The sequence below is a fragment of the Deinococcus arcticus genome, from assembly GCF_003028415.1.
GTDB lineage: Bacteria > Deinococcota > Deinococci > Deinococcales > Deinococcaceae > Deinococcus > Deinococcus arcticus.
Genome location: NZ_PYSV01000003.1, coordinates 55,361 through 108,232, shown reverse-complemented (window position 1 = coordinate 108,232; position 52,872 = coordinate 55,361). Strand labels below are relative to the sequence as shown.

The 52,872-nt window shown below is 67.0% G+C and carries 67 protein-coding genes, 1 tRNA gene and 1 pseudogene (2 of these 69 only partly in view); 44 read left to right on the top strand and 25 right to left on the bottom strand.

Annotated features, from left to right (window positions below):
• The 4 genes in view from C8263_RS04230 to C8263_RS04215 are tightly spaced (at most 31 nt apart) and all read left to right on the top strand, a layout consistent with a single transcriptional unit that may run on beyond the window.
• On the top strand, positions 1–179 hold the 3' end of the coding sequence (locus tag C8263_RS04230) for an undecaprenyl-diphosphate phosphatase (RefSeq protein WP_107136869.1). Its footprint begins 649 nt before the window's first position; only the last 179 of its 828 coding nucleotides appear in the window; its start codon lies beyond the left edge, outside the window; the stop codon is at positions 177–179.
• A gap of 31 nt (positions 180–210) precedes the next feature.
• A complete protein-coding gene (locus C8263_RS04225; RefSeq protein ID WP_408608032.1) occupies positions 211–1,218 on the top strand; it encodes a heme-dependent oxidative N-demethylase subunit alpha family protein in 1,008 nt (335 codons plus the stop codon).
• A complete protein-coding gene (locus C8263_RS04220; protein WP_233218638.1) occupies positions 1,215–1,667 on the top strand; it encodes a guanyl-specific ribonuclease in 453 nt (150 codons plus the stop codon). Before C8263_RS04225 ends, C8263_RS04220 begins: the two co-directional genes overlap by 4 nt.
• Positions 1,664–2,062, top strand: coding sequence for a barstar family protein (locus C8263_RS04215; RefSeq protein WP_107136866.1), 399 nt, complete (start codon positions 1,664–1,666; stop codon positions 2,060–2,062). Before C8263_RS04220 ends, C8263_RS04215 begins: the two co-directional genes overlap by 4 nt.
• 34 nt (positions 2,063–2,096) lie before the next feature.
• On the opposite strand, the gene C8263_RS04210 is transcribed toward C8263_RS04215, so the two are convergent.
• Positions 2,097–3,008, bottom strand: coding sequence for an FRG domain-containing protein (locus C8263_RS04210; RefSeq protein WP_107136865.1), 912 nt, complete (start codon positions 3,006–3,008; stop codon positions 2,097–2,099).
• A 2-nt stretch (positions 3,009–3,010) separates the two neighbouring features.
• A complete protein-coding gene (locus C8263_RS04205; RefSeq protein WP_107136864.1) occupies positions 3,011–3,646 on the bottom strand; it encodes a DUF6766 family protein in 636 nt (211 codons plus the stop codon).
• Positions 3,647–3,886: 240 nt separating this feature from the next.
• On the opposite strand from C8263_RS04205, the gene C8263_RS04200 reads away from it, so the two are divergent.
• The 3 genes and pseudogenes from C8263_RS04200 to C8263_RS04190 all read left to right on the top strand — a co-directional run.
• Positions 3,887–4,141, top strand: a complete 255-nt coding sequence (locus C8263_RS04200) for a WGxxGxxG family protein (protein WP_107136863.1) — start codon at positions 3,887–3,889, stop codon at positions 4,139–4,141.
• A 104-nt stretch (positions 4,142–4,245) separates the two neighbouring features.
• Positions 4,246–4,575 carry a membrane protein insertion efficiency factor YidD gene (gene yidD, locus C8263_RS04195; RefSeq protein ID WP_107136862.1) on the top strand — a complete coding sequence of 110 codons (330 nt, stop codon included), beginning with the start codon at positions 4,246–4,248 and terminating at the stop codon, positions 4,573–4,575.
• 240 nt (positions 4,576–4,815) lie between these two features.
• Positions 4,816–4,998: pseudogene (locus C8263_RS04190) on the top strand (IS4 family transposase); the annotation flags it as partial.
• A 97-nt stretch (positions 4,999–5,095) separates the two neighbouring features.
• On the opposite strand, the gene C8263_RS19445 reads toward C8263_RS04190, so the two are convergent.
• The 6 genes from C8263_RS19445 to hsdR form a co-directional block, all read right to left on the bottom strand.
• Positions 5,096–5,500: a hypothetical protein gene (locus C8263_RS19445; RefSeq protein ID WP_199188314.1), complete on the bottom strand. Its 405-nt coding sequence runs from the start codon at positions 5,498–5,500 to the stop codon at positions 5,096–5,098.
• 3 nt (positions 5,501–5,503) lie between these two features.
• Positions 5,504–7,231: a restriction endonuclease subunit S gene (locus C8263_RS04185; RefSeq protein WP_107136861.1), complete on the bottom strand. Its 1,728-nt coding sequence runs from the start codon at positions 7,229–7,231 to the stop codon at positions 5,504–5,506.
• On the bottom strand, positions 7,228–8,703 hold the full coding sequence (locus C8263_RS04180; RefSeq protein ID WP_107136860.1) for a class I SAM-dependent DNA methyltransferase: 1,476 nt from the start codon (positions 8,701–8,703) through the stop codon (positions 7,228–7,230). The genes C8263_RS04185 and C8263_RS04180 overlap by 4 nt, the downstream gene beginning before the upstream one ends.
• A 54-nt stretch (positions 8,704–8,757) precedes the next feature.
• Positions 8,758–9,354, bottom strand: coding sequence for a hypothetical protein (locus tag C8263_RS04175; protein WP_107136859.1), 597 nt, complete (start codon positions 9,352–9,354; stop codon positions 8,758–8,760).
• Between the two features lie 29 nt (positions 9,355–9,383).
• Positions 9,384–9,635: a hypothetical protein gene (locus tag C8263_RS18835; protein WP_146160587.1), complete on the bottom strand. Its 252-nt coding sequence runs from the start codon at positions 9,633–9,635 to the stop codon at positions 9,384–9,386.
• Between the two features lie 175 nt (positions 9,636–9,810).
• A complete protein-coding gene (hsdR, locus tag C8263_RS04170; protein WP_107136858.1) occupies positions 9,811–13,044 on the bottom strand; it encodes a type I restriction-modification system endonuclease in 3,234 nt (1,077 codons plus the stop codon).
• 739 nt (positions 13,045–13,783) lie between these two features.
• On the opposite strand from hsdR, the gene C8263_RS18830 reads away from it, so the two are divergent.
• The 17 genes from C8263_RS18830 (at position 13,784) to C8263_RS18800 (ending at position 25,562) form a co-directional block, all read left to right on the top strand.
• On the top strand, positions 13,784–14,566 hold the full coding sequence (locus C8263_RS18830; RefSeq protein ID WP_146160586.1) for a hypothetical protein: 783 nt from the start codon (positions 13,784–13,786) through the stop codon (positions 14,564–14,566).
• Between the two features lie 145 nt (positions 14,567–14,711).
• Entirely contained in the window at positions 14,712–14,969 is a 258-nt protein-coding gene (locus C8263_RS04165) for a hypothetical protein (protein ID WP_107136857.1), read from the top strand.
• A 100-nt stretch (positions 14,970–15,069) separates the two neighbouring features.
• Positions 15,070–18,498: a hypothetical protein gene (locus tag C8263_RS19225; protein WP_107136856.1), complete on the top strand. Its 3,429-nt coding sequence runs from the start codon at positions 15,070–15,072 to the stop codon at positions 18,496–18,498.
• Positions 18,495–18,791 (top strand): hypothetical protein, encoded by a 297-nt coding sequence (locus C8263_RS04155; protein ID WP_146160585.1) that lies wholly within the window; start codon positions 18,495–18,497, stop codon positions 18,789–18,791. The genes C8263_RS19225 and C8263_RS04155 overlap by 4 nt, the downstream gene beginning before the upstream one ends.
• 254 nt (positions 18,792–19,045) lie before the next feature.
• Entirely contained in the window at positions 19,046–19,297 is a 252-nt protein-coding gene (locus tag C8263_RS04145) for a hypothetical protein (protein WP_146160584.1), read from the top strand.
• A complete protein-coding gene (locus C8263_RS04140; RefSeq protein ID WP_107136852.1) occupies positions 19,294–19,599 on the top strand; it encodes a hypothetical protein in 306 nt (101 codons plus the stop codon). The genes C8263_RS04145 and C8263_RS04140 overlap by 4 nt, the downstream gene beginning before the upstream one ends.
• Positions 19,586–19,894 (top strand): hypothetical protein, encoded by a 309-nt coding sequence (locus C8263_RS18820; protein WP_146160583.1) that lies wholly within the window; start codon positions 19,586–19,588, stop codon positions 19,892–19,894. Before C8263_RS04140 ends, C8263_RS18820 begins: the two co-directional genes overlap by 14 nt.
• Entirely contained in the window at positions 19,891–20,091 is a 201-nt protein-coding gene (locus tag C8263_RS18815) for a hypothetical protein (RefSeq protein ID WP_146160582.1), read from the top strand. Before C8263_RS18820 ends, C8263_RS18815 begins: the two co-directional genes overlap by 4 nt.
• A complete protein-coding gene (locus C8263_RS04130; RefSeq protein ID WP_146160581.1) occupies positions 20,088–20,297 on the top strand; it encodes a hypothetical protein in 210 nt (69 codons plus the stop codon). Before C8263_RS18815 ends, C8263_RS04130 begins: the two co-directional genes overlap by 4 nt.
• Positions 20,294–20,554 carry a hypothetical protein gene (locus C8263_RS18810; protein ID WP_146160580.1) on the top strand — a complete coding sequence of 87 codons (261 nt, stop codon included), beginning with the start codon at positions 20,294–20,296 and terminating at the stop codon, positions 20,552–20,554. The genes C8263_RS04130 and C8263_RS18810 overlap by 4 nt, the downstream gene beginning before the upstream one ends.
• Complete coding sequence (locus C8263_RS04125; RefSeq protein ID WP_107136849.1) at positions 20,551–21,054, top strand: hypothetical protein; 504 nt, start codon at positions 20,551–20,553, stop codon at positions 21,052–21,054. Before C8263_RS18810 ends, C8263_RS04125 begins: the two co-directional genes overlap by 4 nt.
• Positions 21,051–21,398 (top strand): helix-turn-helix domain-containing protein, encoded by a 348-nt coding sequence (locus C8263_RS04120; RefSeq protein WP_199188303.1) that lies wholly within the window; start codon positions 21,051–21,053, stop codon positions 21,396–21,398. The genes C8263_RS04125 and C8263_RS04120 overlap by 4 nt, the downstream gene beginning before the upstream one ends.
• Positions 21,399–22,062: 664 nt before the next feature.
• On the top strand, positions 22,063–22,479 hold the full coding sequence (locus C8263_RS04115) for a GNAT family N-acetyltransferase (RefSeq protein WP_158263739.1): 417 nt from the start codon (positions 22,063–22,065) through the stop codon (positions 22,477–22,479).
• A 99-nt stretch (positions 22,480–22,578) separates the two neighbouring features.
• Positions 22,579–22,902 carry a hypothetical protein gene (locus tag C8263_RS04110; RefSeq protein ID WP_107136847.1) on the top strand — a complete coding sequence of 108 codons (324 nt, stop codon included), beginning with the start codon at positions 22,579–22,581 and terminating at the stop codon, positions 22,900–22,902.
• Positions 22,903–23,018: 116 nt separating this feature from the next.
• Positions 23,019–23,477: a hypothetical protein gene (locus tag C8263_RS18805; RefSeq protein ID WP_146160579.1), complete on the top strand. Its 459-nt coding sequence runs from the start codon at positions 23,019–23,021 to the stop codon at positions 23,475–23,477.
• Positions 23,452–23,910, top strand: a complete 459-nt coding sequence (locus tag C8263_RS04105; protein ID WP_146160578.1) for a hypothetical protein — start codon at positions 23,452–23,454, stop codon at positions 23,908–23,910. Before C8263_RS18805 ends, C8263_RS04105 begins: the two co-directional genes overlap by 26 nt.
• Before the next feature lie 650 nt (positions 23,911–24,560).
• Positions 24,561–25,562: an Ig-like domain-containing protein gene (locus tag C8263_RS18800; RefSeq protein ID WP_146160577.1), complete on the top strand. Its 1,002-nt coding sequence runs from the start codon at positions 24,561–24,563 to the stop codon at positions 25,560–25,562.
• Between the two features lie 321 nt (positions 25,563–25,883).
• Here C8263_RS18800 and C8263_RS04100 read toward each other — a convergent pair whose 3' ends face one another.
• The 6 genes from C8263_RS04100 to C8263_RS04080 form a co-directional block, all read right to left on the bottom strand.
• The gene (locus C8263_RS04100) at positions 25,884–26,285 is read right to left on the bottom strand and encodes a hypothetical protein (protein WP_107136845.1); all 402 of its coding nucleotides are present in this window, start codon (positions 26,283–26,285) and stop codon (positions 25,884–25,886) included.
• A complete protein-coding gene (locus tag C8263_RS04095) occupies positions 26,282–26,599 on the bottom strand; it encodes a hypothetical protein (protein WP_107136844.1) in 318 nt (105 codons plus the stop codon). The genes C8263_RS04100 and C8263_RS04095 overlap by 4 nt, the downstream gene beginning before the upstream one ends.
• Positions 26,600–26,935, bottom strand: coding sequence for a hypothetical protein (locus tag C8263_RS04090; protein WP_107136843.1), 336 nt, complete (start codon positions 26,933–26,935; stop codon positions 26,600–26,602). It abuts the gene before it with no gap.
• The gene (locus tag C8263_RS04085) at positions 26,932–27,135 is read right to left on the bottom strand and encodes a hypothetical protein (protein ID WP_107136842.1); all 204 of its coding nucleotides are present in this window, start codon (positions 27,133–27,135) and stop codon (positions 26,932–26,934) included. Before C8263_RS04085 ends, C8263_RS04090 begins: the two co-directional genes overlap by 4 nt.
• Positions 27,132–27,293, bottom strand: coding sequence for a hypothetical protein (locus tag C8263_RS19220; protein ID WP_158263738.1), 162 nt, complete (start codon positions 27,291–27,293; stop codon positions 27,132–27,134). Before C8263_RS19220 ends, C8263_RS04085 begins: the two co-directional genes overlap by 4 nt.
• 157 nt (positions 27,294–27,450) lie before the next feature.
• On the bottom strand, positions 27,451–27,879 hold the full coding sequence (locus tag C8263_RS04080) for a hypothetical protein (protein ID WP_107136841.1): 429 nt from the start codon (positions 27,877–27,879) through the stop codon (positions 27,451–27,453).
• 142 nt (positions 27,880–28,021) lie between these two features.
• Between C8263_RS04080 and C8263_RS18795 the strand changes: the two genes are divergently transcribed.
• From C8263_RS18795 to C8263_RS04055, 4 genes are all read left to right on the top strand, one after another.
• A complete protein-coding gene (locus tag C8263_RS18795; RefSeq protein ID WP_146160576.1) occupies positions 28,022–28,252 on the top strand; it encodes a hypothetical protein in 231 nt (76 codons plus the stop codon).
• Entirely contained in the window at positions 28,249–28,440 is a 192-nt protein-coding gene (locus C8263_RS04075; protein WP_107136840.1) for a hypothetical protein, read from the top strand. The genes C8263_RS18795 and C8263_RS04075 overlap by 4 nt, the downstream gene beginning before the upstream one ends.
• Before the next feature lie 926 nt (positions 28,441–29,366).
• Positions 29,367–29,585 carry a hypothetical protein gene (locus tag C8263_RS04060; protein WP_107136837.1) on the top strand — a complete coding sequence of 73 codons (219 nt, stop codon included), beginning with the start codon at positions 29,367–29,369 and terminating at the stop codon, positions 29,583–29,585.
• Positions 29,567–29,815, top strand: a complete 249-nt coding sequence (locus tag C8263_RS04055; RefSeq protein ID WP_146160575.1) for a hypothetical protein — start codon at positions 29,567–29,569, stop codon at positions 29,813–29,815. Before C8263_RS04060 ends, C8263_RS04055 begins: the two co-directional genes overlap by 19 nt.
• A gap of 194 nt (positions 29,816–30,009) precedes the next feature.
• On the opposite strand, the gene C8263_RS18790 is transcribed toward C8263_RS04055, so the two are convergent.
• The gene (locus tag C8263_RS18790; protein WP_146160574.1) at positions 30,010–30,414 is read right to left on the bottom strand and encodes a hypothetical protein; all 405 of its coding nucleotides are present in this window, start codon (positions 30,412–30,414) and stop codon (positions 30,010–30,012) included.
• The gene (locus tag C8263_RS04050; RefSeq protein ID WP_107136835.1) at positions 30,404–30,721 is read right to left on the bottom strand and encodes a hypothetical protein; all 318 of its coding nucleotides are present in this window, start codon (positions 30,719–30,721) and stop codon (positions 30,404–30,406) included. Before C8263_RS04050 ends, C8263_RS18790 begins: the two co-directional genes overlap by 11 nt.
• Positions 30,722–30,872: 151 nt before the next feature.
• Here C8263_RS04050 and C8263_RS04045 point away from each other — a divergent pair, with 151 nt between their 5' ends.
• Complete coding sequence (locus C8263_RS04045) at positions 30,873–31,748, top strand: site-specific integrase (RefSeq protein WP_233218637.1); 876 nt, start codon at positions 30,873–30,875, stop codon at positions 31,746–31,748.
• A complete protein-coding gene (locus tag C8263_RS19580) occupies positions 31,685–32,185 on the top strand; it encodes a tyrosine-type recombinase/integrase (RefSeq protein WP_233218636.1) in 501 nt (166 codons plus the stop codon). The genes C8263_RS04045 and C8263_RS19580 overlap by 64 nt, the downstream gene beginning before the upstream one ends.
• A gap of 390 nt (positions 32,186–32,575) precedes the next feature.
• Here C8263_RS19580 and C8263_RS04040 read toward each other — a convergent pair.
• Both C8263_RS04040 and ffh read right to left on the bottom strand, forming a co-directional pair.
• Positions 32,576–32,651 (bottom strand) — tRNA-Lys (locus C8263_RS04040).
• 82 nt (positions 32,652–32,733) lie between these two features.
• Positions 32,734–34,074 carry a signal recognition particle protein gene (ffh, locus tag C8263_RS04035; RefSeq protein ID WP_107136834.1) on the bottom strand — a complete coding sequence of 447 codons (1,341 nt, stop codon included), beginning with the start codon at positions 34,072–34,074 and terminating at the stop codon, positions 32,734–32,736.
• Between the two features lie 66 nt (positions 34,075–34,140).
• Between ffh and C8263_RS04030 the strand changes: the two genes are divergently transcribed.
• The 8 genes from C8263_RS04030 (at position 34,141) to C8263_RS03995 (ending at position 39,717) form a co-directional block, all read left to right on the top strand.
• The gene (locus C8263_RS04030) at positions 34,141–34,881 is read left to right on the top strand and encodes a hypothetical protein (protein WP_107136833.1); all 741 of its coding nucleotides are present in this window, start codon (positions 34,141–34,143) and stop codon (positions 34,879–34,881) included.
• Positions 34,882–34,890: 9 nt separating this feature from the next.
• Positions 34,891–35,172, top strand: a complete 282-nt coding sequence (locus tag C8263_RS04025; protein ID WP_107136832.1) for a nucleoside triphosphate pyrophosphohydrolase — start codon at positions 34,891–34,893, stop codon at positions 35,170–35,172.
• Positions 35,173–35,205: 33 nt separating this feature from the next.
• The gene (locus C8263_RS04020; RefSeq protein WP_107136831.1) at positions 35,206–36,387 is read left to right on the top strand and encodes a thiolase family protein; all 1,182 of its coding nucleotides are present in this window, start codon (positions 35,206–35,208) and stop codon (positions 36,385–36,387) included.
• Positions 36,388–36,391: 4 nt separating this feature from the next.
• Entirely contained in the window at positions 36,392–36,712 is a 321-nt protein-coding gene (locus C8263_RS04015; RefSeq protein ID WP_107136830.1) for a YciI family protein, read from the top strand.
• 6 nt (positions 36,713–36,718) lie between these two features.
• Positions 36,719–37,021 carry a hypothetical protein gene (locus C8263_RS04010; RefSeq protein WP_107136829.1) on the top strand — a complete coding sequence of 101 codons (303 nt, stop codon included), beginning with the start codon at positions 36,719–36,721 and terminating at the stop codon, positions 37,019–37,021.
• Positions 37,022–37,029: 8 nt separating this feature from the next.
• The gene (locus C8263_RS04005; RefSeq protein ID WP_107136828.1) at positions 37,030–37,866 is read left to right on the top strand and encodes a 3-hydroxyacyl-CoA dehydrogenase family protein; all 837 of its coding nucleotides are present in this window, start codon (positions 37,030–37,032) and stop codon (positions 37,864–37,866) included.
• A gap of 321 nt (positions 37,867–38,187) precedes the next feature.
• Positions 38,188–39,018, top strand: coding sequence for a hypothetical protein (locus C8263_RS04000; RefSeq protein ID WP_107136827.1), 831 nt, complete (start codon positions 38,188–38,190; stop codon positions 39,016–39,018).
• Positions 39,019–39,087: 69 nt separating this feature from the next.
• Entirely contained in the window at positions 39,088–39,717 is a 630-nt protein-coding gene (locus C8263_RS03995) for an MBL fold metallo-hydrolase (protein WP_233218635.1), read from the top strand.
• Between the two features lie 116 nt (positions 39,718–39,833).
• Here the strand turns inward: C8263_RS03995 and C8263_RS03990 are convergent, their stop codons facing one another.
• Entirely contained in the window at positions 39,834–41,000 is a 1,167-nt protein-coding gene (locus C8263_RS03990; RefSeq protein WP_107136826.1) for a BMP family ABC transporter substrate-binding protein, read from the bottom strand.
• Positions 41,001–41,339: 339 nt separating this feature from the next.
• Here C8263_RS03990 and msrP point away from each other — a divergent pair, with 339 nt between their 5' ends.
• The 3 genes from msrP to C8263_RS03975 all read left to right on the top strand — a co-directional run bounded on the left by msrP (position 41,340) and on the right by C8263_RS03975 (position 43,392).
• The gene (gene msrP, locus C8263_RS03985; protein WP_107136825.1) at positions 41,340–42,329 is read left to right on the top strand and encodes a protein-methionine-sulfoxide reductase catalytic subunit MsrP; all 990 of its coding nucleotides are present in this window, start codon (positions 41,340–41,342) and stop codon (positions 42,327–42,329) included.
• A 29-nt stretch (positions 42,330–42,358) separates the two neighbouring features.
• The gene (msrQ, locus tag C8263_RS03980) at positions 42,359–42,946 is read left to right on the top strand and encodes a protein-methionine-sulfoxide reductase heme-binding subunit MsrQ (RefSeq protein ID WP_503487461.1); all 588 of its coding nucleotides are present in this window, start codon (positions 42,359–42,361) and stop codon (positions 42,944–42,946) included.
• Between the two features lie 65 nt (positions 42,947–43,011).
• Positions 43,012–43,392 carry a hypothetical protein gene (locus C8263_RS03975; RefSeq protein ID WP_107136824.1) on the top strand — a complete coding sequence of 127 codons (381 nt, stop codon included), beginning with the start codon at positions 43,012–43,014 and terminating at the stop codon, positions 43,390–43,392.
• Positions 43,393–43,810: 418 nt separating this feature from the next.
• Here C8263_RS03975 and C8263_RS03970 read toward each other — a convergent pair whose 3' ends face one another.
• The 5 genes from C8263_RS03970 to hspR all read right to left on the bottom strand — a co-directional run bounded on the left by C8263_RS03970 (position 43,811) and on the right by hspR (position 49,497).
• On the bottom strand, positions 43,811–44,704 hold the full coding sequence (locus C8263_RS03970) for an ABC transporter permease (RefSeq protein WP_107136823.1): 894 nt from the start codon (positions 44,702–44,704) through the stop codon (positions 43,811–43,813).
• Between the two features lie 336 nt (positions 44,705–45,040).
• Positions 45,041–46,096, bottom strand: a complete 1,056-nt coding sequence (locus C8263_RS03965) for an ABC transporter permease (RefSeq protein WP_107136822.1) — start codon at positions 46,094–46,096, stop codon at positions 45,041–45,043.
• Entirely contained in the window at positions 46,093–47,667 is a 1,575-nt protein-coding gene (locus C8263_RS03960) for an ABC transporter ATP-binding protein (protein WP_233218634.1), read from the bottom strand. The genes C8263_RS03965 and C8263_RS03960 overlap by 4 nt, the downstream gene beginning before the upstream one ends.
• 76 nt (positions 47,668–47,743) lie before the next feature.
• Positions 47,744–48,583 (bottom strand): metallophosphoesterase, encoded by an 840-nt coding sequence (locus C8263_RS03955; RefSeq protein WP_107136820.1) that lies wholly within the window; start codon positions 48,581–48,583, stop codon positions 47,744–47,746.
• A 143-nt stretch (positions 48,584–48,726) separates the two neighbouring features.
• Positions 48,727–49,497, bottom strand: coding sequence for a heat shock protein transcriptional repressor HspR, fused homodimer type (gene hspR / locus C8263_RS03950; RefSeq protein ID WP_233218633.1), 771 nt, complete (start codon positions 49,495–49,497; stop codon positions 48,727–48,729).
• A gap of 103 nt (positions 49,498–49,600) precedes the next feature.
• On the opposite strand from hspR, the gene C8263_RS03945 reads away from it, so the two are divergent.
• The 3 genes from C8263_RS03945 to C8263_RS03935 all read left to right on the top strand — a co-directional run bounded on the left by C8263_RS03945 (position 49,601) and on the right by C8263_RS03935 (position 52,192).
• Positions 49,601–50,959 (top strand): dipeptidase, encoded by a 1,359-nt coding sequence (locus tag C8263_RS03945; RefSeq protein WP_107136819.1) that lies wholly within the window; start codon positions 49,601–49,603, stop codon positions 50,957–50,959.
• Positions 50,960–51,038: 79 nt separating this feature from the next.
• Positions 51,039–51,632, top strand: a complete 594-nt coding sequence (purN, locus tag C8263_RS03940) for a phosphoribosylglycinamide formyltransferase (protein ID WP_107136818.1) — start codon at positions 51,039–51,041, stop codon at positions 51,630–51,632.
• A complete protein-coding gene (locus tag C8263_RS03935) occupies positions 51,629–52,192 on the top strand; it encodes a DUF402 domain-containing protein (protein WP_107136817.1) in 564 nt (187 codons plus the stop codon). Before purN ends, C8263_RS03935 begins: the two co-directional genes overlap by 4 nt.
• Before the next feature lie 190 nt (positions 52,193–52,382).
• On the opposite strand, the gene C8263_RS19795 is transcribed toward C8263_RS03935, so the two are convergent.
• Positions 52,383–52,872, bottom strand: partial view of a DMT family transporter gene (locus tag C8263_RS19795; protein WP_269845089.1) — the 3' portion only. 128 nt of this gene lie beyond the right edge of the window; 490 of the gene's 618 nt are visible here — the last part of the coding sequence; its start codon lies off the right edge, out of view; the stop codon is at positions 52,383–52,385.

The window sequence follows — 52,872 nt, the reverse complement described above, 5'->3', positions numbered from 1 at the left end:
CCAACGTGCTGCTGGGCGCGGGCGTGAGCTTCGTGACCGCCTACCTCGCCATTGGCTGGCTGCTGCGTTTCGTCTCCACCAACACCTTCAAGGGCTTTGCGGTCTACCGCGTGGTGGTGGGCGCGCTGATTCTGGTGCTGATCGCCACAGGCGTGATGACCAACGGCAATCTGGCGTAACCCTGGGGCCCGGTCTGCCACAATGGGCCCCGTGGCGCCTCCCACCGTCTACCGCCCCTTTCTGAATGGCGTTTATGCCGTCTCGGCGGGCCTGTACCGGCTGGGGGCGCAGGCTCTTCCCTGGCTGGACACCCCTGCACCCGAGCACCACACCTTCGCCTTCGATGACACGTATGCGGCGTTCATCGCCAGCAAGGCCGCCGCCCATCGCCGCGCCGCCTGGGAATACCTGGGCGAGGCGGCCCTGAGCCCGGCGCTGCGCGAAGCGGCACTGACCCACGTGGCCCGCACCCTGGCGGCCGACAGCGGCGGCCGGGTGACCTGGGACGGCCAGACGCTGCGCAATGCGGCCCTGGGCTGGCAGGCCACGCTGAACCTGCGCTGGAACGCGGTGGAGGACCTGCAGCGCTTCGAGGCTCCGCTGGCAGCGCTGGTGCAGGACCTGACCCCCCTGCACGCCCTGGATTTCCTGGGCCTGAATGCCCCCGAGGACCTGGCCATCGTGGCCCGGGACCCGGCCAGCGGGCGCGACTGGCTGGCCGCCGCGCATGTCCTGAGCCCCCAGCACTGGGACCCGCGCGACAAGCTGGGGCGCGACTTCGTGGCGGTGCATACTCCGGTGGCGGGCAGCGGCCCCATGAACGCCACGGCTCCGAAGCTGGTGGACGCGGTCGTCAGCCGGGGGCCGTTTGTGCGCTTTGCCTGGGGCATCAGCATGACGGGTCGCCTGGACCATCATCCCGCTGCCCCGGCCGACGCCGACCGCGCCCCAGGCACAGCCTTTGACCCGGACGCCGCCTTTCTGCGCGTGGAGCGCCAGACTCTTACCGGCTTTCCGGGGGCCCACGGCGCGCTGTTTACCATCCGGCCCTTCACGTACCCGCTGCGGGGGGCGGTGCAGACCCCGGCGCACGCCCGCGCCCTGGCCGCCGCACTGCGCACCATGACGCCTGAACAGGTGGTCTACAAAGGATTAACCCCGCTGCTGCCGGACCTGCTGACCTGGCTGGACACGCGCCTTCTACACTCGGGGCTATGAGGCCCCCTTTCCGAATGACGCTGCTGGCCGCGTGGCTGGCTGTCTGCGGCCTGGTGGCCTGCGAGCCGGCGCCGGTGCAGCCTACGGCAGCGCAGCCCACGCCCGGGGCCCAGGCCGGGCCCGCGCCCACCGCCCCGGCACGCGATTCCCTGAGCGGGCGACCGTGGATCAGCCGCGCGGACCTGCCCCCGCAGGGGCGGCAGGTTCTGGCCCGCATCGCCCAGGGCGGCCCCTTTCCATACCGCAAAGACGGCGCGCCTTTCGGTAACCGCGAGCGCCTGCTGCCCCGGCAACCGGGCAGCTATTACCGCGAATACACCGTGCCCACCCCCGGCGAGGCCGACCGGGGCGCGCGGCGCATCGTGTGCGGGGGGCAGCCGGTCACCCGCACCGCCGAGTGCTATTACACCGCCGACCACTACGCCAGCTTCCGGAGGATCGCGCCATGATTCAGGTGTTTAACGAGCCCCCCAGCGGTCTGCAGGCCGCGCCCCACGAACCCCGGATTCTGGCAGCCGGGCACCAGATCGGGCTGCGGGAAGTCGAGTTCACCCACGTCTCGGACAAGGCCGAGCTGATGCTGGCCCTGCTGCGCGGGCTGGCCCTGCCCGGCGCCTTCGGGCACAACTGGGACGCCCTGTACGACGTGCTGACTGACCCCGGGCGCACGCCGCCCCGCCTGGCCCTGCTGCTGCGCGACTACGCCGGGTTTCGCCGCCGCCATCCTCACCTGGGCCGGGACCTGGAAGCGGTGCTGCTGGACGCCCAGCGCCACGCGGCCCAGCAGGGCCGGGCCCTGTGGCTGCTGGTGGAGGAGCCCGACAGCGATCCTGAAGCCTGGTAGCGGTCGGCAAAGACCGGGAAGGGGGAAGCGGGCCTCAGCGGGCCTGGTCGCGCTCGTCTTCCGGGGTGCGCGTTTCTGGCGGGTCTGAACTGGGGCTGCCGGCATTGGAGTCGGCGGGGGCCGCTGGCCGCTGGCGGTAATAGCGGCGCAGCCACTGGCTCAGGCCACTCAGGTCGGGAAACAGGGTCCGCTCGTTGATGTTGAACTGATCCAGCCGGTCACGGATTTCCCATTTCAGTTCGTGGGCCACCACCACGCGCCGCGCCAGCTCCGGCTGGCGGCGCAGCCAGTCTTCAGGGCGCAGATCGGGGTTGGAGAGCAGCGCAAACAGCGCCGACTGCTGCACGATGCGCTGGTCAATGGACGGCGGTTCCAGCAGCAGTAAGAAAGGCTGGCCGTGCTGCGCTTCCAGCCCGTCGAGCCACCCGATCTCGGCGTCGTAGGGCAGCGGCGTTTCAGAGGCCGCGTGGCTGAAGGTGCTCAGCATCTCGGTGGTAAAGACGTTGCCACCCTCGCGTGAGAGCAGCTCGCGCAGGTCGGTGGGCAGCCCGGCGGCGCTGGCCGGGGCGTCCAGCAGCCACACCATGCCGTCCTCATCGTCGTGGCGCTCGTCGCTGGTGGCAAAGTGCAGGGCCACGAGGGGCGAATAGCTCCAGTCCAGCAGCCGGGTGGGCAGCCCGTGATGCTGCCCGATGGTCAGCCAGGTCCACAGGTCGTCCTGGGGGGGCACGGTGGCCAGCGCGTACTTGCGAAAGGCGCGCACCAGATGCCGCTCAATGTCGCGCGGTGCGCCCGCCAGCCGCTGCAGCGAGGTGCTCAGGGGCGCCGTGGTGCCCTGGCCCCGGAACACGTAGGGCGAGCGGAAGCGCCGCAACTGCGCGTTCCAGGTGTTGTGCTGCAGGGCGTCCAGCAGCGCTGACCACGATTCTGGTCGCAGGTCCGGCATGCTCAGGCGTCTCCGGTTTTGTGGTTGGGATCCGTCAGCGCCTTGGACTGTGAGGAGCCCACCTGCCGCAGGAAGATCGTCAGCACCACGATGGCCACCACCGCCAGAAATTCGCTTTGCCAGTTCTGGAACGACTCGAACCAGAATTCCGGCTGGCCCATGAAGGCGCCCAGGTTCAGGGCCTCTTGCCCCCGGGCCTGCTTCTCGTGGTTGTTATCGGTCCAGGAACTCAGCAGGTGCAGCGCCAGGGAGCCCAGAAACAGCCCTGTCAGCACCACCGACAGACTGTTGCGGCGCCAGAAGCCGCGCTGGGCTTTGTCCTGGGCGTCTTTCTGACGCTGTTCAGGTGTCTGCTCGTCTGGGTAGGGGTTGGACTCGGCCGAGCCGCGCTGGCGCAGATAGACCGTCAGGGTAACAAACGCCGCCATCTGCAGAAACTCGCTCTCCCAGTTCTCGGCAGTGGCCGACCAGAAATGTGCCGAGGCCAGATACGGCCCCCAGCCCAGCGGGCGCTGCCCCAGCGTCTGCAGTTCCTCGTTGTGAACTGCCCAGCCTGTCAGGGCCTGGGCCAGCCAGAACACCAGAAACAGGACCACCAGGACGATGGACAGGGCGTTGTTTGTCCAGAAGCGCCTCATACCTGACGTTATAAACAAGCGCTGGGCACACCATGGCTGCCCCGGCTTGTGACGCTGTTTAGAGAAGTGCCTTCGGTGTGGCGTGGGCGCCGGTGCGGGCCCCGGGCAGCTGCTGCCTCAAGAAATGCCCAAGGGCCGGCCAAGACTTTCTGTTCGGTGCTGACCGGCTGCGCGTGCCATCGTTCTCTTCGTACCGACGCACACAGTGCACAAGCACATACAGTGCCCAAGGAGGTTGTTATGAAGCGAGACGCCAAAACGGCCCTGCTGGTTCTGACCCTGGCCCTGGCGCCCGTCCCCGCCCTGGCGCAGGACACCACCGATACCGCCAGCACCGATACCACCACCACGACGACCACCACCGAAACCCGCGACCAGGACGGCATGGACTGGGGCTGGCTGGGCCTGCTGGGTCTGGCGGGGCTGGCCGGGCTGTCGCGCCCCAAGCACACGGCCGTGCACACCACGACCACCACCAACCAGACGCCGCGCTAAGCCGGGCGTGAAGCACGAATCGGGCGGCCCCTGGGGGTCGCCCGCTCTGTTGTGCTGGCCTGCGCCGCCCCGTGTGCTGGCCGCCCGCCTGAAAGGACCCACCTATGCGATCTCTGCCCCTGTCGTCCCTGAACACGCCGGCCCTGAATACCGCCGTGCTCTCGTCTATTGACCTGTATCAGCGCTGGCTGTCGCCTCTGAAGGGGTTCCGCTGTGCCCACGCGGCCCTGTATGGCGGCGAGTCCTGCTCGGCCGCCGTGCGCCAGCTGGTGGCCGAAGGTGGGGTGCTGGCGGCCCGGCCCGGCATTGCTGCCCGCTTTCAGGCCTGTGCCCAGGCGTACCGCCACCTCTCGGGTGCGGCGCAGGCCACAGGCGGCTCGGTGCGGGGCGTGTGCTGCTGCGGCCCGGTGCCCATCCCCTTCCGCTGCGGCTGATGGACTGCCGTCTGGTCTGCCAACAGGCCAGCACAGAACCGGCCTGTTGACTCCGTGCCCGGCGGGACGTTTCGCTTCTGCCCGCTTCGCTCATGTCTGTACCACTGTGCCCATGATTCAACCAGAGGCCAATTGACGTGAAAGAGGCCCAGCGGAGGCTCAGGCCACCTTCGGCCCCTGACCACCAGGCAAAACTCCTGACAGCCATGGAAAAGTCGGCGCCTGTAGGGTGTTTCTGCGATGAAAACCCGGAGCCGACACCCACACGCTACCTTGCAGACCGCCCTGAAAGGGCTGCGTTTCCCACCCTCGCCCGCCGTCTTGAGGTGCTGGCCGCCATGATCTTGGGCCAGGATGCAAGCCCGCAGCGTCGTGCTGTACACGCTGAAGACCCATGTGCCGTTGCCCGGCTCACTCGACACGCCCAGATTCTCTCCGCTGGGAGCGCTCTGCCGTCGTTATGCAGGTGCAACCCCTGAGACGAACCCTTCAACAAGGCCGGGTTGCCTTGAGCCCCTGACTACGCAAGGCGCTGAGCCAACAACCCCTCAACGCGGGACCAGGGAACGATTTTTCGAAACGCACCGCACTGGGCCGCGCCCTTTGGACCTGCAGCGCGAATGGCCTGCACGGCCTGCTCAAGCACTTCCGGCGTTTCCCCCAAAGCTTCCGCGAGCCACAGCAGGCCCGGCGCACACTGAAAGTGGGTGTAGAACGAGCGGGCGCCGCGGTTGAGCTGGGCGCGGTTGTATGCCCCAGGAGTGTTAAATTCTCCCAGCCAGCCGATCAAATGCGATTTCTGCGAGGAATACCAGGCTGAGCTTGGCCGCGGTATGCTCCCCTCAAAGGCATCAGTGATCGGTTGCCGCGTGGGGAGCCGGGCAATGAGCTCCTGAAGTGCACTCACGCTGATCGCTTCGGTCACCTTTCAGTCCTCCTGAAGCTCAGGCTCGAACAGACTCACCTGACGTGTACCCGTTGAACGCGCTTGGCGGCGTTGCTCAAGAAGCCGGATGGCTTCCTCTTCATTCATGACACTGGGGATGGCCTGCGCCTTGGGTGGGCGACCTCGACGCTTGGGCTCAGACGGACCATTGGTGTCCTCAATGTGAGCCTTCGGCGGATGTGCTGAGGAGAGTGACTCCTGACCCGTTGGCTTGGGAGCCGCTTTCCGCCCGCGGCCGGATTTTGTGCCTTCTGAGGCTCTTAGAGCTCGAATGCGTTCAAGTAGCACACTGGCAGGCTCATCGTTAGGGTCCTGCGGCACCAGTTCACCCCGAAACGCCTTGGCCAGCAGCGCCGGCGTCAGGCGTTCGAAGGAGGTGAGGGCCCCTTGGTACCGAGCTTCAAGGCGATCCGCGATGGCGAAGAGGGCTTCAACTCTGCGGACGATTTCGAGTTGTTCGGGGAGGGGAGGGAGGGGAATATCCAGCCCCTCCAGTAGGCTGGTGTTAAAACCTGCCCGTGTAGCGCCAATGGCGCTCTCTGCAACTTGCCGCAGCACGGTTGATCCGCCCTGCAGGGCGTAGAAAGCGTACTTCGTAAGACAAACGTTTTGGCTAACCCTAGCTCTCAAAAGATGGAATGTCATTAGAAACCCATCTTCTTTTTCCGTTGCCACCGCACATCTTCCTATAGTACCGGACCGAGTAAATAGAATGTCTCCAGTTCGAATGACATATCTTTTGAAAGAGCCGGTTAGCTCATGAGGCAAGAAGTTAAGTTTACTGTGGTCAAAATAACCGGTTTGAACAGTGCCAACATTGAGGACAGGTTGTCCCGTCGAGCTAAACTCATTGGACTTCATGGACATTGGACCGATCTGCACGGCTGGCACTCCATCCGGTCCTAGTGCTCCCAACTTGACCCAATCCCACTCGCTGGGGATAGATTCCCTTTCTTCTGGTGTCAGTTCCGGTACTATCCCGGATCCCCACAGCCGACCGCGAGCAACCGCGTCAGAAGAAGCTATCTCTGCCCGCTGCTGAGGATTCTGCTCTCTCCACTCCCGCGTCAACTCCCCACTCACGGCCGCGCTCAGCACCGCTTGCCTGAACTGCTTAACCAGCTTCGGCACGCGCTCCAGCCGCTCACGGCCTGACTTTACGCGGGCGAGGACGGCGTCAAGCTTTTCGGCAATGCGGATTTGCTCAGGGAGGGGAGGAAGTGGAAGTTCGATCGTTGCTAGGTTGCCTCGCGAAATCCGTTTTCTGGTAGTACCTGATGAAAGAGCCTGAATTTCATTGCGGATGGGTGCAGCATTCAGTGTATGCATCAACCATCTGGAATATGCAGCCTGCCGTGATGGACGAATAATCGAAACATCAACGACTGTGATTGATTTTTGTGAAAGTTCAGGAACCGTACAGGCCCTTCCAAGGGGCTCTGGCATGCGCGCAAGAAGTACGTCTCCAGATTTCACCTCTTTGCACCTCAGTCGCTTAAAAGCGTCCTCGTCAATGAAACGTTGGGATTTATCAACAAAAAATCCATCACCCACATCTGCCAGCTGTAAAAGGCGAATGTTGCCCTGCGGATTCTGGTCTTTGCTTTCGACCCAGTCCCCATCAGAGAAAAACCCTTGCGAATGGGTCAGGTCGGGAATCGTGGCTGTAGCCCACCCTGAAGGCAGGTCTTCATGCTTATCAACGCTCATGCAAGCACCCCGGCCTCTTCCAACGTTGCCTCATCCTCGCCCAGTTCCAGCAGGATGGCGCGCAACTCCTCCATGGCGCCTGCCAGCTCGGTCAGGGCTTCCTCGGCCAGTTGGGCCGGTTCGGGCAACTCGCCCTGCGTGGCGCTGTCGTCCTTGAGCCAGCTGATGTCCAGGCTGTCGCCCCGCGCCGCTATTTCCTCGCGCATGAAGCGCCGAAAGCGGCCCTCCGGCCCGGTGTCTACGCGGGCGGCCAGCGCCTCCGGGCCACCGTAGGGGTCGTCCCCGAACGCGGCCTCGAACCCCGCAAAGTGCTCGCGGGTAAAGGGTGTGCGCTTGCCAAACTGCGGCATGTTCGCCCGCATGTCGTACACCCAGACTTCCTTCGTGTTGCCCTTCTCGCTCTGGCCACGGGTGAAGAACAGGACGTTCGTTTTCACGCCCTGCGCGTAGAAGATGCCGGTGGGCAGTCGCAAGATCGTGTGCAGGGTGCACTTGTCCATCAGGTCTGCACGAATTGCTTTGCCTATCCCGCTCTCGAACAGCACGTTGTCGGGCAGCACGACCGCTGCACGCCCATGGGTCTTCAGCGCCCGGTAGATGTGCTGCAGGAAGGCAAACTGCTTGTTGCTGGTCACGAAGGTCAGGTCGTCGCGCGTGGGCGTGCCACCCCCCTTCTTGGTGCCGAAGGGCGGGTTGCTCAGGATCAGCGTGGACTTGGGCAGCTTCTGGTGGTCGTTCGACAGCGTGTCGCCCAGGCGGATGCCACTGCGCTCGGGGTCGTTCGCCAGGCCGTGCAGCATCAGGTTCATCAGGGCGAGGCGCTGGGTGTCTGGCACCAGTTCCATGCCGTGGAAGGCGTTCTCGAAGAACTGCTGCTGCTTGGCCTCCGGCCAGTTCCACACGTCCTCGTGCTGCGTGATGTAGTGATGCGCCGCGATCAGGAAGCCGCCTGTTCCTGCGGCGGGGTCCTGCATGATGTCCTCGCTGGTGGGCTTCATCACGGCCACGATGGCGTCAATAAGGGGCCGGGGCGTGAAGTACTGGCCTGCGCCGGACTTCTTCTCGTTGGCGTTCTTGGCCAGCAGCCCTTCGTACAGGTCCCCCAGGCCTTCTTCCTTCGCGGAGTACCAGTCCAGTGCGTCGATGTCCGTGACCAGCTTGCTGAGGGTCGCGGGCTTGCGGATGAAGCTGCTCGCGTCGGCGTAGATCATGCGAACCAGCGGCGCAGGCGCTTTCCCCAGGTCCAGCAGGGTCTGCCGGTAATGGTCGAGACGGTCCGGGGCCGAGCGGGCCTTCAACGCGTCCCAGCGGTTCTCGGCCGGGATCTGCGCTTCCTGGCTGGTTTCCTTGGCCATCTTCAGGAACAGCAGGTAGGTCAGCTCCGTGACGTACTGGTGGTACGTCACGCCGTCGTCGCGCAGGTCATTGCACAGGTTCCAGAGCTTCTGGACGATGTCGGTGGTGCGGGTCATTGCCCATCATTGTGCCGCAGGGCGGCGCAGAAATCCGGTGGGAACGCCCTTCGGTCAACGGGTGGGGGCGGGGGTCCAGCCGGTGGGCGCGGGCGTCAGCTTGAGGGGCTGAACTGGCCCCGTGGAGGTCGCCACCTTGAAGTTGCCGCAGCGGCCCTGAATCAGTTGCTGCGTGAACTTCGGCGTGGGGCCCGGCGTGACGCGGATGACCCGGCTGGACCAGACGCCACCGTTGCTGCGCACGCCACAGTCGTCATCGTAGGGTTGGCCGAACTCGTAGTTGAGTTTGCCCAGCAGGCGCCGCTGGGGCCGCAGTTCAGCGATCTCGAGGAAGCCCTCGGTGTACCCCTGGCCGGTAAAGCCGCCTTCCAGCACCAGCTCGGTAAAGCCATTCTGGTTGATGTCTTTCAGGGCGTACATGGTCGAGGCCATGCCGATGAACACGTAGTGCGCGACGACCGTGTTGCCCTGGGTGATGATCAGGCCCTGACTCCAGCCGGTCCGGGCATAGCAGTACATGTACAGGTAGGCGGTCTGCTGTGCGCCCTTGACCGTGAACGAGCCGGGAGCCACCCCGTTGATCTGAAAATCCTCGCCAGCGCAGCCTTCAAAGCGGCTGAACTCACCTGTGCCCCACAGGCCGGCCTGCATGGCCTGGTTAAGTCGCTCGCTGTTGATCTTTAGATCAACCGAGCGGAGCGAGTATCGAAAAAAGGACGTTGCACCGGGAGTGGAGACTTTGCGGTGCTCTCCTGCAAAGTCGTAACGTGAGGTGCAACGTCCTTAGCGAGGTACTTCACCCGGCCCCGCTCGCTTTCCGTGATGCGGGGTTCCGGGGTGGTGACGCGGCTGTCGTACACCACGCGTGACTGGGCAGAGGCAAGTCCCGCCCCGGCAAGGGCAAGGACAGCGCCGGCGGTTTTCAGCAGCATGGGGGCAGCTTAGCGGGCCGCTCGCTTCCGCGTTGCCTCATACGGATTCCGTCCATTTCCGTAACATCCGGGACAGCGCCGGATGTTCCTCCAATTCCCGGAAATCCGTCTCTTTTCCCTCTCCCTCTGGTCGAAAAAATTCCGTAACATGTTACGGAATTTTTCGGAACCCGTATCAGGCGCCGCGCGCCCAGACTTCGTCCTGCAGGCGCGTGAGGATCAGCGGCAGTTCGCCCGCGAAGATGCTGTTGTCCAGCCGTGCAAAGCCGCCCATCTGCTGCCGGACCGGGCTGGTCGGGAGGTCCAGGCTTTCCTGGTCGATGACGCCGTTGGCTTTGAGCTGAGCGGCGAGACGCTTGAGCCACGCCTGCTGTGGAGGGGTCCAGGCCTTCGAACCGAGCAGCCGCGCCAGCGCTGCATCGACACGCGCCTCAAATGGCTGTGGCGCTTCCTGCTGCGCCGCCGCCCGGATGAAGCCGATGATGCTGGCTGCGGCGTCCACCTGCTTCACGCTCGCGTAGGCCCGTTGCAGGAAGGTCTCGCTGAATCCCGCCTGGTCCAGCTCACGGCGCAGTGACAGCAGCTGCGCGCGGGTCAGGTCTTTGGGCCGGGTCAGCACGGTCAGCAGGGCCGGCACTTCATCCTTGTGCTGGGCAATGTAGGCTTCGAACGCACTGAGGTAGTCCTCTGCCTTCTGGCCGCCCGGGTACGCCTGGACCACACTGGTCACGATGTCCTGATGACTGCTGATAAACACGGGTTGCCCGCCTTTGGTGCGGCCAGTGTCGAGCAGGGCCATCAGGGTCTCCTGCCCGGCGAGCCGGGCGGGCAGCTCGTCAGGCGCAGTGTTCCGCAGCGTCTGGATGAACGCTTCGGGCGTCTGGCCTGTCGCGCCTTCGAAGGTGTCGCGGGCCGCTGGGGTCAGTCGGCCTTTCACCCGCTGCAGTTTGGCCACCAGTTCGTCGCGCAGCAGGGACCGCGCCGCCGTGGTAGGGGCCTGCTGCACCTCATCCAGGAGGGCCTGGAAGGTTTTCCCGGGTTGCGGAACCACCGCCCGCATGGTGGTGAACTTCGACGCCGCTTCGTAGGCCCGCACCGCGTCGTAGATGCGGAAGGTGGTCTTGCCGATGTCGTCACAGCGCCGGGTGGCGCGGCCCAGCATCTGTTCGAACAGAATGCGGCTGCCCACCTGGCGCAGGAACACCAGATTGGTGATGGCCGGCACGTCGATGCCGGTGGTGAGCAGGTCCACGGTGACGGCCACGGTCGGGCTCAGTTCGTTCTTGTAGCGGCGGGTGAGGACCAGGGGCTTGTCGCTTGCGCCTGTGATCTTCACGACCGCGTCGTCGTCCAGCTCGCCGTACTGGGCGCGGAAGGCGTCTTTAAGGCGCATGACCATCTCGTCGGCGTGGCGGTCCGTGGCGCAGAACACCAGTGTTTTTTCCGGCCCGAACGGGTTGATGAGCGCCGCGAGCTGGGTCGCCACTGCCTGATTGAAGCCCTGCGCGACCACCTTCCGGTTGAAGGCCTCCACGTCCAGGCCGATGTCGTCGGGCGTCTCGAAGAGGCGCACCTCACTCTCGCCGGGCGTGTAGGTCTCGATCTGTTCGCCCGCCTTCCAGTGAATGCCCTGATCACTGAGTTCCGTGCGAATAAGGTAGGGGGGCTCATGGTCGATGAGCACGCCGTCCAGCACCGCGTCGCGGTAGGAGTACGAGAAGACGGGTTTGCCGAAAATCTGCGTGGTGTGCAGCGCGGGCGTGGCGGTCAGGGCCACCTTCACTGCGTCGAAGTGCTCAAGCACCTGCCGGTACTTGCTGACGTAGTCGGCCTCGCTTCGCCAGCCCAGCTCGGCGTCCGCGAGGTCGCGGTCCAGGGTATAGCCCCGGTGCGCCTCATCCACCACGATCAGGTCGTAGGTGCCCACAGAGGGGGGAGTCTCGCCCAGCACGCGGCGGACCAGGCCCTGCACCGTGGTCACGTGAACGCTGGTGGCCGTGTCAATCGGGCCGTCATCGATGGCCGTCAGGTTGAAGGTCTCGGCAAAGGTCCGCGTGCCTTCCAGGCGGGTGGTTTTGAAGTCGTTGCCTGCCTGCTCGCCCAGGGTCTCCCGGTCCACCAGAAACAGCACCCGGCGAAAGCGCCGGGCTTTGAGCAGACGGTAGATGAGCGCGATGGCGGTCTTTGTCTTGCCGGTGCCTGTGGCCATGGCCAGGAGGATTTCCCGCTGGCCCTCACCAATGCGCGCTTCGACCGCCTGGATCGCCGCCTTCTGATAGGGGCGCAGGCCGACGGCGTACTCGAGGGGTTCTGCCTTCAGGGCTTCGTCGGCGGCAGCCGCGTCCTGCTCAAGCATGGCCAGCAGCTCGGCGGGGCTGTGCCAACCGCGCAGGGGGTGGCTGGGATTGACGCTGCGCCGGGCGTCGCGGAACCAGATGCCGCTCTCGGTCTTGAGCTGGGCGAGGTACGGTCGGCCGTTCGTGGCGTATAGGAACGGCACCCGGTAGGCGGTGATGCCTTCTCCCCAGGGGCCGTGGGGAAGCTGCAGGCCGGTGGTCAGGGTCAACCCGCGGCTGTAGCGCGCCGCCTGCGCCAGGCTGCCCATGACGGCCATATTGATCCGCTTGGCTTCGACGACAGCGACCGGGATGAGGCCCACGAACAGCGCGTAATCGGCTGGTCCCGTGGCCGTGGGCCACTCGGCGATGGCCAGGTTTCGCCCGGCTTCCGGCATGACCTGCCCGTAGCGCAGGTTGACTGTGTCGGCTTCCCAGCCCACTGCGCGGAGCTGCGCGTCAATGAGCTGACGGGTCTGCGCCTCGGTGAGGTCCAGGTGATGGGCGGCCTGACTGGCGGCCGTGATGATGGGTGCCGGGTCCTTGGGTGCGGCGGCCTGCTGCTCGGTCAGCCGACCCTCGGCTGCCAGGCGGGCGGCGTCGGCCTGGGCCAGCAGCGCCCTCAACTCGTCGGCCTCATTCCGTGGAGCAGGTTCGATGAACTCGGCGCGCTGGTAGGCCGGGTTTTCGAAGGTGCGAATGAGCCACACGCCCAGAATCCAGGCGAACTTCAGAAGGTCCCGGGCCTGGTCAAGGCTGCCGGTGAACTCGTGGTTGGCAGCGTTGCCCGACCGGCGAATCTCGGTGAGCAGTTCCCACACCTGCTGGGGCAGCACGTCCAGACGCCGGAGCCGGGCCAGTCGTGCCTGCTGCGTTTCCTCCCCCTCCCCAAGCTGGCCGGACCGGGCGGCAATGACGCGTGTGAGCAGCTCGGCGAATTGCCGGAGCTTGAGAACCGACGTGTTGGGGTCGTCGTGCAGGTAGCGCTCGGCCAGACCGCCGAGGTGAACGAGGAGCGGCTCGACAGACTGCAGGTCCGTGAAGTTGGATGGGCGCGCGCTGGCCTCAGGCATGGTTGGCTCCAGCGTAGAGCACGGCGGCGCCCGGCGCTGCGTCAGCCCCGTCTCATAGACGAGACTGCCCCCAGATGCCCCCATGGCGCACCTTTGCTTTATGGGCTCCACCGAGTTCAAAGCGCGCGGGTATAAGACGCGGCCGGAGGACCAGCAGGCCATTTTCGGGAAGGTCCATGAGTGGGCAAGGCCGATTGGTGAGCGCCTGGAGCGGGAGTTGTTCACTAAGGACCGGGGGCCGCAGGCCTGATGGCGGCGGGTGAGGATCTCTGCACTGGCTCTGGCGGTTGGCCTGCGTTTTCGACGTCCAGGCGAAGGTCTATAGAGCGCAGGGATGCCCGGTTGTAACGCAGTTGTGCCACAGGGGTCCAAACCTATGTGTGAACCTGTAAGGCAAAAGCAGAAACCCCCGTCCTGGACGAGGGTTTTTCTGGTGGGACGTGTAGGACTTGAATCTACAACCCGCTGATTAAAAGAGGGCGGGGGGCCACTTCGGGGGCATTCTGGCCTTTGCCGGGAAAGTGCGGGCGCGTGCGTGCTGGACAGTATAAAGCCCTCTTCTCTTCGCCGGGAATGTCCGGCCAGAACGGGCCGTGAGCGGGGGCAAATGGGCCACAAATGGGCCACGTCTTCCGGCTTCATTCGGGCGCGCGCGGAATGGGGTAAACTTCACGGCATGAGCCCGGCCCCCGTCCTGAACGCCTTTACGCCCCCACGGTGGGCGCGGGTGGTGTCAGGCGTGACCTGGGGCGAATATGCCCTGAGCGAAGCGGGCCATGTGGAAGCCCAGGCGAAAAACGGGCCGGTGATCGTCTGGGGACAGGCGAAGACCGGCAGGCGGCCCTTTCTGGACTTTGTGCGGGACGTGCTGGCCCGCCTTCCTGAAACGCCCACGCCTTCGCCGCTTGACATGGAAGCGGCCCGGCTGAACACGCGGGCGCACTTCCTGGCCTTCGTGCGGGCAGCACGTGGCAAGGTCCGGGCGTCTGTAAGGTGGAAGACGAGCGCGCGAGTAAGAAGGCGCGAGATACAGGAGCTGTTCAGATTTCTAAAAAATTATCCATTCTATCGCCGTTTAGAAGGTCGTTATTTGCGACGTAAACATATGGCCGCCCACTACCGTTACTTAGTCGCGGAAAAGATCGCCTTATCTGAAGGATCTGATGAGCATCTCAAAGAAGAGGCATTCAGGGCGCTGGAGTATTTTGAAAGATTTAGTAGGCTTCCTGACCAAGCGATAGGGATGAGCTGTAACACGGGGCGCACTATACTTACTGACATGAATAAGGAGCAATGGCTTCTTGTTATAGGTCTGTTTCCTGATCTTTTTTCAAGGTATCTTCGATTAGAGCTAAATAATCGAGTAGACCTTACCCACGCCCTGCGCTTCCTCGAAGCTGCCGCCTACCGGGCCCACCTTGCCCGGCGCGTTAAACCTGTCTCGCGCCGTCCCCGTGCCCCCCGGCCCCTGTACGCGCGGCCCAGACCCCCCACCTGCCCCACTGCTCCCCCTGTGGCCTGATCGCCGGGCCGCTGGAACAGTCCAGCGGTAAGCGGTAGGCCCGGCCCTGCCTGACGCGCGCCCCCTTCCTGCAGGAAGGCGCGGCCCTCAGACATAGCCCCCTGACCGGCGAAAGAAAGAGGCCCGGTCAGGGGCAGGGGACAACATGACGCAAGGTGTAGACCTTCATGCCACCGCACGCCCCCAGGACGTGCCCCAGCTTCACAGCCCGGATGACCTCGAAGCGGTGTATACGCCCGCTGAACTGTGGACCCGTTCACGGCTGCCGCGTGACCTTATCCGCACGGCCATACACTCCGGCCAGCTTCCGGCCTACAACGCCGGGCGCGGTGAGCGGCCCCGCTACTTCGTGCGCTGGGGCGACTTCCTGCACTGGCGCGAATCGCTGCGGGTGCGCCAATGAAAGCGCCCGGTGAGCAGACCGGGCGGGAAGCGGGGGGGCTTCGGGGTCATCTTAACGGCCAGCCGCAGGCCACGCGCCGCGCCCCTGCTGGGGGTGCCGAGTGAGCGCCCTCACGCGCGCCCTGGAGCGCCTGACCCCCGGCGAAGTCCTGCGCCGCTTCGCCGCCCACCTGGGCAAAGCGCCCCCCCACCTGCACAGCGAAGCGGGCGGCGAGACGTGCGACTTTCGCCCCGGCTGCGAGGAAGACAACCCGTCCCTGTCCTACCGCGCCGGGGACGCGGGGCCGGTCTTTAAACGCTTCGGGGCGGATGACTTCGAGGGCGGCGCGCTGGCCTTCGTGGCGTCTGCAGGCATCCCGAAGGGCGAAGCGGCCCGGCTGCTGATTGACTGGGCGGGCCTGCAGGATGAAGACCGGCCCCAGCCCCACACGCCCCGCCCCGCCCCCAGGGTGGGCAAGGCGGCGGCAGCGGTGGACAGGATACGCGGCAAGCTGGCGAAGCTGCGGGCGGTGGACGGCGGCAAGCTGGGCCACGCCCTGCGCGGCTGGGTGAAGCTGCAACCTGGCGAAGACAGCCCCGAAGCCCTGGAACTGAACCGGCGCGGCCTGGGCCCGGCCCTGGGGGCGGGGCTGCTGACGGCCTACCGCTGGACCGGCGAAGGGGAAGGCGGCAAGCGCCGCGCCCTACCGGGGCACGTGCGGCCCGGCGCGGTGGCCTTCGAGGTGACCGGCCCAGACGGCACGCCCTGGGCGGTGAAAGCCCGGAACCCCGGCAGCGCGGAAGACCTGACGGCCACAGGCGCGCAGCGGTACGTGTACGTCACGGCAGGCCAGAGCACGCCCGCCTTCGTGGCCCGCATCCCTGGCGAAGCGGAAGACGGGCCGCGCGTGCTGATCGTGGAAGGGGAACTGAACGCGGTGGCCTGCGCCCGGATGCTGGGGGCCGCTGCCCAGGGGGCCGGGCATCTGGCGGCCCGCCCAGACGCCCAGAGCTGGGAAGTGCAGGGCGTGGCGTCTGCCGTGGCCCTCCCCCATGTGGCCCACATCCCGGCGGGCGCGCGGGTCTACCTGTACGCGGACGCGGATAAAGCGGGCGAAGCGGCCCGCGTGAAGTGGGCGCATCTGCTGGCCGCGCAGGGGGCCCAGGTCTTCCAACTGGGGCAGACCCCCACCGGCTTTACCTTCCCCTTCGCCGTCTTCCGGGACGGGGGCGGGGTGGACACCGACACAGACGCCTGTGACGCCCTGGGCACGCCGCCCAAACACAGCGCCCCGGACCTACACGCGGCCTTCCTGGGCGGGAAGCTGCTGGACGTGGCCGCCCAGGCGGTGCCGTGGCACACCCCCCAGGCAGACGGCGAAGGCGAAGACGCGGGCAGGGGCGGGGACGTGTGGGAAACGAAGCGCCGGGGCTACGGCATCCGGGGTGGGAAGCTGTGCGCCCTGACGGTCAAGAAAGACGAAGACAGCGGGGAAGACCGGGAACAGGCTGAGGTGCTGGCCGACTTCGCCGCCTTCATCACAGCGGAAGTGATTGAGGAAGACGGCAGCGGGGACGCCCGGCGCGTCTTCCAGATCGAGGGCCACCGGCCAGACGGCGCGCCCCTGTACCCGCCCACGGTCACGGTCAGCACGGCGGAGTTTTCCGGCATGGCGTGGCCGGTGGCGAAGTGGGGCGGTGAAGCGCGCCTGCCTGCAGGCCAGGGCAAGAAAGACAAGGCGCGGGACGCCGTGCAAGTCCTGAGCAACGCACGCGGCTACCCCCAGCGCACGGTCTACCAGCACACGGGCTGGATTGAGCACCCGGAACACGGGCCGCTGTACCTGTCTGCGGGCGCGGTCATCGGGGCCGCTGGGGGCGTGGACGGCGTGGCGGTGGAACTGGGCGGCAGGCTGGCCGCCTACACCCTGCCGGACCCCACCCGGCGGGAAGACGGGCAGCCCCGCCCGCCCGAAGAGGTGCGCGCGGCGGTGCGGGCGTCCCTTGACCTGCTGGCCCTGGCCCCGGACGCGGTGGCGGTGCCCCTGCTGGGGGCTGTGTGGCGCGCGCCCCTGGGGCCTGCCGACTTCGTGGTGTGGACCGTGGGCGAAACGGGGCGGCATAAGACCGCCTTCATGGGTCTGGTCATGGCCCACTACGGGGCGCGCTGGGGGCGGAAGTTCCTGCCGTCCGGCAGGAACACGTCTGCAAATGCCCTCGAAAGCAACGCCTTCCGGGTGAAGGACGCCCTCTTTGTGATTGACGATTTCAAGCCCTCGGGCAGCGCCGGGGACCGGGCGAAGCTGGACGGCGCGGCCAGCCGGGTCATTCAAGGCGCGGCAGACGGGGCGGGGCGCGGCACGCTGACGGCAGACCGGCGCACGCGGGCGGCCCTGTACCCGCGCGGCCTGATCGCCACATCTGCCGAAGACCTGCCGCGCGGGCACAGCAACCGGGCGCGCCTGGTTGTGGTGGACGTGGCGCGGCCCCTGATTGACAGCCGGGCCAAATCTGCAGCCTACCTGTCCGGCGAAGAGAAGGCCGGGGCAGGCGTGTACGCCCTGGCCCTGGCCGCTTACGTGCAGGGCGTGGCGGGCCAAGCCGGGGGCGTGCGGGTGGACAGCGTGGCCCACCGGGCCCGGGTGCGCGCCCTGGCCCCGCAGTTCGAAGGCGCACACGGGCGCACCGGGGACGCGGCGGCAGAACTGGCCTACGGCTGGGAAGTCTTTCTGTCCTTCGCCGTGAAGGTGGGCGCCGCCGAAGAGGGCGAAGCCCTGGGGCTGTGGGACCGCGTGACAGCCGCCCTGCAGGACACGGCCCAGGGGCAGGCGCAGCACTTACAGGACGCGGACCCGGTGGCCCGCGCGCTGGCCGTGCTGGGCGGGCTGCTGGCCCAGGGGCGCGTGTCCCTCGAAGACCTGCGCCGGGGCGGCCAGCCGGACCCGGACGCGGCGCCCCTGTGCGGCTGGCAGCGGCGCACGTTGCCGGGGCAGACCGGCGAAGAGGAAACATGGAGCACGAAGCCGGGGGCCGTCATGGTGGGTTACCACCTGCACGAAGGGGGCCAGGACTGGGCGGCCTTTCTGCCGGACGCCCTGCATGAAGCCCTGCAGCGGGCCGTCCAGGGGCAGGCCGGGGCGGTGCTGCCGGACGCGGCGAAGCTGTGGGGCAACATGCGGGACCGGCTGCACCCGGCGGGCCTGATGCGGTGCGAGGCGGAAGCCGGGGGCCGGGTCCGGGCCACGGCGAAGCGAAAGACCCCGGACGGCCAGCGGCGGCACTTGGTCATGCTGCGCCTTCCCCTAGAGGGGGCCTATGAATCTGTGGGGACTCTGGGGACTTTGGGGACACACGGCGAAGAAAGCACGTCAGGCACGGCGTCTGTCTGTGTCCCCAACTTAAACTATTTCTCTGAGGACTTGGGGACTTTGGGGACTCTAGAGAAGGACGCCCCGTCTTTCCCTTCGCCGCCCTCCCTTCGCGCGCTGACCCTGGAAGACCTGGAAGGCTTGCCCGAAGGTGCAGACCTGCCGGGCGTGGTGACCCTGTGAGGGGGGCAGACGTGGGCGGGCTGCTGGCCCGGCTGACCGCCTGCGGGGCCACGGTGGGGGCCGGGGAAGGGGGCGCGCTGACCCTGAGCGGCAAGCGCCCGCCTGCGCCGCTGCTGGAAGAGCTGCGGGCCAGGAAAGGGGCCGTGCTGGCCTTCCTGGCCGCTGGGGGTGAGGTTGTTACAAATTGCGACAACCTGCCCCCGCCCGCTGGGCCCGTTGCCCCTTCGCCGGGTGAGGGTGTCGCTTTGCCCGACAACCGGCGCGCGGCCCGTGTGCTGGCCCTGCAGGCCTAGGCGGCGCAGCCCGGACACTGCGGCAGTTGCGCGCGGGCTGTGAGCGCCCCGGACTGGGGGGCGGGCATGGTGGCCTGCACCTGTGACCCGGTGGCATGGTGGCCCCTGCCGCCCCCCTTCGCCCTGCACCCGGCCACGCGCTGCGGGGCCTACCTGATGCCCGGCGAAGAGGTAGGGCGCGGGTGGCGGTCACACGCCAGTCTGAAGACCTGGGGCCCGCCTGCGCCCCGTCCCCAGCCTGACCGGGGGGCCGCGTGAGTGGGGGGGCGCTGTCCCCTTTGCAGTGGGCGGTGCTGAGCGCCTACGCGGTCCTGCTGCCCCCTGGGGCCCTGCGCGCGGCCCTCGAAGACGTGACCGGCCAGCACGCCCCCCAGCCCCACCGGCAGCGGGTGGGCCTGACCCTGGCCGAAGCGGCGGGGATGATGGAACGCGGCAGGCTCACAGAGTTTGGCACCTGTGCGGCCCGCGCTTACCTGCCCCGCCTGGGCCTGGGGGGCCTGCAGTGAGCGGCGAAGAGAAGGCCCTGAGCGGCCACGCCTACGCCCTGGCCTGGGCCCTGACCCGCTGCGAAGACGCGGCGCCCCTGAGCGTGCGGGCCGTCTGGGCGTCTTTCCTTCGCCGGTCTGAGCCTTGCCCGGCAGCGGTGCGCCGGGGGGCCCTCGAAGCCCACGAACGCGGCCAGATGCGCGCCGGGCGGCTGACCGGCAGCGGCGTGCGGGCGGCCCTCGAAGTCCTGGGGGGCGCACAGTCCCCCCCCGTTCTATACGTGCCCCCCGTGGGGCCGGTGGTGACACATGGCAAATCCTGACCCCAGAGCGGCCCGGACGGCGAAGCGCGCAAAGCGGCGCGGCCAGCCCGGCACCCTCGAAGACGCCCGCGCGCTGCTGTGGCGGGCCCTGACGCGGGCCGGTGAGCTGCTGGAAGAGGCAGACCCGGCGCACGCCCTGAAGGCCGTTCACGCCATTTCACAGGGCGCGGCGGCGTATGCCCGCATCGTGGAAGTGGGCGAATTGGAAGCCCGCATAACGGCCCTGGAAGCCGGGCAAGGCGAAGGCGAAGACCTGCCCACAGGTGGCCCGCGTCTGGGCCGGGGGGCCGCGTGAAGTCCGGGACGCGGGCCCGGCTGGCGAAGCTGGAAGCCCGGCAGGCCGCCTTGCGCGGCGTGGTGATCGTGTGGCCGGACGGCCTGCGGGACGCCTACGGCAACCCGGCCCAGATGACCGGCGCGGCCTACGTGGTGCGCCTGCCTGCGCGGGCCCTGACCCCCGGCGAAGTGCAAGCGGCCAGGGGGCGGGCGTGACTGGGGGCAAGCGGGGCCGCGTGGCCCGCCTGGAAGCGCGCCGGGGGCAGGCGGTGGCCCTGTGGGACGCGCTGCCGGAAGACCTGCGCGCCCAGGTCACGCCGGACGCCCTGAACCGGGCCGCACTCGAAGCACCGGACAGCCTGCGGGGGGACGTGCGGGCCCTGAGCCTGTGGGCCTTTCTGTGCAGTGAGGGGGACGGGTGACGGCGAAGAGAAAGCGCCTCGAAGCTCTGGAAGTGGCCCACGCGGGGCGGATGCGGCAAGTCTGGGCGGCCCGCCGGGCGTATCTGGACGGGCTGAGTGACCGGGAACTAGACGAACTTCACGCGGCGCTGCTACTGGCTCAGGGGCACCCGGACCCCGAAGGGGAAGCAGCCAGGACACGGGCACGGGTGCAGGCCATGAGCACCGAAGAGCTGCGGGCCCTCATTGACCGCTGCGAAGGAAGGGGGACACCATGACGGCGAAGAGAAAAGCGGGGGGCAAGCTGGCCCGCCTGGACGTGCTGGAACGGGCCCACGCGGCCAGAGTGGAAGAGGTGCGGGCGCAGAACTGGGCGCACCTCGAAGCGGCCCTGTCCCGCCTGAGCGCGGCAGACCGGGCGGCCTGGAAAGACGCGGGGCAGGTGACAGAACACGGCGCAGCCCCCGGCCTGCTGGCCCGCCTGAGCGTGGCCTGTGCCCACCTGCCCGAAGGGCTGCCCCAGGTGGCCCACCCGGCCAGAGAAGAGGCCCAGGCCTGGGCAGACGGCCCAGACCTGCCGGACGGTGTGCCCATGACGCCCCCACCGGCAGGCCGGGCGTCTTCCTTCGCCGCCTACTTCGAGGCGTGCGCCGCGTGGTGTGACGGTGAAGCGGTGCGCGTGCCCCTGAGTGCAGACGTTCACCGGCTGGCCCGCTGGGGCGCGGCCCTGTGGCGCTTTGAAGCGGCCCTGTGCCGCGTGCTGGGGGGCGGGGCATGACGCGGCAGCCGGTGGGCGTGCGCGGCCACTACAGCAACGGGCACCCCATGACGCACCTGGGCTACGGCACGCCCGGCCCGGCGCCCTACGTGGCCCGCGTGACGGTGCGGGAAGCCTGCGAAGCGCGGGGCCTGAGCGTGTATCAGGTCGCCATGTCCGGCTATGCCCAGGGCACGCTCGACCCCGGCACGGTCTACCGGCTGGCCCGTGGGGACACGTCACGCATTGACCTGGGCACCCTGGCAACCGTGGCGGGCATCCTGCATACCCTGACCGGGCAGCCGGTGGGCGTGGGGGAGCTGCTGGCCCTCGAAGTGGGCGAAGAGAATATGCGAACACCTTAGCTTTTCTGAGGGGGAACAAGCGCCCACCATGCGGAGAAAATGCCGCACAGGTGGGCGTCTTTCGTGGCCTAAGCTTGGGCGTGTCTCTTCAGAATGTCAGGTTTTGTCAGGTGGAAATAGCGCCCACCTGTGGGCTCTTCCTTCGCCGGTCTGGGCTTTTAATGGCGCTGGCCCTGCAGGGGCGGGGTTGCTGTCCGGGCCGGGCTTTTTAGGCTTCCAAGTCCTTTCAAGTGGCGGGGCTGTGCGGCGCAAAATGTCGTCTTTTGTTGGCGTGGACAAACGCCCACCATCGGGGGCGCTGCGCGAATGTTCACCCGAGGGGGGGGATTCAGACACCTGTCATGCCGTTGCCTTAAACTGTCAACATGGCTCGGCTACTTACGGGAACGTCCGGCCAGAAAGGGGTGTGAGCCATGCGATTAGTCTTTGAAACCGCTGTTCTAGAGCGCTTGCTTGACCCAAGCAAGCGGAGCCCGGAAGACGAAGCGGCACGGAAAGCCACCCTGCAGGCAGCAAGAGAGCTTGGAAAGACGCTGGTTATTAAACCGGCCCCTACACCTTCGCCCAGAACCTGACCGAGTGCCTTTTGCCTGACGAAGCGTTTAACTTAACTGTTATGCCCCATACCTACCGTTGTGGGGCGTTTGACTGTGGCGAGCCTTCCATGAACGACGCGCTACGTGGCGAATTGCTGAGCGCCATACGAGAGGGGCGCTCTCGCGCGTATTACGTGGAAGAGAACGGAACGTGTTTAGGGTTTATCGCTCTACGTGCGGAGTCTTTCGAGTTATCAGATTCGATAGACCGCGAGAGATACGCCCTAAGCGCTCGCAATGTCCCTGGAGTGCTGCTGGAGCTGATTGCCGTGGACGAGCGGGCGCAGGGGCGGGGCCTCGGGCGATGGCTTGTCCTGGCGGCAGTGGAACTTGCCCGGCGCGGCGCGGAGCTGATGGGCGTGCGGTTCTTGGTGCTGGATAGTTTGCCGCCCAGGGTGCCTTTTTATGAGCGGCTGGGCTTCGAGCGTACGAAATATCAGCCGGACGGAAAGACTGTCTTCATGGCCCTGGACCTGTTGGAGTAAGACCCACCCTGCGCCCCACCGGCCCGGCGAAGGGAAAGCCGTAAGTGTGCTGTTGCTGCTGGCCAGTGCATCTTTCATGGGGTCTGCCACACTGGGGGCATGAGCCGGGGACCGGGACGGCTGCAGCGCCGCATTCTGGCCGCGCTGGCCGGTGGGCTGCTGGACGCGCCCACGCTGACCCTTCACGCCGGGGCCAGCGTGGGCAGCACGCGCCGGGCGCTGCGAAGCCTGCAGGCGCACGGGCAGGTGGCCTGCCTGGGCTACGGCGCACGGGGCAAGCGGTGGGGGTTGCCGGAAGACGTGGCCGCCGCCCGGCAGACCTGGGCGCAGGTCTGGAACGAAGACCGGCAGGGTGTCACGGCGCAGGTGATGGGGCGGCGCTTTGCCTCTTCTTTTCGCCGGTTGCTGCTGGAAGCCCTGTAGAGGTTCCACGTTCCTCAAATCGGCGCACGCGACACCCTCTCTTGTCCTAAGATGCCCTAAATTGTCCGGGAACGTCCGGTAAGAATGCTGGAAGGGGGAACAGGCAAGATATGGTTATGGCGACGGTCACATTAGGCGAGATAGGACAACTTCCGCAGGCGCGCAAGCCTGTAGAGGGCGTCAACTACCGCGCCCTGTCCGCGAAAGCCACGCTCCTTAGGGCTACGCTTCGGCGAACTTGGGTAGAAATGCCTGCTGTTCAGAAGGCAGAAATCTACAACTGGGCACTTGGAGCCGCCACATTTCGCCCTTCCCGGTGGCAGATGTTCAAAGCAACCCCTCACGCCATGAAGATGATGCTTCAGCTCCAACAAACGGGACAGCTTGGGGATTTTGTGGATTACACCCGCACACTTTCCCTGCTGATGGATGATGTCCTTTCTCTGTCTGAGGACGAGCACGAGGCATTCTGCGCAGACATGCGACAGGCTGTATCTGCTGCAGTGGAGGCTGAGCCTACGCCTCCCATCCAAACTCGCGCTGAAATTGATGACTGGCTTAAGTCCCTCGTATAGCTTAATTCGAGGGCCGCAGTTCGAGCGTACGCTCAAGGCATACCTCAAAGGGCTTGCCAAGCGGGATAAAGAGGCAGCCCTCGAGTTGTTTGGGGCTGTCTTGCAGGAGTTAACCGTTAGCCCCCGCCAGATGCGGGGGCAAGCCATGGCCGGTCTGGAGAAGATGGAGCCTGAGCCTTGGCCCGGCGGAACGTTGGCCGGGGCGCGACGAATGGTATACAGCTTGGAGGGCTGGGAGTTTTGGAAGGCATACCTGAACTTCCCCTATGCGCGTGGTGCAGCTCAGAAGGGCCGCATCATGTATGCCATCGAGGAGGCCGCGTGTCAGATACATCTCCTGATGATGTACACCCACGCCGAATACTCGGGCAGGCCGGACGACACTTTCCTAGAGGGTGTAATGAGAGAAAGCGACGTTCCCCCAAGAACGTAGGCTCGCTTTTGCTGCTGGAAGCCCTATAGGGCCTGCGCGCGGGGTGAAGGGAAGCGCCCCCCTGGCCTGCGCGCGTGCCCCCGCAGAAAGCGCCACAGGGGCAGGGAAGCCGTGCCCGTGGGGATGCAGGTGGCCTGCTGGGGGGCAATTCATGGGCGCGTGGGGGCCGTGCGTTTCGTGCAGTTCGCCCAAGCGTGGGGGCCGGACAGTTCAGACATTCCAGACCGGCGAAGAGAAGCGATGCAGGGCCGGGGCAGACGGTCGCGTTTGAAACGCGGGCCCCCTCACGTGGGGAAGCTGGGGGGTGAAAAGAGAAGCCCCGTCCTGCAGGGGAAGGGTGGGGGGCCGGGTCAAAGGGGACGGGGGCCCCCCAGCACGCGCCCCAGGCTTCCGGCGAAGGAAAGACCTAGGGCGCTTTTTCGGGTGGCAACTGCTGGAAAGGGTGGGCCCCTCAGTTCAGGGGCGAAGGGGAGGGCAGCAGCATCCCGCAGCAGGCCGCGCGCGAGCACATGACCGCGCTGCGCGCTGGCCGGGTATCGGAGTGGGTCCAGAACCTGGGCCTGAACGTCGATATCAAACGCGCTGCGGCGCTGGGGGGGTGAGGGGTGGTTTGTCACGCTGACGCAAAAACGAGTGTGTATGTTATGAGTGTGCCCCGTTTGTTTCTTCCTGCCCTCGCATTAACTGCTGCCCTTATCACCGCCTGTGATCCGCCACAGACCCCTGAGCCCGCTGACACGGTGGCGCCTTCTCTGATGATCGCATCGAACGCCAACACGCTGGCTGGCGGCGGAACTGTCAAACTGACAGCCACGGCTTCAGACAACGTCGCGGTGACCAGCGTGTCCTTCTATAAAGGCAACACGCTGATGAGCAAGGACGTAACAGCGCCCTATGAAGTGGAAGAAACGTTTGCTGAGCCCACGTCAGACATGGCGGTGCAATATCGAGTTGTGGCGGCAGATGCTGCTGGAAACATCACCGAAAAAGCTGTGACGGTCACGGTCACGCCTGCGGCACCTGCTGCGCTGCCTGTGCTGACAGTGCGGTTGTCCCGAGGCTTGGGGAGATACCAAGATGCGTCGGCGAAGGGACGCACGGTCACTGCTTACGGTATTGACTTTTCTGGCGATTGGAATCAAAAAACCGTCTTGACAACTGGCGTCGTGAAAGATGACTATACCATTGCTCTTGCACCAATCGCGCCAGAGAAGATTGCTCCAATTCTGAAGCCTTTTCCAACTACTTTGCCTGAAAATTGCACCGGTACAATTGAGCTGAGCACGCCTGAAATGAAGATCTTCTTGATGAAGCATTTGGCGATGGATATAAGTGGTCTTGGCAATGCGCAAAGTGGTGAATTTCCATTGACTGTTTTCAATCCAGATGGAAGTAATCCTCACTCACATACCGCATATCCTGACTCTGGGCCCAATAGCTTCATTTATGCTGATAGGTCGGGCACAATAAAGTCTAAGGCTTTTTGTAAAGATAATTATGGTGGAATGACACGGGATTACGATCTCAGTTTGAAGGGTGGGTGGAATTTTATACAATCTCACTATACCTTTACGGAAGGAAAGGGTAGCGAAATGACATATAGAATTCTGCCAGCAACCAATGTCATCCTTGCTATGGGTAGTCCTTTTTAATCGAATCTCTTGTCCAGCTTTTGGCGGCCAGTGGCCGCCATTTTCATTGGGGAAGGCAGGTGAGATATGACAGACGTTGAAGGGCAGGTTGATACCGCGTGGATAGATGTACGCGTGCGTACTGATCAGAGCGAACGCAGCCTGTGTGACCTGGAACGAGGGATACAGGACGGGGCAGATCGGGCTGGGCGGCAGGGCGGGAACGCCCTCACCCGGTCTTTCGGTGGGATCCTGGCTACCCTGCCCGCACTGGCGGCCACTACGGCGGCTGGTGTGGGTGCAGCCTGAGGCTGGGGCGGTGGGGGCGTCTGCGGGCACGCTTCACGCGGCCCCCTGGCCTTTCTCTTCGCCGCGTGTCCGCACGGCCTGGGCGTGCGCTTCCAGGGCTTCGAGGACTTCCCGGCACAGGCGGACGGTGTGCAGGGACAGGACCGACACGCGCCCGTCTGCGGCCTGGAAGGTGGCGGCGCTGCCGTGGGGCAGGAAGACGCGCCGCGCGCTGTCCGGCAGGGGGTGGGGGGCCTTCACCGTGACCCGCACGCCGTTAGGCACACGGTACAGGCGGGGCACGCCGCCGTGATCGTCTGCACACACGTACAGGGCCGGGCTGCCGTCCCCCTCGAAGATCAGGGCGCAGGCGCGCAGGGTCACGGCGAAGGGAAAGACAGGGCGGGGCGGGCGCGGCGCTGCCGGGCGCACCGGCTGGGGCCTGCGCCGCTTCACGCCGTTTCCTCTTCGCCGGTCAGGCCCAGGGCGCGGGCCACCTGGGGCCACAGGCGGGCGGGGCACACGAAGCCCTGCCGGTCCTGACCCTGGGGCGTGTAGGCTTCGCCCCCCTGGGCCACGTACAGCACGGCCCGCGCGCCGTCCGGCAGGGTCAGCGCGGCCACGTCCAGACCGGGCAAGAGGGTATGCACGCGCCCGGCGGTGTCGGTGAAGTGCGGCCACGGGCACGCCGGGCTGCCCGTCCGGTAGGCGGCCAGGACCGGCAGGGCGGCCAGCGTGGAGGCCACGCGCAGCGGGGCGCGGGCTTCCACCTAGGCGGGGGCCCGGTGCTGCTGGGCAAGGCGGCGCAGGTGGGCGCGGGTGTGGGCCCGCTGGGCGCGCTCATTCATCCAGGCCCCGGTGAGCATGTCGCAGGCTTCGTGCAGGTCAGCCAGGGACAGGCCCGCGCCCTGCCAGTACGCGGCCCAGGCGCCCACGGTGGGCCCGGCCAGATCGCGCAGATGATCTTGGGCCGCGTCTTTCAGGATGAGCCGGGCGGCCCAGGCGGGGGACAGCACGCTGTCCAGGGCAGGCACCGGCAGCGCGGCGCGGGGCTTGCTGGACAGTTCACAGGGGGCCCACAGGGGCGCAGGGGCGGCGCGGGTCATGCCCGGCCCCCGGCCAGCGCGGCGCGGTGCGCGCCTTCCAGGGCTTCGAGCTGGGCCAGTTCACGGGCCAGCACAGCCCGGCGCAGCGCAATATTCCGCAGGGCTTCGAGGCGTTCAAACGAAGTGAGGTCAGCGGCGCGGCAGTTAGCGGCCAGCCGGGCCGGGGTGCGCGGGTCTTCGAGGGGGGCGGGGTGGGTCACAGGGTCACGTCCTTTAGGGTCAACCGGCGAAGGGCGAAGGCCAGGGCCAGGAAGCCCGCGAACACGGTGCAGGCGGCCAGGGTGGGGGTGTGGGGGGCGGGGGCCACGTGCAGGGCGCTCAGGGCGCCCAGGTACAGGGCCAGGAAGAGGCGGGCCATAGGGCGCACGTCCTTTGTAGGGGGCAGTGGTGTGGGGGGCCCGAAGCGGGGCGGGAGGGCGCGCGGGGCGTCTTCTCTTCGCCGGGGGCAGGGGATACGCGGTCAGGGCTTCGGGCGGCGCTGGGGGTGGGGGGCCGGGTGTGGCCCCCCGGATGGGTCAGGCGGCGCGGGCGGCGCTGGGGAAGGTGGCGCGCAGGAAGCCCCAGACCTGCCGGGCTTCGTCTTCGGTCAGTCCGGCCAGGGAGTACACCGGGCGGTCCAGCGCGGCCCCGGCGAAGCCGTAATGCTCACCACTGGGGACGCCTGCGTGGGCCATGAGGCGGTGCAGTTTGGCCGCGCGGGGCTTGCCGATAGGTGCGGGGGCCAGGACTTCGGCGGTCAGGGTGACGGTGTGGGCGGCCTGCAGGATGCCCACGGCGCGGGCCACTTCGCACGCTTCGCCGTTCACGGTGGCTTCAATCCCGGCGGGCGTGCGGGTCAGGGTCACGGTGTAGACCGTGCGGGCCACAGTCACGCCGCATTCACGGTCAGTCACGGTGGCCGCCCACGTGCGGGAAGTGGCGCGGGGGGCGGTGCTATCGTTCATGGTGCTTCCTTTGAAACGGGGGAGTCAGTCAGGGACGCGGAAACTTGGCGGTTGAGGCGTCTCTTTCTGCTGAGACGATAATAGCCTTTTTGGCTAATGCTGTCAACTTTGGCTAACTGTCCAAATGTGCTAAGTTGGCTACATGAATGAAGACATCCGCGCCGCTGTAAGTGCGCGCCTGGAAGAAAAGGGCATGACGCGGGCTGATTTGGCCCGGGCTGTATCACGCACACCGGAAGAGATCAGCCGGGCCATAAACAACACAGGCGGCAGGGGGGGAAAAATACCTGACCTGTGGGCCGCCATCCTCGAAGCCCTAGACCTGCGCCTGACGGTGGAACCGGGGCAGTTCGGCGAAGGGGGGAAAGCGTGACCGTGCGAGGCTATGCTCTAGACTTCCTGCTGACCCGCTCAGACTGGCAGGAACTGACCCAGGAGCAACAGGACGCCGTGACGGATGAGCTTCTAAACCTCATGGTGGATTGGTGCGAAGCGAAAGGGTTCTATCTGAATGGTGGGATGAGGCCCGTGGGTGATCTGGACGGCGAAGGGAAGACGTGAGCGGCAAGCGGTGGGGAGGGCTGATTCTGTGCTGCCTGGGCGCGTTCCTGTGGCCTGTTCTGGAGCAATGGCAAGATCAAGACACGTCAGTAACACCCCTTCTCTTGGTGCCCCCTGTGCTGTTCTTAATTGGCGCGCTTCTGTGGAAGTCCGGTGAAGGAAAAAAGGACACGTGAAAGGGTTCTTGGTGGGGGCTGTTTCGAGCCTCGGTGTGTCGTTGCTGTTTAGGGCCCTGATAGGGCAGAAGGTCGAACAGGCCGCGCTAGCGGCGGCCCTCATACTCCTGGCCTTCGTGATTTGGAAGAAAGGGAGCGACAAGGGACTGTGGACAGCTTTCCTCTGGCTTTTTTGCGCCTTGTGTGTGCTTATGGCACTTCTTGGCATTTGGCAGGCAATAGAGAGCAGCGGAACGGGGCCTATCTTTTGGACAGCCGTGGTGGTAATCGCCCTATCCCTGCCCTGTGCATGGGTGCTGGCCCGGGCAGCGTTGCGGACTCCCCAGTCCGAAGAAGGGAAAACATGAGCAGTGAGAAAGACAGCATGGGGGCGCTTCGCTGGCCGGTGCTGGCCCTGCTGTGTCTGGTATGTCTCACGCTGGCGCGGGATGGGTGGCGCGCGCTTTCAGACCTGCGGGCGTCCATACGAAGTCCAGGTGCAGACCTGCTGAACTACCTGGGAATTTTTCCTGTCCTCGGGTATGGCCTCGCGCTGCTGGTGTTGCTGGGTTTCGGGACATGGTTGCTGCGCTCCAGGCGGCCCAGGCGTAGGACCGGCGAAGGGGGGAAGTAAGCCGTGTGCAGGAAGCTGCGAGGGACTGAGGCCGCCGTGAGACTTGGCCCCACATTCCACGGCCCACCTCTGCCGTGGCCCGTGCGCGTGATCGTGCGGGCGGCGCGGCGCGTCCGGGCCTTCCTGCGGGGCAGGCCGTGAGCGGGGCGCCCACCGTGCCCACCGGCTACACCTCAAGGGCTGACCTGATCGTGTCGTATGGCCCGGCCTTTCCGTGGCAAGTCTTCGCCCTGGCCTGCGCGCTGCTGGTCCTGGCGTTCCTCTTTCGCCGCGTCCCCTGGGCGCGCTGGGTGCTGGCCGTGGCGGGTGTGCTGGCCCTGATCGGCGCGGGGGTGTTATGGGCCGGGATGCGGTGAACCTTGACCGGCGAAGGGCAATCGTGCGGCGCGTGCTGGCCGTTCTGCTGGGCCTGTGCGCGCTGGGGCTATTGCTGTTTGCGCTGTACGCCCTGGCCTGGACGGTCTACGGACCTTCGTTCGGCACTGACCCCGCCCATACTGGTGTGGTGGCCCTGGGGGCAGCGGTAGGCGCTGGGTTGTCCACCTGGGGCGCGGTGAAGCTGTGGCGGGGGAAGCGGAAGACCTAAGCCGGGGGCCTAGACCGCTGGGAAACCGGCGGAAGGGGAAGCGTGGGCGCGTGGCCTGTGCTTCCCCTTCGTCGGTTCTGTCCTCTATCTGCCGCCGGGAATATGTTCCCGCACAGTTTAAATCCGGCTGACGGCGTCACACACTGGGCTTTTATCCCCTACTAAAAGAGGGCGGGCGGCTGAAAGCACTCGGGTTAGAGCGTGACTCCATGCCCGGTCACGAAGTCACGGACCGTTTTTAGGGCGGCGTCTGCCTTTCCCGTTTCACGGGCGTACCATGCGGGAGACTCGCACCCATACCGCGCCCGCTGAGATAGACGCTTGATGATCTGAAAGGCGTTCAGGGCCGTTTCTGCTGGCTGGGCATTCTGGCCAAAGTGTGCGCGGTATACCTCTCTTACCTGATGCGGAAACTGTTCGTAAGGAATTTCTTCCCAGATCCCCCGCCCACCTACGGCCAAAAAGGCACGCATCCAGTGAACAGCCGCGTAGAAGCTGACAGTGATGTACCACTCGTACAGGTCTGATTCAAAGTCGAAGCGGCTCAAGGCCGCTTCGTTACGCTGGGCTTTCTCTACGTGGGCGTGTTTACTCGCCATGTTGAAAGTCAGAGTCAACTTCCACGTTTAGGTCAACGCTGAATGGCCGCACCGCGTCCTGCAGGGTGGCGCAGATCTCCATAGCCTGATCGAAGGCGTAGTGAGCGTCTGGCATGATGACTTCTGCTGTGAGGGTGCCGTCTGGCATGGGCTGTGCGGTCACGCTGACCGGAAAGCCTAGCGCGACCTCAAGGCGCGGTACAGCTTCCCCCAGGGCAGACAGGGCGCGGTCTACGGGTGAGGGGCGCACGGTCAGGCGTCCGAAGTGAACCCGGCCCCGTTCGTCTGTGCTGAGCTGTGCGGTCATGTTTCCCCCTAGCGTCGCTGTGGCACTGTAAATGACAGTGACAATTGGTGTTACACCATGTCATAACACGCCGCACAGTTTCCTGACTGGGCCTACATTGTTCGGGCACGTCCGGCAGTAGGCCCACGTTTGCGGCTTTACCCTGAGGCCCATGACAGGGGGGCGCAAGACCGCGCAGGGCTGGCACAAGGGCACCATTGAAGAATTACCGTCTGGGCGCTTCCGGTGGCGCGTGCGGGTCCAGTACCCGGACGGCACGAGAGAACGCTTGAGCGGGACCACGCGCACGCGCACCGAAGCGCAGCACGCCATTATTGCGGCCCAGCGAGAAGCCCAGGCCGGACAGCGGCCCGTGTCGCACACGCTGACGGTGGGGGAGATGGTGACGGAGTACATGCGGGCGAAGCGGGCCACATGGTCAGACCGCACGGCCTGGAACAACGAAGCCCTGTACACCCGGCACGTGGCCCCGCATCTGGCCCACCTGAAGGCGGCAGGCGTAGACCCCCGGCGGCTGCGCGCGTACTTCGAGCTGCTGAGCGAGAAGCGCCCCGCTGGGGACGGCGAAAAGATGCGCCCGCCCCTGGGCTACTCCGGGCAGCGGCAGATACACGTCCTCTTGCTGGGGGCCTATAAACGGGCCATAGGGGACGGCCTGCTAAGGGAAAATCCGGCGCAGCACGCCCGGCCCCTGTCCCCCTCGAAGGGCGGGACGGTGCGCGCGGCGAAGGTGAAGCACTTCACCCCCGAAGAGCTGGGGCGCTTCATTCCGGCGGCCCAGGCTGACCGTTTGGCCCTGCCCCTGGCCTTCCTGGCCTTGACTGGCCTTCGCATAGGCGAAGCCCTGGCCCTGACCTGGGGGGACGTGGGCCGGGATGACACCGGGGCCCCCTTCGTGACCGTCTCGAAGACCCGCAGTGAGTTTGAAGGGGCCTACTACACGGGCAGCCCGAAGACGGCGGCGTGCGCCGGGTCTACCTCTCAAGGGACGCGCTGGGCATCGTGGAAGACCTGCGGCGAAGGGTGAGTGTGGAAGCGCGGGCCACGCGCTACCGGGGCCAGGGCACGGCAGACGCGGCCCCCCTCTTCCCGGCGGTAGACGGGCGGCCCATGCGGCAAGACGTGCTGCGGGATGTCATGCGCCGGACCTGCGAAGCGGCGGGCGTGCCCCTGCTGTCCCCCCACGCGCTGCGGCACAGCACGGGCACCTTTCTGATTTCGAGGGGCGAAGACCCGGTGAGCGTGGCCGCGCTGCTGGGGCACGCCCAGGTGAGTACCACCCTGAACATTTACGCCCACGCGCTGCCGGGCAAGATGCGCGGCATGGTCTACGGGCTGGCAGACCTGCAGGGCCAGGGGCAGGCGAAGCCGGGGGCAGGCCCAGACGGCGAAGAGAAAGACGGGGGGCGCCCGCTGCCGCTGCGCCGGAAGACCCGCAAGGCCGGGCCCCGCCGGAAGGGGTAGCGCCGGGGGCCCGGTCCCCACGCCTGGGGGGGCCAAGTCCCCAAAGTGGGGACCGAAGGGGCCAAAAGTGGGGACACGGGAAAAGCACGGCCCACACGGCATTTTTGGGAACTGCGTCCCCACACCTCTTTTCTGTGGGGACGCATGTTTTTTTCGTGCTGGACAGCATAAACCGGGCTGTGTCCCCAAAGTCCCCAGATTTTTAGGGTATATACGGCTGGGTTATTTTTTCGCGTGTTTTTTCTGCGAAGTGGACCGCGCCCGGTGGGGGTGGGGACAGGCCAGGGCCCCAGAATCAAATGGGCCACGTTTGGGCCACACGGGCCCCAGTGGGCCACGTCAGCGGGCCGGGGCAAAAGCAGAAACCCCCGCCTAGGACGGGGGTTTTTCTGGTGGGACGTGTAGGACTTGAACCTACAACCCGCTGATTAAAAGTCAGCTGCTCTACCGATTGAGCTAACGTCCCTTGCCGCTGGGCACCGGCTCAGGTGCGGTCTTCAGCGGCAGTGAGTATACGGAGGCAACCCGGAGCTGTCAACGGCCGGGGCTCAGCGCTTGAGATTGGGCGGCAGGTTCGGCATGCGGGGTGGTTTCATGCCCTTGGCCCCGGGGCCGGTCATGCGCTGCAGCATCTTCATCATGTCTTTCATCTGCTCGTGCATTTTCAGCAGCTTGTTGATGTCCTGTACGCTGTGGCCGCTGCCAGCGGCAATGCGCTTACGGCGGCGCCCGTCAATGATCTTGGGGTTGCGCCGCTCTTTGAGGGTCATGCTGGAAATCATGGCGTCAATGCGCTGAATCTGCTTCTCGTCCACGTTAAAGCCCTCGGGCAGCGCGCGGCTCATGCCGGGAATCAGCTTCAGGAGGTCGCCCAGCGGGCCCATCTTGCGAATCTGGCGCAGCTGGGTCAGCAGGTCTTCAAGGTCAAACTCGCCGGGCTTCTTGACCTCCATCGCCTTCAGGTCCGCCTGCTGGGCGCGCTCGATCAGGCCCAGCACGTCACCCATGCCCAGAATGCGCCCCGCCACCCGGTCGGGGTAGAAAGGTTCCAGTCCGGCCAGCTTCTCGCTGGTGCCCGCAAAGTAAATGGGTTTGCCGGTCACGCTGCGCGCCGAGAGGGCCGCCCCGCCGCGGGCGTCGCCGTCCATCTTGGTGATCACCAGTCCCGTGACCGTCACGCGCTGGTCGAAGGTCTGGGCCACGTTCAGGGCTTCCTGCCCGGTCATGGCGTCCACCACCAGCAGCGATTCGGTGGGCTGCATGGCCACCTGCAGCTCGGCCAGCTGGTCCATCAGCGCCTCGTCAATCTGCAGGCGGCCCGCCGTATCCACAATCACAAGGTCGCGGAAATCGGTTTTCAGGTGTTCGTCCACGCGGCGCCGGGTTTCAGCGGGGCTTTCGCCGTCGGCCACCTTCAGAATGGGCACCCCCACCTGCCGGGCCAGCACCTCCAGCTGGTCGCGCGCCGCCGGGCGCTGCGTGTCGGCGGCCACCAGCAGCACGCGGCGGCCCTTGCTCTTGTAGTGCGCCGCCAGTTTGCCGGTGCTGGTGGTCTTGCCGGCCCCCTGGAGGCCCACCATGAACCACACGTTGCCCTCGGTTTTCAGCTCGGGCTGCACGCTCTTGCCGCCCAGCGTTTCAATCAGCTCGTCGTGAACCAGTTTCACCACCGTCTGGCCAGCGTTCAGGCTGCCCAGGACTTCCTGGCCCACGGCCTTTTCGCTGACCTTCGCCACGAAATCCTTGGCCACGCCGAAGTTCACGTCGGCTTCCAGCAGCGCCATGCGGATCTCGCGCATGGCCGTTTTCACCTGCGCCTCGGTCAGCTGGCGTTCCTTGCCCACCCGGTCCAGGATGTCCTGTAACTTGTTGCCCAGCGACTCAAACATGTTGCGAGGCTACCACGCAGGGCAAGTGGGGAAAGGTGCCGCCGCCGTGCGGGATAGGCTGGGGCCATGTGGCACAGGGTGGGATTGGGACTGCTGATTCTGGCCCTGAGCGCCTGCACGTTGTTGCCTGACAGAGAGGCGGAGGAGCAGGCGGCGTGGGCGGCTGTGTCTGGGCAGAGGGAGGCGCAGCGGCAGGCGTACCTGAAGGCATTTGAGCCGCTGGCCTTTGAGATGATAGGACTGGAGGAAACGCCGTGTGATGCAAAGACGGTCTGCGGAGTGACTCGGGTGTATGGGCGGGGCACCGCCACTGAGGCCCAGTTGGGGGCGGCGCTGCGTCTGGCCGGGCTGCCTGTGCCACCGGGTGGTTTTGAGCTCACCCGTGCGCCTACGTTTCCAGCTCTGCAGGCACAGACAGGACCGCTGCGCGCCGAGGTGCAGGTCCCCAGAACCGCGCAGGTGGGGGAGACGCTGACCCTCGCCGCCGTGTTGCACAACGAAACGGGGCTTTCGGTCGAGCTGGTCTCTGGAATGTACCCACTTGACGCCGTTCTTCGCAACGAACGCGGCGAAGCGGTGCGCTGGTACACCCCCGCTTTTGATCCTTGGCTGCAAAGCAGCCACCTCTGTCCGGTTGGCCCATGTCAGTGGGACCGTCTTCAGCTGGACGCGCCCTTGAACCAGTTCAATCGCTGGTTGCCGCTGCCGCCCGGGGAATACACCGTCACCGTCCGCATGAAGGGCGTGTTGGCGGCCAAACAGGAACTCAACCTCACCTTTCCGCCGCAGCCCCTGAGCATCCGCTAGGGTGACCGCATGCCCAAACTGGTACGCGACCGCATTCCCGAACGGTTTGGCGGGCAGGCCACGCCGCTGGAGGAGGCAGCTTTCCGCGCCGCCCTGCGCGAGAAATTGCAGGAAGAGGTCGCGGAGTACCTGGAGAGCGGCGAAGCGGAGGAACTGGCCGATGTGCTGGAAGTCGTCTACGCGCTGGCTGGGCTGGACGGCCTGAGCTCAACGGCCCTGGAAGAGCAGCGTTCCGCAAAGGCTCAGGCCCGCGGCGCCTTCAGCCGTCGGCTGTGGTGGACACCCACCTAACGGGCGTTAGGCAGCGCGCGCTACACTGCCCCCATGACCAAAGCTGTGATTGTGGCGGCCAGCCGCACGCCCACCGGGAAGTTCCTGGGCGCCCTGGCCGATGTGCCTGCGGTGGAACTGGGCAGCCTGACCCTGCGTGACACCCTGCGGCGCGCGGGTCTGGGCGCCGAACTGGTGCAAGAGGTCATCATGGGACAGGTGGTGCAGGCGGGCAGCGGGCAGAATCCGGCCCGGCAGGCCGCCCTGCGCGCGGGCCTGACCCACGAGGTGGGCGCGCTCACCATCAACAAGGTCTGCGGCAGTGGCCTGAAAGCGGTCATTCTGGCGGCCCAGAGCATCCGCGCCGGGGACCAGCAGGCGGTGCTGGCGGGCGGCATGGAATCCATGAGCAACTCGCCCCATCTGCTGCCCGGGGCCCGCAAGGGCTACCGCCTGGGCCACGCGCAGGTGCTGGACGCCAACACCCACGACGGCCTGTGGTGCTCGATCAACGACGAGGGCATGGGCCTGACCGGCGAGCGTGTGGCCGAGAAGTACAGCATTGGCCGTGAAGAACAGGACACCTACGCGACCGCCAGTCACCAGAAGGCCATTGCCGCGCAGCAGGGCGGGCGCTTCACCGACGAGATCGTGCCGGTGACCGTCAAGGGCCGCAAGGGCGACGTGACCGTGGACACCGACGAGGGGCCCCGCGCCGACACCAGCCTGGACACGCTGGGCCGATTGAAGCCCGCCTTCAAGAAAGACGGCTCGGTGACCGCCGGCAACGCCCCGGGCCTGAACGACGGCGCTGCCAGCCTGCTGGTCGTCTCTGAGGCCTTCGCCCAGGCGCACGGCCTGAAGGTGATGGCGGAAATTACCGGCTACGCCACCGGCGGGCTGGCCCCGGAATGGGTGATGATGACCCCGGTGCCCGCCACCCAGAAGCTGCTCCGGGGGCTGGGCATGACCGCTGACGACGTGGACCTGTGGGAACTCAACGAAGCCTTCAGTGTGCAGAGCCTTGCCGTCAGCCGTGAACTGGGCCTGGACCCCACGCGGGTGAACGTGAACGGCGGCGCGGTAGCCCTGGGGCACCCCATTGGGGCCAGTGGGGCGCGCATTCTGGTGACCCTGCTGCACGCCCTGAAGCAGCAGGACAAAGAAACTGGTGTGGCCACCCTGTGCATGGGCGGCGGCAATGGCCTCGCGCTGGCCGTGAAACGGGTAGGCTAGGCGCATGACCCTGCAGATCAAGCCGCTGTGGATCGTGGAAAGCACCTACCTGAAGATGGGCGAGGAACTGGCCGCCGTGACTCCCGCCCACCGGGAATGGCTGGAGCAGCACTACAAGAGTGGCCTCTTTCTGGTCAGTGGCCGCAAGGTGGACCGCACGGGCGGCGTCATCCTGGCCCACGCGGACACCCTGCAGGAACTGGTGGACCTGTTCGACCAGGACCCCTTCGTGCAAAAGGGCTGCGCGCGCTACCGCTACACCGCCTTTACGCCGGTTAAGCGCAGCCGCATGGTGGAGCTGGAAGGCGTGCCTGTGGTGGAGTGAGGGACAGTGGCTGTCGTCATCCTGGATGTGGCGGACCGAGAGCATCTTTCGCTGTCAAACAGTCTCTACGGTGCGCTGAGCGAATGGGTGACAAATCAGACGGCTGATGCCCTGCTGCGGGAAAAAGTTGAAATCGCTCAGTGGAACTATTTGCTAGACCTCGCTGAGTTCAGTGGTCAGCAGAGGCAAGAGCTGGGAGCCCACGTGCTGGCCCTGAGGGAGAACATTGAGGCAGAGCGGGGCGCAATGGGAACGCCAGCTTTGCTTCAGCATCTTGAGCAGGTCGCCCGCTTTATTCAATCTCAGTGAGGAATCCTATGAAATTCGGAGTTATCGGCGCCGGCCAGATGGGCGGCGGCATCGCGCAGGTCGCGGCGCAAAGCGGTTTTACAGTGGTGGTGCAGGACGTTAAGCAGGAGTTCCTGGCGCGTGGGCAGACCGTCATGGAGAAGAGCCTGACCAAGCTGCATGAAAAAGGCCGCCTGGAGGGTACCCCCGCCGAGGTCATGGGCCGGATTCAGTTCACCACCAGCCTGCAGGACATGGCCGAGTGCGATCTGGTCGTGGAAGCCATCGTGGAAAACGAGGCGGTCAAGGCCGATCTGTTCCGGCAACTGGGGCAGATCGTCAAGCCAGGCGGCATCCTGGCCAGCAACACCAGCTCCATTCCCATCACCAGCCTCGCCACCGCTTCTGGGCGCCCCGAGCGTTTTATCGGGATGCACTTCATGAATCCGGTGCCGCTGATGCAGTTGGTGGAGGTCATTCGCGGCCACCAGACCAGCGACGAAACGGCCCGCATCGTTACCGAAACGGCTCAGCAAATGGGCAAGACGCCGCTGCCCTGCAACGATTTCCCCGGCTTCGTGTCCAACCGCATCCTGATGCCCATGCTGAACGAGGCCATTCAGTGCGTGATGGAGGGCGTGGCCGAGCCTGAAGCCATTGACGGCATCATGAAGCTGGGCATGAATCACCCGATGGGCCCGCTGACCCTGGCGGACTTTATCGGCCTGGACACCTGCCTGGCCATCATGGAAGTGCTGCATAGGGGCCTGGGCGACGACAAGTACCGCCCCAGCCCGCTGCTGCGCAAGATGGTGCAGGCCGGGCAACTGGGCCGCAAGAGCGGGCAGGGCTTCTACACGTACTGAAGGCGGCGGCGCTGCCCGGGTGCATGGGGCGACCTTTCCTCTGGGCAGCGCCAAGAACAGGGGTCTTCTCTCTAAGGATCTCGCCCCTCCCATGGCAACGGTTCAGAAGGGCGCAGCAACGTGTCCATTCCCGGTGCGAGGCACTGTGTTCGCTTCTCGCTCTGCAGCGCCGCTGTTCCAGCCCGCTCGGTTGATCGGGGGCCTGGCAGCGAGCGACTTAACCCAGCGCGGGCCGGGCAATGCTCCACGGGCCGCGCTGTTCTGCGCTGGAGACGGGTCTGTGTGTGGCGGCCCGCCGCTGCTGTGTTAGAACAGGGGCCAATGAAGAAGATCAAGTGGATGATGGGGGCGGCGCTGACTGCCCTGGGCCTGAGCGGGGCCGCGGGCGCCGCCGACGTGCGCCTGGGCCTGAACAGCAGCCTGGGTCTGGGCTGCCAGGTGGTGGGCGTGCGCGCGGGCGTGCAGGAAGGGCGTGTGGGCGTGCATGCCCAGGGCGCCTACTGCCTGAGCGGCGTGCAGGGCCGGGCCGGCGGCGTGGCCGTGGGGGCCGCCGTGTCGTTTGATCTGTTCCGCAGCGGTGGCCTGACCACCTACGCTCTGGCCGGGGCCGACCTGCTGAATGGCAACTCGGCGCTGCATGCGGGGCTGGGCCTGCGTTACGGCATTCCCCTGATTCCCGTCGAAGGCTATATCGAGGCGGGCGTGCAGCGCATCAGCACCGTGCTGCAGCCCATCGTGGGGCCCCGGCTGGCGCTGGGCGTGAACTACAAGGTGAACGTGGCGAACCTGCAGGGCACCCTGCCGGCCACGGGCGCCGCCACGGGTGACAGCACCCCGGCCCCCGCCCCCGCCGAGTGCAAGCTGACCCCCGATCAGGACGCCGCCGCCGCGCGCGCCACCGCCCAGTCGGCGGCGGAAGCCGCGCTGTCGGCCGCGGCCAGCGCGTATTCGGCGGGCTTTTCCAGCTTTTCGTACAAGGTGAATATCGGCAGTGCGGCGATCAGTGGCAACACGGCCCAGGTCAGCGGCAGCGTGACCATCACCCTTGTGGCACGCGGCTCGAACACGCAGACCAGCGACACCTATACCGGCACCGTGACGCTGGTGCGCGACGGCTGCGGCTGGGTGCCCACGGGCTACCGCCAGAACTGAGCCGCCCAGCACGCGGGGGGACAGGGGCGCACGCACCCTGTCCCCCCAACACGTGGCATCATCGGGCGCGTGACGGTGAGGGTGAGGCGGCTGTATGCCAACGTGTTTCTGCTGACCAGCCCCCAGGGCCGCCTGATGGTGGACAGTGGGGCACTGCCCTATGCCCCGGCGCTGGCCCGGCTGCTGCGGACCTTTGCCCCAGGCGCTCTGCTGCTGACCCACGCCCATGTGGACCACGCAGGCGGCGCTTTCGTGGCCGCCCACGCCGGGGTGCCGCTGCTGGCGCACCCGCTGGAACACCCGGCCCTCACCGGACAGGTGCACGACCTGCCGTATCCGGCCCGGCGCCCGGAACTGGGCCCGCTGATCTCGCGCCTGCACCCCAAGGTGCCGGCCCGGGCGCTGCGCCCTGCCCTGCCCGGTCAGGACCTGCTGGGCTGGGAGGTGGTGGCCCTGCCCGGCCACACCCCCGGGCAAGTGGGCGTGCTGCGGGATGGAGTGCTGATTGCCGCCGACGCCGTGGTGGGTGCCGGAGACGGCGCGCACCTGCCCCGCGCCGCCTACAACCACGACCATGCCCAGGCCCTGGCCACCCTGAAGCGTATGGCCGACATGGACCTGCGCGAGATCTGGCCGGGTCACGGCGGCATGCTCCGCCCGGCGCAGGTGCGCGCACGGGCGGAGCGCGCTGATGGTTGAAGGGTGATCGTTGATGGAAAAAAGAGAGCGGCGGCAGGGAATCTTCCTTGCCGCCGCTTGTCTTTGGGTGCGCTGGGCCTTACCGGCCCCACCATCCCCCTTCAACCATCACCCATTTACTTCTTGGGTTCGTCGGCCACCTGCCCCGTCACACCGGGGGCCACCCAGGCCATGTTGTTCAGCTCGGCCACGGTGGCCACCTTGCCGGCCTTCACGCGCAGGATGCCGTTGCGGTCCTTGAGGGGCCCGGTGAAGGGATCGAACTTGCCGCCCCGTTCCATCTCGGCTTTCAGGGCCATCACGCGGTCATAGACGCTGATCTTCTTGCCATTCACGGTCATGGTTTTGGCCTTCAGGGCGGGAATCCACCTGGGGTTGATGGCCATGCCGTCCTGCGCGCCCAGTTCCACGCTGCCGCCCTTCAGAAGGTTCCAGTAGTCCACCTTCTGCAGGTTCTTGGTGGTATAGGTGCCGCTGCGCACCTTGGTCAGGAAGTCGATGTAGATCTTCTCCCAGTGCACCAGCTGGCCGCTGACCACGTAGTCGGGGGCAAACTTGTACATGGGCGAGTAGTGGGCAAAGCTGGGAATCTTGCGGCTGGCGGCCGTCTGCACCACGGTGGCGGTGTCCTCGGTAAAGGCCAGGGCGCCGGCCCCCTCGCTGATCAGGGCCTCGGCAGCCTCGCGGGCCTTGTTGGGGTCAAACCACGCGTTGATCCACTTCACGCTGACCGTGGCCCTGGGGTTCACGGCACGCGCGCCCAGGGCAAAAGCGCTGATGTGGCGCTTGAGTTCCGGGACCGGAAAGGCGGCCACGTAGCCCAGCTTGTCGCTCTTGCTGACCGCCGCCGCCATCAGGCCGTTCAGGTAATAGATCTGGTAGAAGTCAGCCATGTAGGTGGCCATGTTCGGCGCGCGCTTGAAGCCGCTGGCGTGGGCGAAAATGACGTTGGGGTATTTCCTGGCGGCGTCCAGCGTCTGGTCCATGAAGCCAAAGGACGTGGTGAAGATCACCTGGCACTTGTCGCGCACCAGCCGGTCAATCACCGGCGCGGCCTGACCCTCGGGCACGCTTTCCACATACTTCGTTTCCAGCCAGGGCAGAGCCTTTTCTGTTTTCTTGCGCGCCTCGTCGTGGGCGTAGCTCCAGCCGATGTCGCCCACCGGGCCCACGTAGATAAAGCAGGCTTTGAGTTTGCCCGTTTGCTGGGCCTGCGCGGCGGGGCTGGCAGCGGTGGTCATCAGGGCCAGGGTCAGGGGGGCGGCAAGCAGCAGGTGTTTCATGGGGAACCTCCGAACAAGCAGGGGCAAAGCGGCAGGGGCAGGAGAAACGCGGCCGGACGCCGGGCGAACGCTTCATTGTGCCTTCATGCCTGGGCAGATACCAGGGGCTGTCTGGCCGCCCTGATCCCCTGTTCGGTGCCCCGGGTGACGGTGGCCTGATCCAGAACACGCCACCATGCATATCGCCTGTCAGGTAGACGCCGGTGGCGCCGTTTTGCCCTGCGGTTCAGACCCAACGAGGCGGCAAGGCGCGCGGCGCCTCCCGGGCGTGCCGGGGCCCCTCAGTGCTGTTCCGGGTTGAAAAGTGCAACAGACGCGAGCCCTCTCAGGAGGCCCCCCATGACTGATCCCCACGAACCCGAGACCCCGCCCACCGAGCCCCGCCTGCTGCCCGAAGGGGCGCCCAACCCCCGCCGGGAATTTCTGCGCAGCGCGGCCCTGTTTACCGTGACGGCCGGGGCCCTGGGAGGCGGTCTGGAACTGCTGACCCGCCGCCCCGGTGCCGGCAGCGCCGAGGCGCAGGGCGCTGACCCCTTTGCCCGCCCGGCCCGGCCTCTGGGTCCCTACGACACTGCCGAGCCGGTGACGCCCTACCGGCAGGCCACCACCTACAACAACTTCTATGAACTGGGCACCGACAAGGCTGACCCGGCCCGGCTGGCCGGCAGCCTGAAGCCCCGGCCCTGGACCGTGCGCATTGACGGCGAGGTGCGCAAACCCCAGACCGTGGATATAGACACCCTGCAGTCGTGGTTTCCCCTGGAAGACCGCATCTACCGCATGCGCTGTGTGGAGGGCTGGAGCATGGTGATGCCGTGGCTGGGCTTTCCGCTGGCCGCCCTGATCCGGCGCATGGAGCCCACGGGCAAGGCGAAATATGTGCAGTTCACGGCCCTGCTGGACCCCAAGCAGCTGCCGGGTCAGCGCCAGCCCATTCTGAAATGGCCCTACGTGGAGGGGCTGCGGCTGGACGAGGCGCTGCATCCCCTGGCCTTTATGGCCGTGGGGCTGCACGGACGCGTGCTGCCCGGCCAGAACGGCGCGCCGCTGCGGCTGGCGGTGCCCTGGAAATACGGCTTCAAAAGCATCAAGAGCATCGTGCGCATTACCCTGACCGAGAAACAGCCGCAGACCACCTGGGCGCTGGCCGCCCCGCAGGAATACGGCTTTTACGCCAACGTGAACCCGGCTGTGCCGCACCCCCGCTGGAGCCAGGCCACCGAGCGGCGCATTGGTGAGCTGGGGCGGCGCAAGACCCTGCCGTTCAACGGCTACGCCGAGCAGGTGGCGGGGCTGTACCGGGGCATGGACCTGCGGAGACTGTTCTGACCCGTCCCCGCGCGCCCCTGGGGTGGCTGGTGCCGGCGGTGGTCACGGGCGGGCTGCTGCCGGCCGCCATGCTGGTGCTGGACGCCTTCACGGGTGCCCTGGGGGCCAACCCCATTCAGCGCGCCACGCAGCAAAGTGGTCTGCTGGCCCTGGCGCTGCTCCTGCTGTCGCTGGCCTGCACCCCGCTGCGGCGCCTGAGCGGCTGGACGTGGCCGGCCCGGGTGCGCAAGAGCCTGGGGCTGCTGGCCTTCGGCTACGCCGCGCTGCACCTGCTGATCTACCTGCTGGACCACGGCTTTTCCCCTGCCCAGATGGCCGAGGACGTGCTGGAGCGGCCCTTTATCACGGCGGGCTTCACGGCGCTGCTGCTGCTGGTGCCCCTGGCCCTGACCAGCACGCCCCGCGCGGTGCGGCGCCTGGGCTTTGCCCGCTGGACGCGGCTGCACCAGCTGGTGTACGTCTCGGTGGGGCTGGCCACGCTGCATTACTACTGGGGTGTGAAGCGGGACCACACGCCCCCGCTGGTGGCGGCGGCCATCCTGGCGGGCCTTTTTCTGGCGCGCTGGTGGGGGCGGCCCCGGGGGCGCGGGGCCCGGTCGTCCCGGGCTGGCCCCTGATATTCGCCCATGGGTGCGCACCTGCCCCTCCCTTCCGGCGCCCCCGGCGGTAGCATGGGCCCCGAATGATCCCCAGTGCCCTCCTGCTGACCCTGGCCCTGGGCGCCCCCACCCTGGACGTGCGGGTGAGCGCCCAGCCCGGCACCACCTTCAGCGCGCTGGCGCCCTCCACCGTGACCGTGAACGTGGGAGGCCGTGACCACGTCAGGCCCCTGCGCGGCGTGCCCGATCCCAGCACCCCGGATGCCTACACCCGGCTTTTGCCCGCCCGCCTGACCCTGCCGGCAGGCACGCGCGGCCCGGCCACGGTGCGCCTGCGCCTCTTTCTGTGCGACAAGGCGCGGGGCCTGTGCACCGTGCAGGAGCAGACCCGCCGCGTGCTGCTGACGCCGGGCCGGGCACTGGTGGTCGCCTTCAATGCGGCGCCGCAGGGCTGGCAGCCTTAGAGCCGCCTAATACGGACTGCCGTCCATTTCCGTCACATCCGGGAAAGAGCCGGATGTTCCTCCAATTTCCGGACATCCGTCTCTTTTCCTCCTCCCTCCGGTCGGAAAAATTCCGTAATATGTTCCGGAATTTTTCGGAATCCGTATAAGTCCCTCGCTGCCAAGCCCCCGATGAACCGAGCGGGCGGGGACAGCGGCGCCGCAGCGCGAGTGGTGAACACAGGGCCTCGCACCGGGCATGCAACCGTTGCTGCGCTGTCCTGAACCGTTGGCCTGGGGGAGGGGCGAGGGACTTAAGGACGTTGCCCCTCATGGTGCGAATTTTCAGGAGAGTACCGAAAAGTCTCCACTCCCGGTGCAACGTACTTTTTTCGAGACTCGCTTCGCTCGGTTGATCTAAAGATCAACAGCGAACGACTTAGCGTTCGCCGCGCACGTAGGGGCGGCCCAGGGCGGCTGGAGCGTCGCCCGCCTGACCGCGCAGGCCCGCCAGCGCCAGCACCACCAGCACCAGCACGAAGGGCATGGCGCTGAAAACCTCGGTGGGAATGGGGCTGTTGCCCTGGAGGCGAAACTGCAGGTAGTACAGCAGCCCGAAAAACAGAGCGCCCGCCACGGCCCGCAGCGGCCGCCAGCCCACAAAAATCACCAGCGCCACGGCAATCCAGCCCAGCCCGGCTGTCATGTTGTCGGCCCACGAGGAGCGGTAGGCCAGCGCCAGAAAGGCCCCGGCCAGCCCCGCCAGGGCGCCGCCGCCCAGCACTGCCAGCGTGCGCACCAGGCCCACGTTCACGCCCAGCACATCGGCCGCCGCTGGGTTCTCACCCACCGAGCGCAGCGTCAGGCCTGACCTTGTGGCCGCCAGCCAGAAGGCCAGGCCCGCCGCCAGCAGCAGGGCCGCCGCCGTGAAGGGGCTCAGGGCGAAGCCGCCCAGCGACCAGTCGGGCACCTTGTTGAACAGGGGCAGCCCCTCAAAGCGCTTGCCCAGCAGGCCCGCCGCTCCGGTGCCGATCAGGGCCAGTGCCAGGCCGCTGACAAACTGGTTGGCCCGCAGCGTCACCGTGGCCAGCGCATGCAGCGCCGAGAGCCCGGCGCCCGCTGCCATGGCCGCGCCCACCGCCAGCCACAGATTGGCGTCCGGGGCGCTGGCGGCCACCGCAAAGGCGGCCAGCGCCCCCACGGCCATCAGGCCCTCCACGCCCAGATTCACCACCCCGGCGCGTTCATTCACGATGGCGCCCAGGCAGGCGAGCAGCAGCGGCGTGCCCACCGCCAGGGCGCGGGCAAAAGCTTCAATGATCAGGGTGTCCATGGGGGGCTCCAGGTGGGGGAGTGTGGGGTGTGGGCCGTGGGAACACAGGGGGGTGCGGGGCGCAGGAGGCGGGGCGCGCAAAGAGCGGGGCTTGACAGGCCCACTGGGCCGCGTCAGGCGGTTTCACTGCCATCTGCCATCTGCCATCTGCCATCTGCCATCTGCCATCTGCCATCTGGCCACCCCACCTAAGTAGCTCGCAGTTGATCTTTAGATCAACCAAGCGGACTGGAACAGCTGCGCAGCAGAGCGAGAAGCGAAAAAAGTGCCTCGCACCGGGAATGGAAACGTTTCTGCGCCCTTCTGAAACGTTGGACTGGGGGAGGGGCGAGGCACCTATCCCCGGCCCCACACCACGCGGTGGCGCACAAAAACCTCGCCCGAGATCAGGCACAGCAGAATCACGCCGCTGAAGATGTCCACCACGCGAAACGGCAGGTTCAGGTCGATTTTCAGCAGGTCGCCGCCCGCCAGGATGACGCCCATCAGGGGCGCAGTCAGCAGGCACAGGGCGGGGTGCCCGCGCGCCAGCCACGCCACGATGACGGCGGTAAAGCCGTAGCCCAGGCTGATCTGCCCGGCTTCCAGCAGGCGGTGGTGAATGCCTGCCACCTCGCCCGCGCCAGCCAGCCCCGCCAGTCCGCCGGTCAGCAGGGCCACCAGGGTCGCTATGCGCGCCGCATTCAGGCCCGCGTAGCGCGCGGCGCCCGGGTTCTCGCCCACCACCCGCAGGGCGTAGCCGAAAGTCGAGCGCGTGAGCAGCCACTGCAGCCCCAGCGCCAGCACGATGCCCAGCCCCAGCGTGGGCCAGTGCACCTGGGTGCCGCCCAGGGTGGGCAGCCAGCCAGCCGCCGGAAAGTCGTCGGTGCGAATGTAGCCCTGCACGTTCCGGCCTTTCCAGGGCCCGGCGATCAGGTAGGTGACCAGGGCCACGGCCACGTAGTTGAGCATCAGGGTGGACAGAATCTCGTTGACGCTGGCCCGGCGCAGCGCGGCGGCCAGCAGCGCCCACAGCCCGCCGCCCAGGAACCCCGCCAGGAACATGGCCGGCAGCAGCACCACAGCGGGCAGCGGCAGAAACAGGGCCGTGCCGGCGGCAAACACCGCGCCCAGCAGCAGCTGGCCCTCGGCGCCAATGTTGAAGAACTGTGCCCGGAAGGCCAGCGCCAGCCCCGCGCCGATCAGCAGCAGGGGAATGGTCCGGCGCGCCACCTCGGCCAGCCCAATCGCGTCGCCCAGCGTGCCGCGCAGCATGGTGCTGTACACCGTGCCCGGCGCCTGCCCCGCCAGGGCAAACACCAGCGCGCACACCAGCAGCGCTGCCGTCACCGAGGCCAGCGTGACCAGCGCGGCGCGCCCCGGCGAGGGGCGGCTCAGGGGCACCAGCCTCATGCGCCCACCGCCGCGCCCGCCCCGGGCAGGCTGTGGGGGTGGGCCCCACCCATCAGCAGCCCCAGCGACTCACGGCTGACCTCGTGCACGGCAAAAGGCCCGCGCAACTCGCCGCCCACCATCACCGCCACCCGGTCCGAGAGGCTGAGCAGCTCATCCAGATCTTCACTGACCAGCAGCACCCCGGCTCCCTCCCCGGTGCGCGAGAGCAGCGTGCGGTGCACCTGATCGGTGGCGCCAATGTCCAGGCCGTACGTGGGATGCACCGCCAGAATCAGGCGGGGGGCCCCGGCCAGTTCGCGCGCCAGAATGAGCTTCTGAATGTTGCCGCCGCTGAGCAGCCGCACCGGGGTGTGCAGGCCCGGGGTGGCCACAGCGTAGGTTCCGATCTCGCGCCGCGCCCGCTCGTTGGCCGCTGCCAGGTCGCGGGCCAGCCCCCGGCTCATGGGCGGGCGGTCGTAGTCGCGCAACGACAGGTTCTCGGTGACGGTCATGCCCGGTACGGTGCCGCTGTGCAGGCGGTCTTCGGGAATGTGGGCCACGCCCGCCCGGAAGCGCTCGGCGGCGCCGCCGCCCAGGGGCTGGCCGCCGAGCGTGACGGTGCCGCTCGCCGGGTGCAGGCCGGCCAGCACCTCCACCAGTTCGCTCTGGCCGTTGCCAGCAATTCCGGCAATGCCCAGCACCTCACCCGCGCGCAGGTCAAAGGACACGCCGCGCAGCACCTCCAGGCCCCGGCCCCCAGCCGCGCGCAGCCCCTGCACGCTCAGCAGGATCGGGGCCGCGTCTGGCACCGCGCTGGCCTCCCGCTTGCGGGCGAAATCCACGCTGCGGCCCACCATCAGCTCGGCCAGGGCTTCGCGGGTGGCGCCCGCCGTGCTCTGGCCGCCCACCACCCGGCCCCGGCGCAGCACCGTCACGCGGTCGGCCACGGCCAGCACCTCGTCCAGCTTGTGAGAGATGAAAATGAGGCTGTGCCCCGAAGCGCGCAGTTCGCGCATCACCGCAAACAGGGCGTTGGCTTCCTGGGGGGTCAGCACGCTTGTGGGCTCGTCCAGAATCAGCACGCGGGCGCCGCCCAGCAGGGCGCGCAGGATTTCCACCCGCTGCTTTTCCCCGGGCGAGAGGTCGGCCACGCGCGCCGCTGGATTGACTTCCAGGCCGTAGCGCGCCGCAAGGTCCGCCACGCGCGCGGCCACCCGCCGCGCCGGAAACAGGCCGCCGCCCGCCCCCAGCGCCAGATTCTCGGCCACCGTATGCCGGGCCACCAGCAGCGGGTGCTGCGGCACCAGCCCAATGCCCAGGCGCCGCGCCTGCGCCGGGCTGCCAATCTGCACGGCGCGCCCCGCCACTTCCAGGGTGCCCTCATCGGGCTGGTACAGGCCATACAGCATGGAAATCAGGGTGCTTTTGCCCGCGCCGTTCTCACCCAGCAGGGCCAGCACCTCACCCGGGGCCACGGTCAGGTCCACACGGTCGTTGGCCACCACGCCGGGAAAGCGCTTGGTCACCCCGCGCAGGTGCAGGGCGGGCGGGCCAGGGTCAGGTGGGGGCGGGGCAGGGGGCAGGCTCACGCCCGCCATCCTGTCACAGCGGTCCTGGGCGGGTCACGTCCGGGTCAGGCAGGGGGCAGCCCCCGGGCGCCCCGTCTCAGTACACCGGGGTGCCGCTGGGGAAAGTCACCACGTCGGCCAGGCCGTCGGCGTCCAGGCGCACGATAAACCCGGCGTCCTCGCGGTAGGCCATGCCGCTGTCCACGGCCAGACACAGGCGCCCGGCGTAGGGAATGGGCGCGCCGGCGCCCAGGGTGGGGCCGTGCAGGTGTTCATCCAGCAGCACGTACACCGGCGTGTGCCCGTGCACGATGCGCTGGCCGCCAAAGGTGCTCAGCATGCGCCGGGCCTTGGTGTCGCCGCCGCCCAGCACAAAGGCAAAGCGCTCGGTAAAGGCGTTCAGAAACACGCCCCAGTCGTCGGGGTTGGCGTGGGCCAGCACGGCCTGCACGCTGGCGTTCACGTCCTCAATGGTGCCGCCCATCTTCAGGTACACCATGGAATCGGCGTGCACCAGCAGCCAGTCGCCCACCCGCAGCATGGCGGGGCGCTCGGCCAGCCAGCCCAGTTCGGCGGGTTCAATCTGGTCGGCGTCTCTGGGCTGGCCGCCGTTTTCCATCCAGTATTCACGGAACCCCAGGCGGTCGTGGGGATCGCCCTGCTTGAACACCAGCGCGGCCAGGAACATCACCTCGTGGTTGCCCAGCAGTGCGCTCACCTGCCCGCCTGCCGCGCGCGCCTGTCCCTCCAGCCCCCGGATCAGGCGGATGACCCCCACGCCGTTGGCACCCCGGTCCACGTAATCGCCCAGAAAGACGAGGTGGGTGTCGCCGCCGGTCCACTGCCCGCCAAAGTCAATCAGGCCCGCGCGCAGCAGCAGGGCGCGCACCTTGTCGTAGGCGCCGTGAATATCGCCCACCACCCACAGGGGTCTCATACGGCGCTCCCAGGGGCGCGCGGGGTCATGCCGGCCCCCCGGTCTGACCGCTTCGGTTCACGCTGAACGCCGCTCTGCACATGCCGAAGTGTACCCGCCAGGGCGCCCGGGTGTGGCGCGGCCCCCCACTTCTCCGGGCCGTTTCATGTGGGGTCGTCCGCACCGGGCTCATGGGGATCGGGGTCGCTGGCGGGGGAGCCGCCCTGCAGCGTCTCATCGGCGTCCTGGCCCTGCGGCAGCGTGCGCCACTTGGTCATGCGCTCGGTGATGTCGTCCTGAATGCGCCGGACGTTCGTTTCCAGCCCCGAACGCGCCGCGTCCAGCTGGTGGCGCAGGCGCATGATTTCTTCCACGCCCGCCAGATTCACGCCCAGTTCCTGGGTCAGGCGGCGAATCTCGCGCAGGTGTTCAATGTCGCGCTCGCTGTACAGCCGCGTCTTGCCGCTGCTGCGCCCGGGGCGGATCAGCTGCTTGCGCTCGTACAGCCGCAGGGTCTGGGGGTGCATGTCCACCAGTTCCGCCGCAATGGAAATCACGTAGACGGGGCGGTCGCGCGGGTCCAGTCGCCCGTCGGGGGCGGGCAGGGCGCCGGGGCGGGCGGCCTGCTGGCGCAACTCGCCCTCAAGGCGCTCAATCTCGGCCTCGAATTCGCCCTGCAGGTCGTCCAGCTCGTGTTGCAGGCGCATGACCTCTTCCACGCCCGCCAGATTCACGCCCAGTTCCTGGGTCAGGCGGCGAATCTCGCGCAGGTGCTCAATGTCGCGCTCGCTGTACAGCCGGGTTTTGCCACTGCTGCGCCCGGGACGAATCAGACCCTTGCGCTCGTACAGCCGCAGGGTCTGGGGGTGCATATCCACCAGTTCCGCCGCCACGGAAATCACGTATACGGGCCGATGTTTGGCGTCAGAGGGCATAACCTCCCTTGAGTATACCGGAAGCAGTGTTTTTGACAGCGCCGGCTCCCAGTGCCGGCCCCCGGCTGGACGTCCCCCTGCCCATAGCCCGTATCATCGCCCCATGACCACCGCCGACCTCAGCGCCCTGCTGAACCGTGAGCAAGCCGACGCCGAACTGTTTGACCTGCTGCGCATTCCCAGCGTCAGCGCTGACCCGACCCGGAGGGCCGAGATGGGCCAGGCCGCCGAGTTTCTGCGCGCCAAGCTCTCGGGCCTGGGCTTCAGCGCCCGCGTAGACGCCACCGCCGGGCACCCGGTCGTGTACGCCGAGCACCTCAAGGCCCCCGGCAAGCCCACGGTCCTGATTTACGGCCACTACGACGTGCAGCCCGAAGCCCCGCTGGAAGAATGGGTGACGCCCCCCTTTGAGCCGACAGTGCGCAACGGCCGTATCTACGCGCGCGGCAGCACCGATGACAAGGGCCAGGCCTATGCGCACGTCAAGGGTGCCGAGCTGCTGCTGGCCCAGGGCGAGCTGCCGGTGAACGTGAAATTCCTGCTGGAAGGCGAGGAGGAGATTGGCAGCCCCAACCTCGAAGCCTACCTGCGAGAGCACGAGGCCGAGCTGAAAGCCGACGTCATTGTCATCAGCGACGGCAGCCGCTTTGCGCCGGAGATTCCCACCATCACGTATGGGGTGCGCGGCCTGAGCTACGTGGAAATCCACGTCCAGGGCGCCAACCGCGACCTGCACAGCGGCTCTTACGGCGGCGCGGCGCCCAACCCCATCAACGCGCTGGCCGAGATTATTGCGAAGCTCAAAGACGACCAGGGCCGCGTGACCATTCCCGGCTTCTATGACGGCATTGATGAACTGACCGAGGAAGAGCGCGGGATGTGGAGCAGCCTGCCCCACAGCGACGACGAGTTTGCCGCCAGCATCGGCGTGCCCGCGCTGCCCGGCGAGGCCGGGTATTCCACCCTGGAGCGCCTGTGGGGCCGCCCCACGCTGGACGTGAACGGCATCTGGGGCGGCTACCAGGGCGAAGGCAGCAAGACCGTGATTGCCGCCAAGGCGGGCGCCAAGGTCAGCATGCGCCTGGTGCCTGGGCAGGACCCCGAGCGCATCACTCAACTCATTACGGACTACGTGCCCACCATCGCCCCAGCGGGCGTCACCGCCAAGGTGGTGCCTCATCACGGCGGACGGCCCTTCAAGTTTGACCTGAACAGTCCCTACAACCAGGCGGCCAACCGCGCCCTGAAGCGCGTCTATGGCCGCGAAGCCGTGTTCGCCCGCACCGGCGGCAGCATTCCGATTGTGGCCGCCTTTGCCGACATCCTGCGCGCACCCGTCCTGTTCGTGGATATGGGCCTGAACGAGGATGCCCCCCACAGCCCCAACGAGAGCTTTGCCGTGCAGGACTACCATAACGGCATTCTGACGAGTGCGTATCTGTTGCAGGAGTTAGGCCAGTGAGGGTTGTGGGTTGTCGGTCGTGGGCTGTGCGGGGGTTCCTACAACCGACAACCCACAGCCCACAGCCCCTGGAGCGCCCATGAACCTCGCCTTTCTCGCTTCGCACGGCGGCAGCGCGGCGCGGCACCTGACGGCGGCGTGTCGGGAGGGGCGGTTGAGCGCCACGCCCGTCGCGCTGGTCAGCAACAACAGCCGCAGCCCGGCGCTGGGGTGGGCACGCGAGGCCGGGCTGCGCACGGCGCACCTCAGCAGCGCCCGCCACCCGGACCCCGATGAGCTGGACGCGGCGATTCTGGCCTTTCTGGTGGACGCCGGGGCCGACACACTGGTCCTGAGCGGGTATATGCGGGAAATCGGCCCGCAGGTGCTGACCCACTTTGCGGGGCGGCTGCTGAACATTCACCCCAGCCTGCTGCCGCGCCACGGTGGGCGGGGCATGTACGGCGACCGCGTACACGAAAGTGTGCTCGCGTCTGGCGACACGGAAAGCGGGGCGACCGTGCATCTGGTCACGGCGGGCATTGACGAGGGGCCGATGCTGGCCCAGGCGCGTGTGCCGGTGTTGCCGGGCGATACCCTGGACACCCTGAAGGCCCGCGTGCAGGCGGTGGAAGGCGACCTGATGCTGCGCGCCGTGCAGGAGCTGGCGGCTCAGAGGGCGGCAGCGACATGAAGCGGAAGGTCTTCGACCTGCGGCCCTGGTCGCGCGCCGTGCGCAGCAGCCAGAGTGTGGTGCGGGTGCCGGGGCACGTCATCGTGGACTTCACGGCCCACGAGGTCGCAAAACCCAAGGACGTGTCCTTTGGCGACCAGACCATCCGCATTCTCGACCACGGCTTTCGCTGGGTGCGCGTTCATCCTGCGGGCAGCGGCGAAGGGCGGCCGGGCAGCGCCCTGAGCGCCATGCTGGATGAAACGGGTTTACCCCGGCAGCTGTACGTGGACCTGCACGGCGGCGAAGGGCTGGGCGAGGACGGTCTGCCCTGGCATGACGACCTCTACCTGGACGTGATTGGCAACTGGGTGGTGGGGGAGGCCGGGCACGGCACGGTGACTGAGGCGCACATCATTGACGGCGAGGATCTGGAGGAAGCGGTGGCGGCTGGCCTGGTCAGCCCCTCGCAGGCCGAGGCCACCTGGGCGCACGCCCGGGAGATTCAGGCCGGGTTGCTGGCGGGCACCTACCCGCCCCTGGCCGTGCTGCGGCGCTACCTGGAAGACCCGTATACCTGATCCAGATGCCCTCTGTTTTGTTGACACACCACGACACAGCTGCTCTGTCAACCTCACGCCCGGAAGCCGTTTTCTTCCACTCGTTCCGCCTGGAATGAATCGTTCGCAAAAGGGTTCACTCCAAGTCCGTCTGAACAGCAAAAATTCGTGGTGCCCCGTCAGAGAATCTCGTCTGCGGGGCACCCTCTGTTCAGGCCCTGGCGGTCATTCCCCAGCGCTTGAGCGTCACCACGCCAGTCACCAGGCTGACGCTGGCCAGAATCAGCCCGGAGCCTGTCAAGCTCCAGACCGTCAGCGGTTCGTTCAGCAGCCACGCGCCCCACACCAGGCCAAAAGCGGGCGAGAGGTACGTGACCATCATGGCCCTGGTCGGCCCCACGCGCTGAATCAGACCGAAGGACAGCAGGGAGGCGGCAGCCGTGGACAGTAGCGCCAGGGCCAGCACCGCCGCGATCACTGTGCCGGACGGCGCCGCCTGGGGCGGAGCAAACGGCAGCGCGGGCAGCAGCAATGCCGCTGCGCACAGCTGGCTGTACAGGGCCAGGGCCAGTGGAGACGTGCCCGTCATATGGACTTTGGTGTACACGGCCGCCACCCCGTACAGCAGCGCCCCCAGCAGTGAGGCCCCCACAGCCAGCGGCACAGCGGGCGACGCTGCGACGGGCCCCAGCCCCACCAGG

Bases quoted from the DNA above. Each gene is read 5' to 3' on its own strand.
- C8263_RS04180 (WP_107136860.1), bottom strand. From the start codon at position 8,703: ATGACCCGCACCACCGACATCGTCCAGAAGCTCTGGAACCTGTGCAAT.
- C8263_RS04110 (WP_107136847.1), top strand. From the start codon at position 22,579: ATGAGCCGGGGACCGGGACGGCTGCAGCGCCGCATTCTGGCCGCGCTG.
- yidD (WP_107136862.1), top strand. From the start codon at position 4,246: ATGCGATCTCTGCCCCTGTCGTCCCTGAACACGCCGGCCCTGAATACC.
- C8263_RS04025 (WP_107136832.1), top strand. From the start codon at position 34,891: ATGCCCAAACTGGTACGCGACCGCATTCCCGAACGGTTTGGCGGGCAG.
- C8263_RS04185 (WP_107136861.1), bottom strand. From the start codon at position 7,231: ATGAGCGTTGATAAGCATGAAGACCTGCCTTCAGGGTGGGCTACAGCC.
- C8263_RS04080 (WP_107136841.1), bottom strand. From the start codon at position 27,879: ATGAACGATAGCACCGCCCCCCGCGCCACTTCCCGCACGTGGGCGGCC.
- C8263_RS04050 (WP_107136835.1), bottom strand. From the start codon at position 30,721: ATGACCGCACAGCTCAGCACAGACGAACGGGGCCGGGTTCACTTCGGA.
- C8263_RS03935 (WP_107136817.1), top strand. From the start codon at position 51,629: ATGAAGCGGAAGGTCTTCGACCTGCGGCCCTGGTCGCGCGCCGTGCGC.
- C8263_RS04115 (WP_158263739.1), top strand. From the start codon at position 22,063: ATGAACGACGCGCTACGTGGCGAATTGCTGAGCGCCATACGAGAGGGG.
- C8263_RS04120 (WP_199188303.1), top strand. From the start codon at position 21,051: ATGACGCGGCAGCCGGTGGGCGTGCGCGGCCACTACAGCAACGGGCAC.
- C8263_RS03955 (WP_107136820.1), bottom strand. From the start codon at position 48,583: ATGAGACCCCTGTGGGTGGTGGGCGATATTCACGGCGCCTACGACAAG.
- C8263_RS18795 (WP_146160576.1), top strand. From the start codon at position 28,022: ATGAATGAAGACATCCGCGCCGCTGTAAGTGCGCGCCTGGAAGAAAAG.
- ffh (WP_107136834.1), bottom strand. From the start codon at position 34,074: ATGTTTGAGTCGCTGGGCAACAAGTTACAGGACATCCTGGACCGGGTG.
- C8263_RS03990 (WP_107136826.1), bottom strand. From the start codon at position 41,000: ATGAAACACCTGCTGCTTGCCGCCCCCCTGACCCTGGCCCTGATGACC.
- C8263_RS03970 (WP_107136823.1), bottom strand. From the start codon at position 44,704: ATGGACACCCTGATCATTGAAGCTTTTGCCCGCGCCCTGGCGGTGGGC.
- C8263_RS03945 (WP_107136819.1), top strand. From the start codon at position 49,601: ATGACCACCGCCGACCTCAGCGCCCTGCTGAACCGTGAGCAAGCCGAC.
- C8263_RS18820 (WP_146160583.1), top strand. From the start codon at position 19,586: ATGGCAAATCCTGACCCCAGAGCGGCCCGGACGGCGAAGCGCGCAAAG.
- C8263_RS04125 (WP_107136849.1), top strand. From the start codon at position 20,551: ATGACGGCGAAGAGAAAAGCGGGGGGCAAGCTGGCCCGCCTGGACGTG.
- C8263_RS04215 (WP_107136866.1), top strand. From the start codon at position 1,664: ATGATTCAGGTGTTTAACGAGCCCCCCAGCGGTCTGCAGGCCGCGCCC.
- C8263_RS04055 (WP_146160575.1), top strand. From the start codon at position 29,567: ATGGGCCGGGATGCGGTGAACCTTGACCGGCGAAGGGCAATCGTGCGG.
- C8263_RS03975 (WP_107136824.1), top strand. From the start codon at position 43,012: ATGATCCCCAGTGCCCTCCTGCTGACCCTGGCCCTGGGCGCCCCCACC.
- C8263_RS04200 (WP_107136863.1), top strand. From the start codon at position 3,887: ATGAAGCGAGACGCCAAAACGGCCCTGCTGGTTCTGACCCTGGCCCTG.
- hsdR (WP_107136858.1), bottom strand. From the start codon at position 13,044: ATGCCTGAGGCCAGCGCGCGCCCATCCAACTTCACGGACCTGCAGTCT.
- C8263_RS04175 (WP_107136859.1), bottom strand. From the start codon at position 9,354: ATGCAGGCCGGCCTGTGGGGCACAGGTGAGTTCAGCCGCTTTGAAGGC.
- purN (WP_107136818.1), top strand. From the start codon at position 51,039: ATGAACCTCGCCTTTCTCGCTTCGCACGGCGGCAGCGCGGCGCGGCAC.
- C8263_RS04210 (WP_107136865.1), bottom strand. From the start codon at position 3,008: ATGCCGGACCTGCGACCAGAATCGTGGTCAGCGCTGCTGGACGCCCTG.
- C8263_RS18790 (WP_146160574.1), bottom strand. From the start codon at position 30,414: ATGGCGAGTAAACACGCCCACGTAGAGAAAGCCCAGCGTAACGAAGCG.
- C8263_RS18835 (WP_146160587.1), bottom strand. From the start codon at position 9,635: ATGCTGCTGAAAACCGCCGGCGCTGTCCTTGCCCTTGCCGGGGCGGGA.
- C8263_RS04165 (WP_107136857.1), top strand. From the start codon at position 14,712: ATGACGCAAGGTGTAGACCTTCATGCCACCGCACGCCCCCAGGACGTG.
- hspR (WP_233218633.1), bottom strand. From the start codon at position 49,497: ATGCCCTCTGACGCCAAACATCGGCCCGTATACGTGATTTCCGTGGCG.
- C8263_RS04005 (WP_107136828.1), top strand. From the start codon at position 37,030: ATGAAATTCGGAGTTATCGGCGCCGGCCAGATGGGCGGCGGCATCGCG.
- C8263_RS19220 (WP_158263738.1), bottom strand. From the start codon at position 27,293: ATGGCCCGCCTCTTCCTGGCCCTGTACCTGGGCGCCCTGAGCGCCCTG.
- C8263_RS04020 (WP_107136831.1), top strand. From the start codon at position 35,206: ATGACCAAAGCTGTGATTGTGGCGGCCAGCCGCACGCCCACCGGGAAG.
- C8263_RS04045 (WP_233218637.1), top strand. From the start codon at position 30,873: ATGACAGGGGGGCGCAAGACCGCGCAGGGCTGGCACAAGGGCACCATT.
- C8263_RS04030 (WP_107136833.1), top strand. From the start codon at position 34,141: ATGTGGCACAGGGTGGGATTGGGACTGCTGATTCTGGCCCTGAGCGCC.
- C8263_RS03965 (WP_107136822.1), bottom strand. From the start codon at position 46,096: ATGAGGCTGGTGCCCCTGAGCCGCCCCTCGCCGGGGCGCGCCGCGCTG.
- C8263_RS04090 (WP_107136843.1), bottom strand. From the start codon at position 26,935: ATGACCCGCGCCGCCCCTGCGCCCCTGTGGGCCCCCTGTGAACTGTCC.
- C8263_RS04105 (WP_146160578.1), top strand. From the start codon at position 23,452: ATGACTGGCTTAAGTCCCTCGTATAGCTTAATTCGAGGGCCGCAGTTC.
- C8263_RS18805 (WP_146160579.1), top strand. From the start codon at position 23,019: ATGGCGACGGTCACATTAGGCGAGATAGGACAACTTCCGCAGGCGCGC.
- C8263_RS04220 (WP_233218638.1), top strand. From the start codon at position 1,215: ATGAGGCCCCCTTTCCGAATGACGCTGCTGGCCGCGTGGCTGGCTGTC.
- C8263_RS04015 (WP_107136830.1), top strand. From the start codon at position 36,392: ATGACCCTGCAGATCAAGCCGCTGTGGATCGTGGAAAGCACCTACCTG.
- C8263_RS04205 (WP_107136864.1), bottom strand. From the start codon at position 3,646: ATGAGGCGCTTCTGGACAAACAACGCCCTGTCCATCGTCCTGGTGGTC.
- C8263_RS04000 (WP_107136827.1), top strand. From the start codon at position 38,188: ATGAAGAAGATCAAGTGGATGATGGGGGCGGCGCTGACTGCCCTGGGC.
- msrP (WP_107136825.1), top strand. From the start codon at position 41,340: ATGACTGATCCCCACGAACCCGAGACCCCGCCCACCGAGCCCCGCCTG.